The sequence below is a fragment of the Amycolatopsis sp. NPDC052450 genome, assembly GCF_044547565.1.
GTDB lineage: Bacteria > Actinomycetota > Actinomycetes > Mycobacteriales > Pseudonocardiaceae > Amycolatopsis.
The window spans coordinates 230687-283249 of sequence record NZ_JBIUAQ010000010.1 but is presented as its reverse complement, the minus strand read 5'-3'; the positions used below and the strand labels follow the sequence as shown (position 1 = coordinate 283249).

The 52563-nt window shown below is 64.8% G+C and carries 40 protein-coding genes; 27 read left to right on the top strand and 13 right to left on the bottom strand.

Annotated elements, in window-relative coordinates; all coding sequences use genetic code 11:
* Positions 1 to 254: 254 nt before the first annotated feature.
* Positions 255 to 812 carry a hypothetical protein gene (locus tag ACIHAO_RS19665; RefSeq protein ID WP_396559730.1) on the top strand — a complete coding sequence of 186 codons (558 nt, stop codon included), beginning with the start codon at positions 255 to 257 and terminating at the stop codon, positions 810 to 812.
* Positions 763 to 1449 carry a GIY-YIG nuclease family protein gene (locus ACIHAO_RS19660; protein ID WP_396559728.1) on the top strand — a complete coding sequence of 229 codons (687 nt, stop codon included), beginning with the start codon at positions 763 to 765 and terminating at the stop codon, positions 1447 to 1449. The genes ACIHAO_RS19665 and ACIHAO_RS19660 overlap by 50 nt, the downstream gene beginning before the upstream one ends.
* A 207-nt stretch (positions 1450 to 1656) precedes the next feature.
* Here ACIHAO_RS19660 and ACIHAO_RS19655 read toward each other — a convergent pair whose 3' ends face one another.
* Entirely contained in the window at positions 1657 to 1881 is a 225-nt protein-coding gene (locus tag ACIHAO_RS19655; RefSeq protein ID WP_396559726.1) for a hypothetical protein, read from the bottom strand.
* Between the two features lie 243 nt (positions 1882 to 2124).
* Here ACIHAO_RS19655 and ACIHAO_RS19650 point away from each other — a divergent pair, with 243 nt between their 5' ends.
* The 7 genes from ACIHAO_RS19650 to ACIHAO_RS19620 all read left to right on the top strand — a co-directional run bounded on the left by ACIHAO_RS19650 (position 2125) and on the right by ACIHAO_RS19620 (position 13635).
* Positions 2125 to 4977, top strand: coding sequence for a hypothetical protein (locus ACIHAO_RS19650; RefSeq protein WP_396559724.1), 2853 nt, complete (start codon positions 2125 to 2127; stop codon positions 4975 to 4977).
* A 628-nt stretch (positions 4978 to 5605) separates the two neighbouring features.
* The gene (locus ACIHAO_RS19645) at positions 5606 to 6673 is read left to right on the top strand and encodes an integrase core domain-containing protein (RefSeq protein ID WP_396559722.1); all 1068 of its coding nucleotides are present in this window, start codon (positions 5606 to 5608) and stop codon (positions 6671 to 6673) included.
* Positions 6674 to 7377: 704 nt separating this feature from the next.
* Positions 7378 to 8031: a Crp/Fnr family transcriptional regulator gene (locus ACIHAO_RS19640; protein ID WP_396559743.1), complete on the top strand. Its 654-nt coding sequence runs from the start codon at positions 7378 to 7380 to the stop codon at positions 8029 to 8031.
* Positions 8032 to 8121: 90 nt separating this feature from the next.
* Positions 8122 to 8862, top strand: coding sequence for a hypothetical protein (locus ACIHAO_RS19635; RefSeq protein WP_396559720.1), 741 nt, complete (start codon positions 8122 to 8124; stop codon positions 8860 to 8862).
* Positions 8859 to 10913 carry a hypothetical protein gene (locus ACIHAO_RS19630; RefSeq protein ID WP_396559718.1) on the top strand — a complete coding sequence of 685 codons (2055 nt, stop codon included), beginning with the start codon at positions 8859 to 8861 and terminating at the stop codon, positions 10911 to 10913. Before ACIHAO_RS19635 ends, ACIHAO_RS19630 begins: the two co-directional genes overlap by 4 nt.
* 11 nt (positions 10914 to 10924) lie before the next feature.
* Positions 10925 to 12301 (top strand): hypothetical protein, encoded by a 1377-nt coding sequence (locus tag ACIHAO_RS19625; protein WP_396559716.1) that lies wholly within the window; start codon positions 10925 to 10927, stop codon positions 12299 to 12301.
* The gene (locus ACIHAO_RS19620) at positions 12298 to 13635 is read left to right on the top strand and encodes a DUF4407 domain-containing protein (protein WP_396559714.1); all 1338 of its coding nucleotides are present in this window, start codon (positions 12298 to 12300) and stop codon (positions 13633 to 13635) included. Before ACIHAO_RS19625 ends, ACIHAO_RS19620 begins: the two co-directional genes overlap by 4 nt.
* Positions 13636 to 14232: 597 nt before the next feature.
* Here the strand turns inward: ACIHAO_RS19620 and ACIHAO_RS19615 are convergent.
* From ACIHAO_RS19615 to ACIHAO_RS19595, 5 genes are all read right to left on the bottom strand, one after another.
* On the bottom strand, positions 14233 to 15084 hold the full coding sequence (locus tag ACIHAO_RS19615) for a DUF4062 domain-containing protein (protein WP_396559712.1): 852 nt from the start codon (positions 15082 to 15084) through the stop codon (positions 14233 to 14235).
* 53 nt (positions 15085 to 15137) lie between these two features.
* Positions 15138 to 15554 (bottom strand): hypothetical protein, encoded by a 417-nt coding sequence (locus ACIHAO_RS19610; protein ID WP_396559710.1) that lies wholly within the window; start codon positions 15552 to 15554, stop codon positions 15138 to 15140.
* Between the two features lie 476 nt (positions 15555 to 16030).
* On the bottom strand, positions 16031 to 16936 hold the full coding sequence (locus ACIHAO_RS19605; RefSeq protein ID WP_396559708.1) for a hypothetical protein: 906 nt from the start codon (positions 16934 to 16936) through the stop codon (positions 16031 to 16033).
* A 463-nt stretch (positions 16937 to 17399) separates the two neighbouring features.
* On the bottom strand, positions 17400 to 17744 hold the full coding sequence (locus tag ACIHAO_RS19600) for a hypothetical protein (RefSeq protein ID WP_396559706.1): 345 nt from the start codon (positions 17742 to 17744) through the stop codon (positions 17400 to 17402).
* 937 nt (positions 17745 to 18681) lie between these two features.
* Positions 18682 to 20070 carry a pentapeptide repeat-containing protein gene (locus ACIHAO_RS19595; RefSeq protein WP_396559704.1) on the bottom strand — a complete coding sequence of 463 codons (1389 nt, stop codon included), beginning with the start codon at positions 20068 to 20070 and terminating at the stop codon, positions 18682 to 18684.
* A gap of 170 nt (positions 20071 to 20240) precedes the next feature.
* On the opposite strand from ACIHAO_RS19595, the gene ACIHAO_RS19590 reads away from it, so the two are divergent.
* From ACIHAO_RS19590 to ACIHAO_RS19580, 3 genes are all read left to right on the top strand, one after another.
* The gene (locus tag ACIHAO_RS19590; protein ID WP_396559702.1) at positions 20241 to 21431 is read left to right on the top strand and encodes an XRE family transcriptional regulator; all 1191 of its coding nucleotides are present in this window, start codon (positions 20241 to 20243) and stop codon (positions 21429 to 21431) included.
* 9 nt (positions 21432 to 21440) lie between these two features.
* Positions 21441 to 21899: a DUF4411 family protein gene (locus tag ACIHAO_RS19585; protein ID WP_396559700.1), complete on the top strand. Its 459-nt coding sequence runs from the start codon at positions 21441 to 21443 to the stop codon at positions 21897 to 21899.
* 460 nt (positions 21900 to 22359) lie between these two features.
* Positions 22360 to 23268 (top strand): hypothetical protein, encoded by a 909-nt coding sequence (locus ACIHAO_RS19580; RefSeq protein WP_396559698.1) that lies wholly within the window; start codon positions 22360 to 22362, stop codon positions 23266 to 23268.
* Positions 23269 to 23326: 58 nt separating this feature from the next.
* Here the strand turns inward: ACIHAO_RS19580 and ACIHAO_RS19575 are convergent, their stop codons facing one another.
* Positions 23327 to 23566, bottom strand: coding sequence for a hypothetical protein (locus tag ACIHAO_RS19575; RefSeq protein WP_396559696.1), 240 nt, complete (start codon positions 23564 to 23566; stop codon positions 23327 to 23329).
* A 348-nt stretch (positions 23567 to 23914) separates the two neighbouring features.
* On the opposite strand from ACIHAO_RS19575, the gene ACIHAO_RS19570 reads away from it, so the two are divergent.
* On the top strand, positions 23915 to 24790 hold the full coding sequence (locus tag ACIHAO_RS19570) for a DNA ligase (protein WP_396559694.1): 876 nt from the start codon (positions 23915 to 23917) through the stop codon (positions 24788 to 24790).
* A gap of 72 nt (positions 24791 to 24862) precedes the next feature.
* Here ACIHAO_RS19570 and ACIHAO_RS19565 read toward each other — a convergent pair whose 3' ends face one another.
* A complete protein-coding gene (locus ACIHAO_RS19565) occupies positions 24863 to 25879 on the bottom strand; it encodes a hypothetical protein (RefSeq protein ID WP_396559692.1) in 1017 nt (338 codons plus the stop codon).
* 1469 nt (positions 25880 to 27348) lie between these two features.
* Positions 27349 to 27540 (bottom strand): hypothetical protein, encoded by a 192-nt coding sequence (locus tag ACIHAO_RS19560; RefSeq protein ID WP_396559690.1) that lies wholly within the window; start codon positions 27538 to 27540, stop codon positions 27349 to 27351.
* A 237-nt stretch (positions 27541 to 27777) separates the two neighbouring features.
* Between ACIHAO_RS19560 and ACIHAO_RS19555 the strand changes: the two genes are divergently transcribed.
* The 8 genes from ACIHAO_RS19555 to ACIHAO_RS19520 all read left to right on the top strand — a co-directional run bounded on the left by ACIHAO_RS19555 (position 27778) and on the right by ACIHAO_RS19520 (position 37154).
* Positions 27778 to 31101, top strand: coding sequence for an error-prone DNA polymerase (locus ACIHAO_RS19555; RefSeq protein ID WP_396559688.1), 3324 nt, complete (start codon positions 27778 to 27780; stop codon positions 31099 to 31101).
* Positions 31098 to 31715: a GNAT family N-acetyltransferase gene (locus ACIHAO_RS19550; protein ID WP_396559686.1), complete on the top strand. Its 618-nt coding sequence runs from the start codon at positions 31098 to 31100 to the stop codon at positions 31713 to 31715. The genes ACIHAO_RS19555 and ACIHAO_RS19550 overlap by 4 nt, the downstream gene beginning before the upstream one ends.
* Before the next feature lie 258 nt (positions 31716 to 31973).
* Complete coding sequence (locus tag ACIHAO_RS19545; protein ID WP_396559684.1) at positions 31974 to 34196, top strand: DEAD/DEAH box helicase family protein; 2223 nt, start codon at positions 31974 to 31976, stop codon at positions 34194 to 34196.
* A gap of 475 nt (positions 34197 to 34671) precedes the next feature.
* Positions 34672 to 35145: a YbaB/EbfC family nucleoid-associated protein gene (locus ACIHAO_RS19540; protein ID WP_396559682.1), complete on the top strand. Its 474-nt coding sequence runs from the start codon at positions 34672 to 34674 to the stop codon at positions 35143 to 35145.
* Positions 35142 to 35453, top strand: a complete 312-nt coding sequence (locus tag ACIHAO_RS19535; protein WP_396559680.1) for a hypothetical protein — start codon at positions 35142 to 35144, stop codon at positions 35451 to 35453. Before ACIHAO_RS19540 ends, ACIHAO_RS19535 begins: the two co-directional genes overlap by 4 nt.
* Positions 35450 to 35833, top strand: a complete 384-nt coding sequence (locus tag ACIHAO_RS19530; protein WP_396559678.1) for a hypothetical protein — start codon at positions 35450 to 35452, stop codon at positions 35831 to 35833. Before ACIHAO_RS19535 ends, ACIHAO_RS19530 begins: the two co-directional genes overlap by 4 nt.
* Positions 35830 to 36561: a hypothetical protein gene (locus ACIHAO_RS19525; RefSeq protein WP_396559676.1), complete on the top strand. Its 732-nt coding sequence runs from the start codon at positions 35830 to 35832 to the stop codon at positions 36559 to 36561. Before ACIHAO_RS19530 ends, ACIHAO_RS19525 begins: the two co-directional genes overlap by 4 nt.
* The gene (locus ACIHAO_RS19520; protein ID WP_396559674.1) at positions 36558 to 37154 is read left to right on the top strand and encodes a DUF3558 domain-containing protein; all 597 of its coding nucleotides are present in this window, start codon (positions 36558 to 36560) and stop codon (positions 37152 to 37154) included. The genes ACIHAO_RS19525 and ACIHAO_RS19520 overlap by 4 nt, the downstream gene beginning before the upstream one ends.
* A gap of 174 nt (positions 37155 to 37328) precedes the next feature.
* Here ACIHAO_RS19520 and ACIHAO_RS19515 read toward each other — a convergent pair whose 3' ends face one another.
* Both ACIHAO_RS19515 and ACIHAO_RS19510 read right to left on the bottom strand, forming a co-directional pair.
* Complete coding sequence (locus ACIHAO_RS19515; RefSeq protein ID WP_396559672.1) at positions 37329 to 37871, bottom strand: YrhB domain-containing protein; 543 nt, start codon at positions 37869 to 37871, stop codon at positions 37329 to 37331.
* A gap of 385 nt (positions 37872 to 38256) precedes the next feature.
* A complete protein-coding gene (locus tag ACIHAO_RS19510; protein WP_396559670.1) occupies positions 38257 to 38505 on the bottom strand; it encodes a hypothetical protein in 249 nt (82 codons plus the stop codon).
* Between the two features lie 683 nt (positions 38506 to 39188).
* Here ACIHAO_RS19510 and ACIHAO_RS19505 point away from each other — a divergent pair.
* The 3 genes from ACIHAO_RS19505 (at position 39189) to ACIHAO_RS19495 (ending at position 41957) form a co-directional block, all read left to right on the top strand.
* Positions 39189 to 39452 carry a ribbon-helix-helix protein, CopG family gene (locus ACIHAO_RS19505; RefSeq protein WP_396559668.1) on the top strand — a complete coding sequence of 88 codons (264 nt, stop codon included), beginning with the start codon at positions 39189 to 39191 and terminating at the stop codon, positions 39450 to 39452.
* Between the two features lie 685 nt (positions 39453 to 40137).
* Positions 40138 to 40395 carry a hypothetical protein gene (locus ACIHAO_RS19500; protein ID WP_396559666.1) on the top strand — a complete coding sequence of 86 codons (258 nt, stop codon included), beginning with the start codon at positions 40138 to 40140 and terminating at the stop codon, positions 40393 to 40395.
* A 911-nt stretch (positions 40396 to 41306) separates the two neighbouring features.
* A complete protein-coding gene (locus ACIHAO_RS19495; protein WP_396559664.1) occupies positions 41307 to 41957 on the top strand; it encodes a DUF1524 domain-containing protein in 651 nt (216 codons plus the stop codon).
* A 247-nt stretch (positions 41958 to 42204) separates the two neighbouring features.
* Here the strand turns inward: ACIHAO_RS19495 and ACIHAO_RS19490 are convergent, their stop codons facing one another.
* Together ACIHAO_RS19490 and ACIHAO_RS19485 are read right to left on the bottom strand one after the other, a co-directional pair.
* Positions 42205 to 43911 carry an LGFP repeat-containing protein gene (locus ACIHAO_RS19490; RefSeq protein WP_396559662.1) on the bottom strand — a complete coding sequence of 569 codons (1707 nt, stop codon included), beginning with the start codon at positions 43909 to 43911 and terminating at the stop codon, positions 42205 to 42207.
* 340 nt (positions 43912 to 44251) lie between these two features.
* Positions 44252 to 45256, bottom strand: coding sequence for a DUF5937 family protein (locus ACIHAO_RS19485; protein WP_396559660.1), 1005 nt, complete (start codon positions 45254 to 45256; stop codon positions 44252 to 44254).
* A 522-nt stretch (positions 45257 to 45778) separates the two neighbouring features.
* On the opposite strand from ACIHAO_RS19485, the gene ACIHAO_RS19480 reads away from it, so the two are divergent.
* The 3 genes from ACIHAO_RS19480 (at position 45779) to eccCb (ending at position 52315) form a co-directional block, all read left to right on the top strand.
* Positions 45779 to 46663: a hypothetical protein gene (locus ACIHAO_RS19480; protein WP_396559658.1), complete on the top strand. Its 885-nt coding sequence runs from the start codon at positions 45779 to 45781 to the stop codon at positions 46661 to 46663.
* Positions 46660 to 47883: a hypothetical protein gene (locus ACIHAO_RS19475; protein WP_396559656.1), complete on the top strand. Its 1224-nt coding sequence runs from the start codon at positions 46660 to 46662 to the stop codon at positions 47881 to 47883. Before ACIHAO_RS19480 ends, ACIHAO_RS19475 begins: the two co-directional genes overlap by 4 nt.
* 712 nt (positions 47884 to 48595) lie before the next feature.
* The gene (gene eccCb / locus ACIHAO_RS19470; RefSeq protein WP_396559654.1) at positions 48596 to 52315 is read left to right on the top strand and encodes a type VII secretion protein EccCb; all 3720 of its coding nucleotides are present in this window, start codon (positions 48596 to 48598) and stop codon (positions 52313 to 52315) included.
* The last annotated feature ends 248 nt before the right edge of the window (positions 52316 to 52563 follow it).

Genomic DNA, 52563 nt, shown 5'->3' with positions numbered 1-52563 from the left:
CAACACACTCGCCGCACTCTTCCCCGACCGACTACCACTCCACTAGAATCAAAGAAGAAGTCATCCGTGGCTTACACGGAAATCATGACAGGGCCATGTCGCCTGGTGTCGGACTGTTTCGGACTGTTTCGGACCTCTCGGGCTCGTCTCGGGCTCGCGGATGCCGGGTTCTGTCGTTTGATCCGGCTTGCGTCGCAATCCGGTTGTGTCGACACCCACGACCAGATCCGGACCACGCTGGAGGACATCACCGGATGAGCCCCGCACCTGACGACGCGATCGCATCCCGCATCCTGGCTGGCAGAGCGGAAAGCTCCAACGGCGCCGCCCCGACGATCATGGCCCTCGCCCACGAGGCTGGCGTCCCACGCAACGCGCTCACCCCACGACACACCGACCTCAAGACCGAGTTCTACACGCGCGTCCGTGAACGCGCCGGCACTTCCGAGGTCGAAGACCGGCCACGCGCAACCATCACCCGACTCAAGAACACGATCGCCAACAAGAACACCGAACTCAAGCAACTTCGCGCGGACGTGCCAGCCCTGGTCCGCACGATCAAAGTGCTCACGCTGGAAAACCAGCAGCTCCGCGAGGCTCGCGAACAGATCCTCCCGGCCCGTTGTACCGCTCCGGCCCCGACGCCCAACCCGCGACGAATAGGCGCCTCACCGACCGTTACCTTAAACGGTTCGCATAGAGTTGTGACGGCGAGCGGGAGGGATGCGCGGCATGCGGATACACCAGAAGTGGGGATTCGGGATGGCACCTGTGAAGCCCGAGAGCCAAAAACGACGCCACCAAGCGGCTAAGGCGGTGTTAGAGCTACTCAACTCGACAGATCTGTTCAAGCCCACCGAACACCTGGATCCACAGGTGGCCAACGCTCTTTCGGAAGTTAAGGGTCTCTTTACGCGCAGCTGCAAACAGGACCAGTGGGACTGGTTTACCGTGTGGACGCAACTCGGACGTCCGGGTCGGAAACGCTGCCGAGATATCTCGAAAGAACTGAGGAATCTTCGTCGAGCGATGCTTGATCAGGATGCCCCGCAAGCGTTAGCGGCACGCCATCAACTCATCGAAGCCGGATTCTTCTCCACGATCCAAAGGTTCCTGAACCCAAGACCAGATGGGTACTTCGGTGGAAGTGCGACCGGTTACGTCTACATCCTGTCCACGCGATCAAGTCCACGGTTGCTGAAGATCGGCTACACAGAGCGCACTGTTGAACAGCGAGTTAAGAAGATCAACAGCACCACCGGCATACTGGAACCGTACGGCGTCCGCGCTGTATGGGTGGTTCAGAACGCACCGCAGGTGGAACGAGCTGTTCATCAGGCTCTGGCCGATCACCGGGTTCGAGCTGATCGAGAGTTTTTCGAACTTCCCTATGGTGCGGCCTTCAAGATTGTCGGAGACATCGTCCACAACTCTCGTCGCGAGTTGTAATCGATAGCACCGCTGAGTCTGATCATGACAGCGCGACATAACTTTAGCGACGAGTCCCACCGCGTAGGAACAGATGCGATCCGGTCGTAATCGTGGCGACATGGATGCCGAGCCACTTGTAGTGCGTGGTGACCCACAACATTGCCTTTATTCCGCCATAGGCCAGGCTTCAATTGTCGGCTCGGTACCATCTTGGACGCCAGGTGGTCATCGGCTTGGCCGGTGAAGGAAGTCCAGCAGCAGTTTGAGCGTGCGGTATGCGGCATGTCGCCGCCACCTGTTCCTGGCCAAGGTGCCGATGAGCGCGAGGACGGCGACAAGCATGAGCATCACACAGCAGGCGGCGACTATGAACATGGGGATCTGAACGGCGGCGACGGTGCCGACGCCCACCATGCATGCTTTGCCTGCCGAGACATCGAAATGAGCCATGGCACGATCCTGGGCCGGCTCATGCGAGGAGTCGTCCGGACCGGACGCAATCCGAACACCGGACGATCCGGTCACCGACGTGATCTACCAGTAAGGTCGTGCCCGTCGTCGGTATCGTCGGCGCGCCGACCAGGTAGGTGATAAATGCCCCGCCTCGAGAAGAGCAGCTCGGACTCCGGGCGTGTCGGTTGCCCCCGCCAACTGGCTTCGGCGGCCACCGGGGAACCGGATCTGCATGATGCGTTGGATGAGCTGTATGCGGCTACCGGCAAGCCGTCGTATGCCAAGTTGGTCACACACGCCGAATTAGAGGAACACTCGATCAGCAAGTCCACGATCAGTGATGTGTTCAACCGAGCCGGCATGCCCACCTGGAAGACCGTGGAAACGTTCGTCCGCGCCTGCCTTCGACACGCTAGGGTCCAGCGCCCGGCCAAGATCCTCTCCACTCCGCTGGACGATCTCGGCTGGTGGGAGTCGCGCTGGCTCGACGCCCGGGCTTCACGGTCGACTGCCATGGAGAACCCGGGCTTGAAGACATCGCCGACTACCCGACCGATTGGGGCATGGGATCCGTTCGATCTGGCTATCCACCGGGTGATGAACGTCGGTGCACCTGAAGGAGATACGTCGTCGGCTCTGCCGGGCTATCTACGCAGGGACCACGATGCCTACGTGGACCAGTTGCTGGCCGATCCTCAACGCAGCGTCATGATCGTGCTTCTCGGCGGGTCGTCCACCGGTAAGACCCGTACCCTGTACGAAGCAATCAGCCGCCATGATCTGTTGAGGAACTGGCCGCTCCGATATCCCCGAGACGCCGCGCAGCTATTGCGCACCCTCCAGTCCGGCGATGTGCGTTTACAGAGGTCCGTGCTGTGGTTGAACGATCTGCAGGGTCATCTGACGGGAGCAGATGGCCCTGCGGCGGCGGCGGAGCTGCAACGGTTGCTGGACGGAGACGTGCCGGGACCGGTGGTGATCGTGGGGACGCTATGGCGGCCTCAATGGGACGAGTTCACCTCAGAGCCACTACGTGACCTGTACAGCCAAGCCCGCAGGCTGCTGCTACACCAAGTGAAGACAGTCGAGGTACCCGAAGAGTTCACCGAGCACCAACTCGCCGCGCTGCGCGACGATCATGACGCTGACCGGAGACTCGTCTCTGCGGCCGCGGCCGCGGGAAGCAAACGGCTGGTCATCCAGACTCTCACAGGCGGACCGCTGTTGGTCGACCGTTACGAACGACCACACAGCCAAAACGGCTGGTACGCCAGGGCAGTGCTGAGCGCTGCCCTCGATGCACGCCGCATGGGGCTGCACCGACCAATACCGGCGGCCGTATTACGGGCCGCCGCCCCGGCGTATCTGGACGGTGACGCACGAGTTGATCCCCCCGAAAACTGGATCGCTCAGGGCATCCAATATCTCACTCACGACCCGCGACACGGCGTCACAGCACTGGTTGGCTGCCGGGGCGAGCCCGGTCCCGGACCCGCCGACAGTTACGAGCCGCACGACTACCTCGATCAGCACAGTCGTGTCAGTCGGTGCGAGGTGGCTCCGCCTGCAGCACTTTGGCAGGCGTTGGTCGACGACACGCACGATCTCGACGACCAGCAGCGCTTGGCGAACAATGCAGAAAGCCGGCTGCTGTACCGATACGCGATGCCGCTTCTACGACGGGTCGCGGATACCGGTGACGACACGGCACGGATGGCCCTAGCGGAACTTCTCGTACAGCGAGGCATGATCGGCGAACTCTACGAGCGTGCCGACGCTGGCGATCGGTGGGCTGCCATGCGTCGCGCATATGCGCTGGTCGAGCACGGCCGCGTCGACGAACTCGGTGTCCGAGCAGATTCCGGCGACCAGTACGCGACCATGCAGCTGGCCGACCACATGTTCCGACAGGACCGCAGCCAGATGGCCTTAGATGTCCACCGTGGCCGTGCCGACCGACAAGGGATGACAGCTGCCCTGCACGAGGTCAACGAGCTGCTCCAACAGCAGCGCGCCGAGGACGCCGTAGCTATCCTGCTGCGGCGAGCCGAGCAGGAAGAACATTGGGCAGCGCAGCGGTTGACGGAGCTGTGCGATGCTGAAGGTCGCTACGACGACGAGGCGATGCAGGCCCTGCGCTCCGTCGCCAGCACTGTTCCGGGTAGCTGGGCAGCCCAGCAGCTCGATCGGCGATTGGCCGAACGAGGCGACCTAGACGAGCTGATCAAGCGAGCCGACGACGGGGACTTCATCGCCGCCGGATATGTTCCCTCGCTGCTGCGAGCGGCGGACAGGATCGACGAGCTACGGCGACGCGCCGACGACGGCGACACCAACGCCATCGGACACCTGCACGAGTGGCTCATTGAACAAGGCCACATCGAGGAAGCCGTTAACCGGCTACGTGCGTACACGGCTGAGGCTGGCCACACACACGCCGAGGAGCAGCTCGTCGGAGTGCTGGTGGAGCTCGGCCGGTTAGATGAGCTGCGGCAGATGGCTGATCGCGGAAACGATGACGCCGCCTGGTCGCTGGCGGACCTGCTGATCGACCGCGGTGACGTCGACACTGTGCGCTGCCGCGCGGAGGAAGGTGACGACCAAGCCATGGAACGGCTACTGGACTGGCTCACCCACACAGACAAGGCCAACGAAGCCCTCAGCATCATGCGCCAGCAAGGCAGCGCCCTGAACGCGAGCCTGCTCGCGGACTGGCTCGTCGAACAAGGACGCCCGGACGAGGCCGTCGAACTCCTAAGGCACCGCACGTTTCGTACCCAACTAGACGAACTTGACATCATCATGCTGGGAGTCCTGCTGCACAACCTGGGCCGGAGCAAGGAACAGTTCGACGTCCTCCTCGATCACTCCCGTCGCCCGGGTTCCCTGGCCTGCGAGCCACTGGCGCGATTGCTGGCGGCGCGGCGCGACGTCGACACGCTTCGCGAGATCGTCGTCAGAACCGGCAGCTGGGCAGCATCGCGCTGCCTTCTCGACCTCGCTCGGCAGAATGCCAGGCCCGACGCCATGAACCTCCTCCAGTACGGCCTCAGGCCCGACGGCAGCGTCGACGGCCCAACCGAAACCGCCTAACCGTGACGAATCCTAGGACCCTCGCCGCCCTCGACGCCATCATTACCAGGTCCTGATGCTCGAAACCGTCGGCACTGTCCGCACAGACGAAGACACGTGTGGTCATCCGCCATCAGGAGTTTCACACCGCCAAAATCGCCGACGAGTTGCACGATGAGGTTCTCCAGACCATGGCACTGGCCGGGAGGCGCCTGTCCGCCCTGGCGGACGAGCCTGGGGTGGTGACTGTCGCCGAGAGGCTGAGGGGATGGTGGGTCAGTTGAACGACGAGGTCGGCGTGCTGCGTGGCATTCTTAGCACGCTGCACCCGGTCCTGCTACGACACGTCGGGCTGGCCGAGGGGGTGCGGGCACTCGCTCGACAGATCGGCGACGGGAACGGGCTGATCATCCGGTTCAAGCCGCCGGAGCGAGCGTCTCGACGAGAACCTCGAGCCGGACGTGGCGACAGCCGCTTACCGTGTCATCCAGGAGGCCATGGCGAACGTGGTCAAGCATGCCGATGCCACGACGGTGGACGTGGAGCTGCGCTGCCAGCGTCAGCAGATGGTGTGGGGTTCCAGAAGTCGGTTCATGCATCAGACCTGCGGCGACAGGCGCGTTCGGCGGGTAGGGAATGATCGTCGGCCATGTCGTTGCGTTTGCTCTATCTGATCTTCTTTCGGCTGGCGGGTTTGGTGGTGTTGCTCGGCCGCTCGTCAGCGTCGAAGAATGTCGAGTTGCTGGTACTGCGCCATGAGGTGGCCGTACTGCGCAGAGGCAACCCGAAACCTCGCCTCGATTGGGCTGACCGGGCTGTGTTCGCCGCGTTGGTCCGCCTGCTGCCCAAGGCGCTGCGGCTGCACCGGTTGGTCACCCCGGGCACGGTCCTGCGCTGGCACCGGCGCCTGATAGCTGCGAAGTGGACCTATCCTCACCGGGTCGGACGTCCACCGGTCGACGACGCGATCGCTGGGTTGATCGAACGGATGGCCAGGAAGAACCACAGCTGGGGCTACAAGAGGATCCAGGGTGAGCTGCTCAAGCTTGGACACCGGGTCGGCGCGTCGACGATCCGGCGGATCCTGAAGCGGGCACGCGTACCTCCCGTGCCGGTCCGGGACACTGACACGACCTGGCGGCAGTTCCTGCGCACGCAGGCCTCGACGATGCTGGCGTGCGACTTCTTCCATATCGGCTGTGCGCTCACCTTCAGAAGAATCTACGTGTTCTTCGTGCTGGAGGTCGGCAGCCGCTACGTGCACATTCTGGGCACGACAACGAATCCGGACGGCGAGTGGACTACGCAGCAGATCCGCAACCTCGTGATGGATCTCGATGATCGCATCGACGAGTTCAGGTTTCTCATCCGTGATCGGGCTGGCCAGTTCGCGTCCTCGTTCGACGCCGTTCTGGCCGACGTCGGCATGGAGGCGGTAAGGATTCCTCCGCGTTGCCCGCGGGCGAGCTGCTACGCGGAACGGTTTGTGCTCACGGCCAGAACCGAGCTCACCGACCGGATGTTGATTCTGGGCGAGCGGCATCTGCGTGCCGTGCTCGCCGAGTACGTCCGGCATTACAACGGTCGACGGCCGCACCGTTCCCGCGAGCTTCGTCCACCACAGCCGATCCACCCCGTGGCAGACCTCAACTCTCAGCGGATCAGGCGGCAGCGGCTTCTCGGAGGCCTGATCAACGAGTACGAACGGGCGGCATAACCCTACTGGTCAGAGCCGTCGGCAGACTTGTGGAACCCCGCAGGATCGAACGCCTTGTAATACGCCGACGGGTCCATCTCGGCGGAGTCCTCCGTGAGTACAGACAGACCGCCCGACCTGAATGGGCGTGGGTTTCGGTACGCACAGGGTTCGTCAGCGTGATCGGCTCGGTGGACTGATCCACGAATATCAGCGGGTCGCATGATGTGACACAGTTTTCGGCACCTACAGGACGCGGTGCGCCGGTACGCGGACGGCCGCACCCGCTATCTGCACTTCGCCGCCGCCGGCGAGATCGCCTTGATCACCGACGAAACCGGTGCCGCGATCGTGCCGTGACCACCACCCGATTAACGTCGTGGCCATCTTCCAGGGGAATCCGTAAAAATGCGGATTACCCGGTCCGGTGCTGTGCAACCCTACACGACCTGCAGAGATCTTCATCCGCTTAGCGCAGTCGCCGGTCACGTGCACGCCGGTACGCCAGTCCGCGCCCAGGTGCACATCGAGGTCAGAAAATTTCACCACACCATGGACCACGAATCACCCGATGATCTGGACATTAACAACGTAACAAGCCTCCGCGCAGGATCGACCCTTAGGGAGTGCCGTGCAAAGCGGACCGAACGAGGAGGCGCGACGGGAGGCCGGGGGTGACCAATGGATGGCTGCGCGGCACCTACCTTTCCCGGCTGAGTCCTGCGATGGGAGAGAAGCTCCTGAGATTGGGGACGACACGGCGAATTCCCCTGGGAAACCAGCTCATCCGGCAAGGTGAACGGGAGTCCGACATCTTCCTGCTGACTGCGGCCGGCTCAACGGGATCGGCCTGCGTGAAGGTCAGTGTCACCTCGGCCGACGGGGCCAGCGTCCTGCTCGCGATCCGCATGCGCGGTGACGTCGTCGGCGAGGGAGCGGGATTCCGCTTCGAAGGCACCCGCGGTGCGACCGTGACTGCTTGCTCCGACATCCGCGTCCAGTCGATCACACGGGAAAGGTTCGATGACTTTCTGCAGGAGCACGCTGAGGCATCCCTCGCGCTGTGCGCGCTGCTGACCGAACGGCAGGATTTCGCCAACCGGCGCCGGCTCGATTTCGCGGCGTACAACGTCCAGATCAGGCTCGCTCGCCTGATCCACGAACTCGCTCTGACGTACGGCATCCGGTCCGGATCCGGTGGCGCGAAGCTCGACTTCGAACTGTCCCAGGAGGAACTGGGCAAGCTCATCGGCGCCAAACCCGATTCGGTAAACAAGGCACTGGGCACATTGAGGGCGGAAGGGCTGATCCAGACGCGCTACCTGGGTGTGTCCGTCCCCGACCTGGCCACCTTGCGCAGGGCGTCCGAATTGGAGTGATCGTCGAGAACCCGGATTTTTCGGAAGACGGCCGCCCTTCACCGAAGCAGGATCTTTCGCAGACAGTCACAATCCAGCGAAGGAGCCACGGTGACCGAGGATTTCCAGCGTCGCGGTCTGCACAGTTCGGACCTCGAGAATTACAGCGCTCGCATCGAGACCGAGCAACCCGAACTTCAGCGGAACCTCACCGGAATTTACGAAGAGGCCGCGCGCAAGGCCGGTTTGGACCGTTCCTTGTGGATGATCCAGTCGGGCGGCGACGGCGAGTTGGCGGTGCTACCTGGGGCCCAGTCTCTGATTCCGGTCATCGACGAATTCCCCCGCGCGCTGTCCGAGGCGCTTGCTGCACACAACGAAACCGCTCGTCCCGCGATGCGCATGCGGATGCGGCTGGCGCTGCACGAGGGGCTTTGCCGGCCGGCCGCCGGCGGGTTCGCCGGAGCGGGCGTGATCACGGTGTCCAGGATGGTCGACAGTGACATCACACGCGCTGCCCTTCGCGCGTGTCCCGAAGCGGACCTCGTCGTCCTGCTGTCGCCCACGCTGTACAACGAATACGTCGTGCAGGGGCACACGTCATTGTCCGGCCAGGAGTACCGCGAAGTCGAGATCAAGACCAAGAAGTTCACCGGCACGGCGTGGATGTACCTGCCCGGTCAGAACGTCCACGGTCTCGCGCTCGACGTACCGCCGCCCACACCGGAGACTCCGGCGCGTGAACCGGAGTCTCCGGCACGACCGGAGCCGGCGACGTTCAGTACCACGGTCCATGACGGTGTCCACGGAGACGGGCACGTCTTCGGTGCTGTGTACCAGAGCGGGCGATGACCACGGTGACGCCCGTCGACGGGCCCGTGGAAGACACAAAAGCCGACCAGACCGGGCAAGCCGACGAGGCGGCACCGAAGAAAGCGGCGCCCACCGCGGCGTTGTACGACCGCAGCATGGTGAACGACATCCACCAGACGTTCATCAACGGTACCTTCCCGAATGCCGTGGTCGGCGCCCTGAGCGGGACAAGCGGCCGGACGACCCGACTGACAGGGCTCGTCGGCGAGTCGGAAATCGCGACGCTCCGCAGGTTCGTGCGGCCGAAGGAATTCGACGACGGCGTCGACATGCTCGTACGCGAGCGGATGCTGGTGCTGTGCGGTTCGGAGGGCAGCGGCAGGCGTGCATCGGCGCTGTCGCTGTTGCGTGAGGTCACGGCCCAAAAGCTGTACATGCTCTCGCCGCAGGTCTCGGTAGCAGAGCTGGCCGAGCACGAATACGAGCCAGGCTGCGGCTACGTCGCCATCGACCGTGTCGTGGAGCGCGCCGGCGAAGAATCCGACTTCGAGTGGCGCCTCGTCCGAGACCGGGTGGTCGAGCACGCCAGTTACCTGGTTGTCACGCGGCTGCCCAAGGAAGGCGCCAATCAGCTCGGGCACATGGAGTGGTCGTCGCCGGCGGTCGGGAAAGTGCTTCGCGCGTACTGGCGGGAACCTGAGGATTGGTCCGAGGAAGACGCCGGCAAGCTCGCCGACGCCCTCAACTCGGTCGACCGGGTGAGCGACGTGGTCGGCCTCGGCAAGCAGCTCGCCGGGGGCAAGTCGCTGGACGACGCGCTCAGCCACCTCGACACGCGGATCCGTGAGGTCGTCGGCAAGTGGTTCGACGAAAACATGGAAAACCCGTCACGCATGATCGAAATCACGGCGCTGTCGTTCACCGTTGGCGTGGACGAACGCACGTACGAGGCGGGCTTGCAGCGGCTCAAACGGATGTTGGACAAGTACTTTCCCGAGCCCGTGGACGAGGAGGACGCCCCCAAAACAGCGCCGCGGTACAACTTGCGAGAGCTGCTACGCGAGAACGAATTGATCGCGATCGGCACGGTCCCGACCGAACTCGGGACCCAGGGTGCAACGGTCTTCGCGAGGCCGGAATACCACCGGCACGTTCTGGCGCAGCTGTGGAAGCGGATGGACGTCTCGTTCTGGGACGCGGTGAGCAGTTGGCTGGACGAAATCGTCGTTCGGCCCGCTTACGAGATGTGCGTCGCCGGCGGTCTCGCTGAACTCTCCGTCGTCGCGATCGGCGAGGTCGTGCCGATCGCCTTCCACTGGGCGCGGGGTAGCCGCGGGCCGGCGGGCCGGCGGGCCGCGGTCTACCTCCTGTACTTGATGGCGAGTGACGACTCGCTTGCCCCGGCTGCGTTGAAGCTCGCGACCGAGTGGATCCTGCGTGGCGAACCCAACCATCGGTGGGTGGCGGCGATGGCCTTCATCGGTCAGCTGGGTGTCCGGTACCCGCATGACGCACGCCGCCGGCTGTGGCAGATCTGCGTGCAGTGGCATACCGTCGACGGCGATATCGAGCATGTATTCGGCGAGTTCTTCAGCACGCTCGTGCGCTCGTCCGAAAACGCAAACCTGGTGCTGACCTTCCTCGGCGAAAAGGTGGAGCGGTTTCTCCGCGTCGGGGCGCGCCCCGAAATCCGCCTGATCACTGCACAGGTGGTGATCGCCGTGGTTGAGGCGAAAGACGTGAAGACCCGGCACTCGTCCGTGCTTACGCACCTCGCCGAGTTCCCCGGAGACACGGCCGAGGTCGGTCGGCTGCTGGCCGGTGTGCTCATGGTCCGCCCGGTCCGGAGGCGGGCGCTGAAGGCGTTGCACGGGCTTCTCGAAGACCTCGCCCGTGACGAGAAGACCGCGAGCACCCGCGCGAAGACGCTCGGGGAGGTGTTGCGGGCCCATCTGCCACCCGACGAACACGGCCCGTTGGAGGACCATTTCCGGATCGTCGCCGAACAGCAAAAAGGCACCGATATCAAAGCGCTGATCAATGCCGTGCTCGACGCGCTCCAGGCGCGGGTCGCCGGCGACAAGCAGTAAGGAAGGGCTTCATGAACGATGTCTCCTACCCGGTCGTCACCGAGCGCGTGCTCGCCCCCATGGCGCCCAAGAAACTTTTCGGGAAGGGGCAGACCCGCCGGGCCGACGAAGTCCCGGAGCCGCTTGTGGGTCACTGCCTTGTGTACCGGACCCGTGGTCAATACACGGTGGACACTTATTGCCTGCCGCCGGACTCTCCCATCGTCGTCGAGGCGACCCACGTGTCCGTCGTCGACACCACGGTCGACACCAAGATCGCGGTCGAGCTCCCACTGCCGTCGCGGGACGCATCGTTCTTTACGCTGCGCGTGACGTTCCTGTGCACCGTGGACGACCCGGCCGAGGTCGTCCGCGTCGGCGGGCAGAGCGCGGAAAGCCTGCTGGCCGGCTACCTCCGGGGGCATCAGCGCATCTTCGAAATCGGTCTCGACTACGGAGTCGACGACCTGAACGACGTCCGGCGCAAGCTTAGCGCGCAGGTCCGCGCCTACGCCGAGGTGACCCCGCCCGACCTCAGGGGGATGAAAACGAACCTGGCCAGCGTCGAAGTGAGCACTCCTGATGATGTGATCGAGTTCCACGATCAGCTGCGCGCGAAGCATCGGGATTACGTCGTGAAAACCGAGGAACTGGTCAACTCCGAACACCTCGACGACATGAAGGAGCAGCAGCAGTACCGCCGGGAGCAGCGAACCAGCGAACACGCCCGGCGGCTGGACGCCGACCAGCGCGAACACCACCGGACAGAGCTGCGTCGCACCGCCGAAGCGGTGGGCGCGGACCCGTTCGCGGCCCTGACCCTGGCCCACACGGCGGGTGAAGTCGGCGCGAAGGAGTTCGCGGAAAGGATTTCTGCGATCCGCGAAAAGGAAATCGAGCAGGACCGCGAGGATCTGCGAAACCGCATCCAGTACGACCGGCAGCACGAGAACCGGCACTGGGCTGCCGAACGCGAAGACCGGAGGAAGGAAACCGAGCAGCGCGCGCTGACGCACGAAGCGGAACTCCGGCAGATGGAGGCGAGCAAGGAGTTCGAACGGGAACGCATCCGCGCGAAGTGGGACGCCGAGATCGCGCGTCAGCGGGCAAAGTGGGAAGCCGACGAGGCCACCCGCATCCAAGTAGGCACGTGGGCATACGAGGAAAAGCAGATCGAGCGCGAGGCTGTAGAGCGGAAGATCCTCGCCAAGATGGAGGTGCTGCGCGAGTTCGCCAAGCACGGCCAGCTGGACATGCTGAACCTGAAACTGGACGAGGTCGCCAACGACATGCTCGCGATCGAATCCAAATCCGACGAATCCGCTCCCGCGGTCACCCAGCCGGAAGCGGAACCGGCAAGCGACGACGGTGAGCAGGACGACGATCGCACCACGCGGGTGGAGGCATGACCGACCTTGCCGACCGCCCGGTCCGCACGTCGCTACCTAACGACACCGCGGTCGGCGCATTGCGGCCCGTGTTGCCCAAGCGCGGCTTGCCGAGGCTCATGCGCAGGCTAATCGGTGTCGACGAGGACGTGCTTGACTGGGTGCCGGAAGAGCGGCCCCGGTACACGCGCATGGGTTTCATCGTCTTCAACACCGGCGTGCTCGCCGGGGTGTCGATGCACCTGGCGCTGTCCAGTGTGGTAGGACCGCACTGGTGGCTCGTGTTCGCTGATCTGTTGTGGGCGTGGATCATCATCACGGTCGACAGCTGGCTGATTTCCAGCACGCACGGCGCGACGCGCACGTCGCTATTCGGCACCTACCTGCCCCGGTTGTTGCTGGCGGCGCTGCTGGGCTCCGTGATCGCGGAGCCGCTCGTGCTGACGGTGTTCCACCAGTCGATCAGCAACGAAATCAGCGAGTATCGCAAGGCGGAGATCGACGGCTACCAGACGCAGCTCAAGCGGTGCAACCCACCTTCCGGTGAGCCGGACCTCGCCCAGTCGTGCGCCGGCTTCCTCGTGACGATCGCCGAACGGCCACAGGCGATCAAGGACGAGCTCGATCGGGCGACCAACGACCGCGACGACCTCAAGGCGAAAGTGGCCGGCGCAGACCGCAGGCTCGCCGAACTCGAACAGCTGGCCGTGGACGAATGTGCGGGCAAGGCCGGTCCCGGCCGTACGGGCCGGGTGGGCGAAGGTGGTGAGTGCCGCCGCGACCGGGCAAAAGCCGACGAGTTCCGCCGGGACAACCAGATCGACGCGTCGCACCAGGCCCTCGCGGCCGCCGAGCAGAAGGTGATCGACCTGAACGGGAAACTCGCCAATGCATCGAGCAGCACCGAACGCGCGGTCAACGCCGCGATCGACGCGGAAGTGCGCGAGAAGGCGAGCAACCTGACCGAGCGCGGTCTGCTCGACGAGTTCGACGCGCTCGCCCGGCTTTCCGCTCGGCACTTCACGGTGCTCATGGGGCACATCCTGGTGGCTTTGCTGCTGATTTCACTCGACTGCCTGCCAGTACTAAGCAAGATGCTGAGCAGCAGCACCGAATACGACGCCAGGGTGCGACGGCAGCTCGACGTCTCGGCCCACCTGCACGACCTGCAGCTGAGAGCGAGCGAAAAGCGCGACGCGGCCGACTTCGAGTTGCAGGAACGCCGCTCGGAGCAGAAGCTCCGCAGCGGCATCGAGGCCATCGGCGGCGAAGACAGGACCGCGAAAGAGCGACGAAAGATCGAGACCGCCGCTCAGATCGACCGACTGGCCGCGGCTTTGGAGCAGCAAGGGTGAGCCTCGGGGGACCGCCGATCCGGAACGGGCGGTCCCGAGGAGGGAAATTGCCAGGCTTGACGACGGCTTGGTTGAGCGGGCGAAGCTGATGGATGCTCAGCATCGGGAGTTACACCAGCGGCCGATCCCGGCCGAAGCGATTCGTAAAGCTTTGGGCGTAGGGGCTGAGCGCTCTCGCGCTTTGACGCGTGTGGTGCGTGCGGAATGGCGTGGATCCTCGAAACTAGCTGAAGATTCTGTTGCCTAGACCGAACCCGGTTCGTAGTTCCCGGGCGGACGTGCCCGGTGCCGACCTGGAAACCAAGGCCCTGGACACCGGTCCAACCACCCGCGAACGGGTAGACAGAAATACTTCACCAGTAAGCGCCATGGCTGGCACCAACGAACGCGGGACGCACCTCGAAAAGGTTGCCGGAGGAGGTACCGCCTATAAGGAAGCCGACGACGTGCAGCTCGCTTGACTCGCCCTTCAGCCTGTCGGCGGTCACGCCGGCAGGCTGAAGGCGGTCCCGCAATCGAAACGTCGCCAGCCGCCGTCCCTCCTAGCCGGACAACGCGAGGGCCTGGCGAGATGTCGTGGGCTGATCGCCCCGACAGCTACCTCACGTGGAAGTCTTTGTTCTTCTGCTTGCCGTCTTCGGTCCACGTGATCCGTAGAACGGGCTCATCGCCACCCATGGTGAGTGCGTAGGGCAACCTGCGTGTTTGTCCCTTGTGGACGACGGTGGCCGAGTCGCTGGCGGCGAGATGCAGGCTGGAGCTCTCGCCGACCACTTCGTACTGAACCGCCTCGGCGTCCACGGAGCCCTTGTTGGTGATGTCGAACCAGCGGCGGGTGGTGTATTTCGCCTTTCCTCGCTTGTCCGTACCCGAGAACTCGCGCTCTTGCTGGGGTTGCACGTCGAAATCCACGCCTGTATTGGACGCGTTCGTGGGCACTTCCACGGCGAGCTTCGCTATGTCGTGGTCGATCGCCTGCCGTACCTGGTGAGCCAGATCGCTGGGGTTATCGAACTCTCCCAGCAGCCCTCGGCCCTGAAGGTCCCGTTTGAAAGCCCGGAGCGCATCGAGTTGTGTCGTGTCGACGTCGCTGGGCAGAGGTGCCGTCGAGAAGTAGAGATGGACCGGCTTTCCCTGGTCGTTGGCGCGCTGGATCTCCTCGGCGGTTCCTGAGACAGCGGCCGGGGTAGGAGACCCGAGTCTGCTGCCGAACACGGCGAACACGATGTCGGACTCGTCGACGCCTTGGGCGTTGATCAGCTCCTGGGGGTGCCCGCCGAGGACTGGAACCGACGCAGATTCCCAGCGCCAAGGCTGCAGGATGATGTGCTTGTGGTGGGCGTTGGCGGTGTTCCAGCCGTAGATCGCCTTCTCGATCGCGTCGCGGGCCTCCGTGACGTCACCAGGAGAGGCGATCATCACGCGCAAGACGTGTGCCGTGTAACCCATGCGGGAACAATAGTCGGCGACCTCGACTGTTCACCGGAGGCCGACAGGGAGCTTCAGGCGAGGATCTTCTCGTCCGGCTCGAACCGCTCCAGGTACAGGCGCCCGAACTCGCGCCAGTCATTCGCCGTGGCGCGTTCGTCGGCGAAGTCCTCTAGACAGTCATCGAGTTCGTCGAGCGACCATCCGCCTCGCAGATACGGCCGGACCCAGCGGCGGTCGTTCTCCCATGCGGCAGACGCCCACTGACGCCCCGCCGATCGATGAAGACCTCCCCAGAACAGGTTGCCCGGGTCCGGGCCGCGCAAGCTCGGGAAGTCCGCCGCGGGGGGCCAGCGTCGCCACGCCTGGTTGAAGCTCAGCTCCAAGGCCATCTTCGTGCTGGTCAACGCCTCGACCCCGGCCGCGAGCACGCCGAGCGCCACGCCCTCGACAACGTGCTTGACCTGCTGATCCTTGTTCGCTGTAGCCATGGGCAAGACCTTAGACGCGCGAACGAAGATCGCCACCGCACCCGAGCACCAAGGGGGACGGTTCTTCACGCCAACGCGGAGTTCTATCTACGCTGACCGCTGCTGGTCTTTGCGGTCGTGACGGAACGGCCGTCCCGGGCGCGACGAAGCCATTCCCGGCGATCGGATCGAGCCTGGCTTCACCCTCGGACGTTAGGTGAAGCAGCATGCGCGACATCGTCGAGAAAGTGCCGGAGATCATCACCACCCCGCGGGGCGCCATCCACAGGGATCGTCACCGCAGCCCGCGCCCGGAAGTAACCCGACGATCCGGAGGACCACTAGGCCGCGGATGCCTGAGGGCAAATCATGTCCCTATCGAACCTTGCCGGGACGCCTATCGCGGCGCGTATCACCTTCAGGTCGTCTACGTCGAGCAGTGTCGCGGGGGACTTGCTGACCCGGGCCTCGGAGGCGGCTCTCCCGAAGCTGGGCTACTAGTCGGTGCTCTGTGGGAAGAGCGGCTTCAAAGGAGGCGCCGCCCCTCGGAAGAAGGCATGCTGTTCGGCATCACCGGGGCGGACAGTCATGATCCTCGTTCGCTGGATCTGATAAGAGTGCCGACCGCGGCGGAACTCGAAGGCGTCCCCAGGCACGTGCCGGGTGGAGATCTTGACCAACCCCAGCTTGGCCAGCTCCCGGGCGCCTTTGAGTCGGGTGTCTTCAGATAGGCCGTAGCGTTGTTCGGCCATCGAGGGGCTCAGCCACACCCAGGGCGGTTGCGAACTCTTGACCTCGCGGCCGGATTCCAGCCACAGCACCAGCAACATCACCAGGGCTGGTCCGCTGGTGAGCTCCTTGATCCACCCGTTGGTCCACAATTGACCCGGTAGCTGGATGTAGCGGTGCGGCGCGGCCTTGGCAGGCTTGGATTTCAGCCGGGTGTACGCCGCGCCGGGTAGCTCATAGCGATCGCCGCTGCGAGTGTCCTCAAGCAGATGTACGGCTGCGTCACGCCCTGGAGCGCTGTCGAGTTGCAGCAGATCGAGGCGAGCCAGGGAGCGCAGGGCAGTGCGGATCCGACGGGCGCCGGCGGCTTCAGGGTCTTCCAAACCGAGCAGAGCGGCCCAAGCCCGGTACGGATAGGTCAGGGTCGGGTCGTCATGCACCGCCCACAGCAACGACAGAAGCAGTCGCAACCGAATGTCGCCTCCGGCGACCGCTCGGCTACCGGTCGCACCACGTAGCACCGCGATTGCCGGCGGCGCCGGCTCGGAGGCCGTCGCGCGCTGAATGAACCCGTACCGGACCGGTGCGTTGCGCTTGGCCTGGCGTGAGAACCGGAACGCGATCTCCAGCTGGGAAAGCGGCTCGGACTCGGGGACAGCAGACTGAGTCGCCATCTTTGCCGCCTCTCTGGCAATAAACCCGCCGAAGTTTTAAAATCTGTCCAGCCGCAGTTGGAGGTTGGCGGCTATAACGTAGTACCTGTTGACTCGGTACTTTCTTGCTGGCTCCAGTCTAGCCTAATTTCCTGTCCAGGCGGTACAGGGGAGCAAGAGATGACGTCTAGCCCCTGTTCATTAGGACCTTTGCTCAGGGCTAGGCAGCCTGCTAGTGTTGCAGTCGCGAGTCGGAGGACCACTCATTTCTGGCAACGGTTCGTGAGCGGAAGGCTGGATGTCCAACGCCCTCTCTTAGGAGCCCTCCGGGTGAGACGGTGTCGGCTAGGGCCGGAGGCTGGTGGGCCGTACACCTTCGGGTGTGCGGCCCACCGCTATGTCCGGGCGCAGGGAACGAGGTTGCCTATCTGCATGGTGATCTTGACGGGACCAGGTCTTCGCTGAGAGATGGTGGACGCTCGAACTATCTCGCCGCAGTGTCCTGCGTGGACTCGACGGAACTCGGGGCGTGGTATTTGCGCTGGTGGGTGCGCACGCTTTGAGTCGTGCCCTTGTACCAGCACCCCCGCTCGGGACAGGCTTCCCATACGCCGGCCTCAACTGCTTGGTGGATGACCGAACGGCCCGGTCCGTAGCCCTGGGCGTGCAGCAACTGAGGTACCGAGCCGTTGAACTCGGCGGCGATCAGCGCCGCCTCGGCGATCTTGTCGTGCCCTTGGGTGAAGAACGCGCCGATAGCGGTTTCCTTTCCGCAGCCGCACCAGCAGGTGCCCGTCGGGATGAGTCGCGGAAGCTTCGACTGAGTCATAGAGCCATGATAGGCGTCCAAGAAGATGATTCAAGAAGTTGTTTCTAGAGATTACTTCTTGGCTGCCGCTGAGGGCGTTTCCACCTCGGGCGTCGCCGCGTGGGCCGCGCTCTGCCCGCCGTCTGCGGCTGTCGTCGGCGACCCCCTGCGTCGGTCGCCGTGTTCGACACTGAGCCGGGCGCCGCCGCGCTACAGACTGCGGTCACCGGGCCGGTCGGGCGAGCCTGCGCCGGCCGACGTTCAACGCTAAGCGTGCCGCGATGGCCACTTCACCCGGCTACTGCCGCGACTGCGGCTGGATCATCGGCTGCCCGCACCCGCAGTCGAAATCGCTCCCGCGCACCCGGCCGCGCGCCCGAGGTCGACCTGCTCCTGCGCGACACCCGCCACCCGTTGCGGGACCGGGTGCGGTGGGCGCTGCTGTAAGAGACCACCGCCCGCGCCGAAGAGATCCTCGCGCTCAACGTCGGGGGACCTCGACCTGTGCAGCTCCCACGCCGGTGTCCTCCGGAAACGCAGCGCCCCGGACACCGTCACCTGGGACCGCGGCGGCCTCGACGCCCGGGCTAACTCGCCCGCTTCCTCGGCAGCCGTATCCGCGGCCCGCTTGTCCTCACCGTCGCGCAGCCGAAGGCTCCGCGACGGGCACTGTCCGCCCTGCCGATCTCGACCTGGATACCGGGCGCGGCTGCTACGGCTACGACGTCGCGCTCAAGGCGCTGAAAGTAGGCCACCGGCGGCTGACTCCCGCACGACCTGCGGCACTTCGGCCTGACCCGCAGTGCCGGCGACGGCCAGGACGGCACCCACTTCATGGTCAAAGCCGGGCACCAGGACATCCGCAGCGTCGCCCGCTAAGCCCACCCGTCGGCCGACCCCGCCCAACGCACCGCCGAAGCAGCCCGCGCCCGCCACGCCGGACGGGCGCGGTAGCTCGTCATCTGGCGGCGTTGCGTCCTGCGACTCGGGTCTTCGCGGCTTCGTCCGGTGAGGCGAGGACGACCGGTACAGGAATCAGCCGGGCCCACACCTGCTCCGCCTCGCTCGGTTGAAGTTCCGGCATCTCCATGGTCCATCCGAGCGGCCACGATGAACTATTAGGCTCGGGCGGGGCTGGGTCCGTGCGGACACGTGCCCCGAGGGCGCAAGGCACCGAATCGAAGGTCGCCTCGTCGAACTCGGCGTCGCCAGTGAAGGTCGCCCTGCCGAACTCGGCGTCGCCAGTGAAGGTCGCTTCGCCAAATAGAGCCTCGACGGTGAAGGTCGCTCCGCCGAACCAGGCGGTGCCGGTAAAAGTCGCCCTGTCGAACCAAGTATTGCTGGTAAAAGTCGCTCCGCCGAACCAGGCGACGCTGATGAAAATCGCCCGGTCGAACCATGCGATGCCTTTGAAAGTCGCCAGGCTGAACCCGGCGTCGCCAGTGAAAGTCGCCTCGATGAACCGAGCGTCGCGAGTGAAGGTCACCCCGTCGAAACGAGCTTCGCCAGTGAAAGTCGCCTCGTCGAACCGGGCATCACCGATGAAAGTCGTCTTACCGAACTCAGCATCGCCGCTGAGGGTTGCCTTAATGAAACGAGCCTGGTTGATCTGACAGCCACGAAGGTCGAAGTCGATGAGTGTGGCGGCGGTGAGGTCGAGGTTGATGCCTTTCCAGAAGGCCTTCACTGGATGTTTCGAGTCGCTTCCCGGTCTCAGGTGCGTGCCGAGGATGCGCTGGGCCGTTAGACGGACCTCTCGCTCCTGCCGGGCATCGTCGTCGAGTTCGGTCACCGTTGGTGTTTCAGGCTGTTCCCTGCTTGCGATGCGGGCCCGGGGAGAATTTCTGCTGGGCGCCAGGGGGCGATGGATCCCGGGCCGGTTCCGGGGCCGGGGTGCCTTGGGGAGCTGGAAGGGGGCTCGTAGGTAGGCGCAGATCACATCAACCACTACCTGACGGTGATCCGGGTTGTCCTGGGCGACGCGCTCGAGCGCGTAGAGCCCGCCGTGGCGGACTGCGGATCTATCGGAGCCAAGCTGCTCGACGGCCTTGACGTACAGCTCAGTGAGCCGTCGTTCAGCGTTGTCGTGCTCGGTGGACCATTGCCGGCGCCCGGTGAGCACCAGAGCGACCACGCCGCCGGTGCCGGCCCCGACTGTAAGACCGACCTTGATCAGTTCGATCCTGTTCTTCGCGTCGTTGCCCGGATCGATGAACATCAGCAGCGTGGTCACGGCCGCGGCCGCGACCAGTGCGACCGGGACGACGATGACGACGATCGCCCACCACCACGTGCCGTCACGGTCCCGCCATCGTCGTCGTGCCCACACTGTCTTCGACCCACTCATCCACTTCACGATTGGTAGTCGTACAGAGGGCCGCCGATCGCTACGTTCCCCAGGGAACGGACTGTGGAAGGTGGCTGGTCCACCCGCCGTCAACGGCGGACTCGGGTTCGGGTGCTGCCGCCCGGTTTCGCGACTGGCGTTGGGCGTGGCGTTGGTTCAGGATTGACGGTGTGCCGACATCGATTCCAGCCCTCGTTGAGCCCGCGGTCCTGCGGTGGGCTCGGACCACGATCGGGCTGACCGAGGTGGCCGCGGCGCGCAAGATCGGCGTGCCGGACGATCGGGTCGCTCAGTGGGAGTCGGGCGAGGCGCAACCTACGATCGCGCAGCTCAAGAAGGCCGCGACGGCTTATAACCGGGCGTTGGGAGTATTCTTTCTGGCCGATCCCCCGGCTGCGTTCGACACGTTGCGCGACTTCCGCCGGTTGCCCGAAGCTGGAGCGGAGGAATGGTCGCCAGACCTGCATGCGGAGTACCGGCGGGCGCACCAGCAGCGGGACAACCTGCTTGAACTGTACGAGCTTGATGACGAAGACCCACCAGCTGACTGGCGCCTGACCGCGGCAGGGCCCGACGAGCGCCTGGCTGAGCGCGCCCGCGAGATGCTCTTGCGTCTGGCACCGATCGCCCTGAGCGCCCGGTCGACCGTGTACGACCACCTCAATGCCTGGGGCGCAGGACTCGAACGGGCCGGGGTGCTAGTGCTTGCCACGTCACGTGGCCGCGTTTCGACGACCGAAATGCGTGCCTTCTCGTTGTACTTCGACAAGCTGCCGGTGATCATGGTCAATGGTGCGGACAGTCCGCGCGGTCGCCTGTTTTCCCTCCTACATGAGTTCGCTCACCTGGCCCTGCATACACAAGGCCTGTGCGATGTGACCGCCGACCTGCGTGCGACGACGCCGGAGCGGCAGCTGGAGGCGCGCTGCAACGCGCTCGCCGCGGCGATGCTCATGCCGGCCGCTGCGGTGCTGCGACGGCCAGAGGTTCAGGCTCGCGCCGAACAGCAGGACACCTGGACCTACGTGGCGCTGCGCGATGCCGCCGCTCCCTTCGGGGTGAGCGCCGAGGCGTTCCTGCGTCGGCTGCTCACCCTCGGGCGTGTCACTCAGGCCTTCTACGAAGCGCGCCGCGCGGAGTTCGTGAAGGCCTATGAGGCGGATTCATTCGCCCGTACGGCGGGTGGCGGGGACTGGTATCGCAACACAGTCCGTGACCTGGGGAAAGGCTACGTCCGGCAGGTGACGGACGCACACCGTCGCCGCATGATCGACACCTATACCGCCACGACGTACCTCAACGCCAAGGCCGGTCAGATCGACAAGCTCGCCGACGCCGCGGCTGTCCGGGAGGCGAACTAGCAGGTGCCCTTGTACTCCTTCGATACCAGCGCGATCCTCAATGGGCGCCGTGATCAACTGCCGCCGTCGGTCTTCAGTACGCTGTGGCAGCGAATTGAGATGCTGGTCGCCGAAGGAACCATCCGTGCGGTGGAAGTGGTTCGCGACGAGCTCGGAAAGCGTGACGACGACGCCAACACCTGGGCGCGCGCGCAGGGAGACCTCTTCCTGCCTCTCAACCAGGACATCCAAATCGCAACCAAGAAGATTCTGCAAACGCATCCAAAGATGATGGGCACAGGCGGCGGCCGCAACGGCGCAGACCCGTTCGTGATCGGCCTCGCGCTCGCGCGCACCGGCGTCGTCGTCACCGATGAAACCTTCAGCGGCAACCTGAACAAGCCGCGCATTCCCGACGTGTGTAAAGCGGTCAGTGTCCCGTGCATGAACCTCGTGGGGTTCGTGCAGGCGCAGGGATGGAAGTTCTAGGCGGACAGGGCGCCGACGTTGACACGTAGGCCCTTCGTTGCCTGGCTACCTATCGGCTCGTCAACTCAGGTTAGGAGTGGTACGCCAGCCAGGACGCTCCCGCCGACCGCCCACATCGTCTCAAGTACTGCAGACTTCGTTTTGCGGATTGAATTTTTCATAGTGCCTCCTCGTTTCGTCTCTCGCGGTTCGTTTGGTGTGGTGTTGCCTAGGGCCAAACTTGCCAACCGAAGAAGAACGAGACCGATGAAGACAAGGCAGAGGAAGATCCACGTCGGAATCGAACCGATCGCTCTAACCCCTAGCCTCAGCTGACGAGCCGACATGATTCTGGCACGGTGTGACCTTGGCTGCAAACCTGCCGGAGACGGGAAGAACGTCTTCACGTTTGGGTGAACATGCTCGGCGGGCACGTCGAGCAGGCCGGATTTGTCGGTGGCGCCTGCTCGGATCTGCGCTCATGGACAACGATTTCACCGAGCTGCTCGCTCAGCTGCGTGCCGCTACCACCGATTCTCTTGCTGACCAGGTCGAGCAGATCACCCGCGGAGCGCAGGAGCTGGGCTTGCGGGTGGTCCCGGCTCGCCTCGATCCCGATCGTGTTGTCGAAATCGACTCGGCGACGCTGGCTGCGGAGCAGGTCGTGGCTGTTGCCGCGTCCGTGGATGCCGCCTTGCTCTACCTGAGCCGCGTCCTGGTGACGCGGGACGCCGTGGACACCGCGCTGGAGGATCTCGACGCCGGCGCGGAGCGGACTCGGGTGAGTAAGGCGCTGGCCCGGATCGTCGGCTGGACCAGCCGTATCGAGGTCGGCTTCGCCCACGCCGGTGTCTTGCACGTGTGGGAGGTGACCGCGCCTTGGCACGACGCTCTGGACGAGCTGACGACCCCGGCCCGCTCGTCGCGCTGGGATCCTGAACCCCGCGTGAGCGACGACGCCGAGGACGAGAAGATCATGGAGCTTGCCAGGCAGGTCGCTGACTCTCCGGAGTTCCGGCGGGCCCGCTACGGCCTACGCCGGTCCGTCGCCGAGCAGCTCCCGGCGCTGGGCGAGCTGCGCAAGGACCCGGACAACGGCCCGTGGATAATCTCCTCGGTCATCAGGGCCGCTGACGAACTGGTCCGGGAGCTCGCGGCCGAACGCGCGGAACTGCTCCAGGCTCGGCGGGACGACCTGGTCGCCGAACTGGCCACCCACCCCGAATACGCCACCATCCGCACCGCCGAAGCACGCCTGAAGTTCCTCCAGACCTGGATCCGCGACACGCATACCGACGGGCTGCCGATGGAGACCTGGTGGCTCAAAGAGCTCGTCGCCCTCACCGCCGAGGCTCGCAAGACCAGCGGCCCCTTGCAACTGACCCTGTAGGCGTCGTAAGGCCCGGATGAGGACCATGGAGCCAGGCGTAGACGGTGAATGCGCTCGTTCACGCGGCTGAAATGCTCCAGCACCACGCGGCGCGCAACACGGCGATCAGGGCTTCGTCGTCGGCGATGGTAGGTTCGGCTTCTCCGACCGGGAGCCAGAGTTGGTCGACGACGCGCCCGCGCTGGCGGCGGGTGACCGTGATACCGGGATAGGTCATGGTCTCCGCCGGGCCGCGCGGGTCGTCGACGACCACGGCCCGGGTTTCCCAGCGCAGCTGAACATGCCGTTCGTTCCGCATTCGGCGCCGTCCCTTCTAGCCGGTCTCGTCCGGCTATGTCGTCTGTCAAGCGGCGCATGTAACAGGCCGTGTCCACAGCTAGCGACGAAAACCGTGGTCACCTGGATGTGTAACGATGGAATCCGGCGAGACTGCGCCATTCGGGTTGGCGTGAATTGCGGACGTGAGAGCGCGTCCGTAGATACCCGGCTGCGCGGGAGGCCGTCATGGCACAGGACGCCGCAAGGAGTGAGCGGTCGCGGGTGCCGGCGTTCATCGAGCCGATGCTCGCGAGCCAGGCGCGGGAGGAGCTTCCGGACGATCCGCGGTACGCCTACGAGTGGAAGTGGGACGGCTACCGGGGCGGTAATGAGGGTCGCCGCCGACGGAACGACGAGGCTGACCAGCCGCAACGACAAGGACTTCACCGGCAGATTCCCGATCCTCGGCGACGCTATGGGCGACGCGCTGGAGGGTCGCCAGGCGGTGCTCGACGGCGAGATCGTCGCGCTGGACCAGCATGGCCGTCCGGACTTCGGTCTGCTGCAGAGCTACGCCACCAGTGACGATGTGTCCGTGGCGTACTTCGTCTTCGACGTCCTGCTGCTCGGCGGTAACCGGCTGCTGGACGAACCGTACGAGCGGAGGCGGGCGGTGCTGGAGGGGATTGAGCCGCCGGACAAGAATCTCGTCGCGATCACCCCGTCCTACAGCCACGCCGACCTCTCGGCATCCGGCATGTCCCCGGCTGATCTGCTCGACGTCGCGAAGGACCGCGGCCTCGAAGGCCTGGTAGTGAAGGCGATCCAGTCGAAGTACGTCTCTGGGCGCCGGTCTCCTGAGTGGATCAAACACCCTTTGATCCAGACCATCGAGGTCGTGGTGTGCGGGTGGCGTTCCGGGCAAGGCCGCCGTGACGGGATGATCGGTGCCCTGTTGCTCGGAGCCCACGACCCCGGCTCCGGCGACCTGGTCTACATCGGCGACGTCGGCACCGGCTTCAACAACCAGGCCCTCCTCGACGCGAAGAAGAAGCTCGCCCCGCTGGCCCGCAAGACGAGCCCGTTTGCCGACGAGGTGCCGCGGGACCGCGCCAAGGGCGCGTACTGGGTAAAACCGGACCTCGTCGGCGAAGTCGTCTACCGTCAGTTCACCCCGCGCGAACACCGCCTCCGCCATACCGCCTGGCGAGGATGGCGCCCCGACAAGCAGCCCGCCGACGTCCAGGTCCCCGAGCGGGGCTGAGGCGCACCAGCGGCAGGCGCTACATCCAAGCGGAGGCGAAAGCGGTTGCACTTCAGGGACGTGGCTATTTGGCTATTCGATTTTTCGATATTGAAGATACTTCACGGCGGCGTGGGCAGCCGTGCCAACGGCTGCGATTCCCATTCCGACCGGTGTCGTCGCGCTGGCTAGTTTCGCTGCGATGAACGCCACAACCGGGATAGCCAAGACTGAAATCAGGGTGGGCGTTGTGAACGTTGCCCAACGCCACGCCCACGTTTTCAGAGGCTGCTGGGCCGCTGAGCAAGACGTAGGAGAGCCGCGCAGCGTCGTTTCGAGCTCGGCGCATGGGTCAGCTTCGACGACCACGCGGGAAATGACAGATAGAAGCTCCCGGAGATCGTCGCGCGCCACGCTATTCGACAGATCTGGCGCTGTGGCAAGCGCTAGCAGCAGGCGCGCCTTCAGCTTGTCGCGAAGGACTGTGTCCCCCTGCAGATGCCCGCGGCCGCTGATTCTCATGAACTGGTCGGGGATCGTGGCTGCCGCATGGCGAAGGTATCCTCGAAGCTGCCTGATGCGAAGCTGCTGTATCCTTGCAGGATTTCCTCGCCATACGCGGAGTTCCTGCTCTGATTCGATTCCATCGACCAGCTTCAGTGACTCCAGTATATGTGCAATCTGAAGCCGAATTCGATCATGAGCGAACCGTGCTGCCCATGCCCGCATCGCCAAGGTCGACAACGGCAGCACTGCAAACAGGAGAACCGCGACAGGGATCAGATCGCGTGGCATTGTCTCAAGAACGCCACGGAGGGAGCCGGTGGTCAGGATGGTGATACCGATGATGTAGAACGCCCCCCACTCTGCCCGGTGAACGCTCCACCTGGCCCGACGTGCTTCTGCGGGGGTATTCAAACCTCGCTCAACGAACTCAGCGAAGATGCCCAACCGGAACTCGCTCACGTCCTTGCGTACTTCACGGAGCAGCCACCCGCCGATGCGGGGCAGGATCGACCGACGGCGGCGAGCAGGAACTTTATGGGGCTTCGCAACGTCAGGGGCAAGTACTATCGGGCTGGGAACAAGATCGTTACTCGTGGCGGTCATCGTCCTCATTCGCTATGCAACATTACGGGCGTGCTGACTTAGAGAATTGTGAGTGATAGTGCTTTCGCGCCGATGGTCCCTGGTGACGATTTCCGCACATACTAGTAGAGCAGGCGTGTCCGGGCCGAAGGGCAAGGCGTTCAATATAGCGTGAGGTCTCCTTGGTGCGCAGTGGTCTCGTGCGGTCGCCGCGTCAACGCGATGACGCCGGAAGCCTTCTATCGAGCTCGCCAGAACTGCCACCACTTCCGCCGCCGGCTCCTCAACGTCAAGGTCGTCACGGGAGCGGCCTGCTGTGGCTGACGTTGAACGGGATTCGGGAGAGGGGAAGGTTGCGGAATCGCGATCGGCACCGTGGGCGGTTCGGTGGGCAGCGTGGGAGGCCTCGTCAGCGGCGGTTCGGCTGACTTCGCGGCCATGACGTTGTCGAGGCGTGCCTGTGCTGCCACTTTAAGTGCCTGTTGCTCGGCTCGGAAAGTACGGTAACGGTCGACGTCGGTGTCCAGCGCCCATAATCCTGACAGGTGTCCCAGTGCGTGAGGTGGGTACCAGCGGCGCCGACCGGAGAGGACTTCGCGCAGGAAGGCGTAGCCGTCCATCGTTTCGGTGTGGAACCAGGCGGATGGGTTGGCCGAGCCCCTGGTCGATGGCGGGTACGCGACGGTGGCGAAGACCTGCAAGCGGGCCCGGGAAGCGAGGTCCTGGTCCTCGGGGTCTGCCCATGGGCTTAAGTGCCCGTATCCGGGGATTGGTCTTGTCGATGACCCTGAATCGCACGGCTGGCAGTGTGAACAAGGCATTGGTCAATGCTTTGGAGTCCACGCCGTCGACGATCCACCAGCAGACGGTCCCGCCTTTCGCCTCCCGGGCTTGGGTGCGTTTCTGGAACTGGGTGGAGCGCAGCTGGACCTCGAGGCAGTACCCCGGCTCGTGAACGAAGACGTCGGCACGCGTAGAGGGGTGTTCCGGCGTGGCTGTGTAGCCGAGTAGGCGGGCGATCGTGGTCAGCCGGTACTTGACCCATTCGTGCTGCGCGGTCTCCGGGCCACCGCCGTGATCATGATCGGCCCAATGGTCGCAGGAGCGGTCGACCGACTTGAACCTGAAGAATCGGGGATTCTGCTTGAAGCTGCGGTTCTCGCATGAGATCAACTCGACGCCGCAGCCAGGCTCTGGGCATACCAGAGGAGGGCGGGGCGTCTGTCGAACGACCGCCCAGTCTTCGGGATCGCCGACCCACAACGGCGCCGATCGTGGCTGATGCCGGAGTTGAGCATGTCGCTTGCGCTGCGTATGTCGACATGGATCCATGTACCCGTTATCCCACGACCCACTGACAGAAACGCGACGGTCACGATCGTCGGCGGCGATGGCGCCGTGCTGAGCCGGCTCGACTGGAAGCCCCGGGGGAGTAGCCAGCCGCCGTGCGGACGCGATGGCATCCCGGGCCGGATCGGGTCAGATGAGGTCTAGCTCGACACTTCGGTCCAGGTCGGCATGTCGCGCAGCGTAGAGGCGGCGACGAGGGCTGGGCGAGGAGTGCCGTCGAAGGGCTGGAAGTAGGTGGTGCCGTCGGGTAGGACGTACCAGCGGCCGCCGCCGAGAGAGGGCTTGTCGGCGGCTTCGTACACGGTCGCGCCGGTCAGGTCGGGTTCGTCCACTGCGCCTCCCAAGTCACTCGTACGGCCTAGCGTGTTACCAAGTCGAGTCAACAATGCCAGTCCGTGCGCGTGGTTCACTGGTCGGGGTGGTGTCGGGTTCACTACCTGGTGTTATGTCAAGCACAGGGCTTGACGGGAGCAAGTTCGGCGTTCAGGATCGTCGACAGAGTTCGTGCGTATGTTCGAGTGTTTGTCGCTGGCTTCCCCCCACGGCAGAGCGTGTGGTGTGGAGCTGGTGTGGCGTTCAACAATCCTGCCGTCCCGTGGCGTGAGATCCAGCGGGTCGCGTCCGGTCGTCCTCGTGTGGAGGGCGATGGGAACGATGCGCCGGCCTGGTCGCGTAAGCGGGAGGGCTATGCCGGGGCGCCGGTGGATCTGCGGGTCTGCGAGGGGGACGACGACAGCGGCGCGGTGCCGCGGGTGCCGTACGCGGAGTTGCACGCACATTCGAACTTCAGCTTCCTCGACGGCGCCAGCCACCCCGAAGAGCTGGTCGAGGAGGCCGCCCGCCAGGGCCTGGACGCGATCTTCCTGACCGATCACGACGGCATGTACGGCGCGGTGCGGTTCAACGAGGCCGCCCGCGAGCTCGGCGTCCGGGTCGGTTTCGGCGCGGAGTTGTCGCTGGATCTGCCCGCACCGCAGAACGGCGTCGCCGACCCGGGCGGCGCGCACCTGCTGGTGCTGGCCCGCGGGCTGGAGGGCTACCGCCGCTTGTGCCGCGTGATCTCGCGGGCGCAGCTGGCCGGTGGAGAGAAGGGGCGCCCGCTCTATAACGAGGACGCGCTGGTCGATGATCTGGCAGGGCATGTGCTGGTGTTGACCGGCTGCCGCAAGGGCCGGATCCGCCGCGCCCTGGCCGCCGACGACAAGATTACCGCGATGTCGGAGCTGATGTCCCTGGTGGACAAGTTCGGGCCGGACAACGTGGCGGTGGAGCTGATCGATCACAGCCTGCCCCTCGATTCGACCTACAACGACACCCTCGTCGCGATGGCCGAGGCGGCAGGGGTGGTGACAGTGGCGACGAACAACGTCCACTACGCCCACCCCGGCCGAGGTCCGCTGGGTGACGCGGTCGCCGCGGTCCGCGCCCGCCGGTCGCTGGATGACATGGAGGGCTGGCTCTCGGCGGCGCACATGGCGTTCGTGCGGTCCGGCGCCGAGCAGGCCGAGGTCTTCGCCCGGTATCCCGGCGCGGTCACCCGTGCCGCCCTGCTCGGCGTCGAATGCGCCTTCGACCTGAACCTCGTCGCACCTGACCTGCCTCCGTTCCCCGTCCCGCCGGGACACGACGAGATGTCGTATCTGCGGGAGCTGACGTGGGCGGGCGCGGCGAAACGCTACGGGCACCGCGAGGACTATCCGACGGCCTACTCCCAGCTCGACCACGAGCTGAACGTGATCGAGAAGCTGGGGTTCCCGGGGTACTTCCTGGTGGTGTGGGACATCGTCCGGTTCTGCCGCGACGCCAACATCTTGTGCCAGGGCCGGGGATCGGCGGCGAATTCCGCGGTCTGCTACGCGCTGGAGATTTGCCACGCCGACCCGGTGAAGTGGGGCTTGCTGTTCGAGCGGTTCCTGGCGCCGGAGCGGGATGGGCCGCCGGACATCGACATTGACATCGAGTCCGACCGCCGCGAAGAGGCGATCCAGTACGTCTACGACAAACACGGCCGCTTTCATGCGGCGCAGGTGGCGAACGTGATCACCTACCGGGCGCCGTCGGCGATCCGGGACGCCGCCAAAGCCTTAGGTTTCAGCCCTGGCCAGCAGGACGCCTACAGCAAGATCGTCAACCGCTGGGCCGGCGTGAAGAAGACCAGCGAGGAAGCGGCGGGGGAGATCCCGCCCGAGATCCTCGAACTCGCCGACGCTCTCGAAGACTTCCCCCGGCACCTGGGGATCCACTCCGGTGGGATGGTGATCTCGAAGGAGCCGGTGTCGGAGGTGGTGCCGGTCGAGTGGGCCCGCATGCCCGGCCGCAGCGTCCTGCAGTGGGACAAGGACGACTGCGCCGCCGTCGGCTTGGTGAAGTTCGACCTGCTCGGGCTCGGCATGCTCTCCGCTCTGCACTACATGATCGACCTCATCGCCGAACACCACGGCGAGACGGTCGACATCGGCAAGCTCGACCTCGCCGACCCCAACGTGTACGACATGCTGTGCGCGGCGGACGCGATCGGCGTGTTCCAGGTCGAGTCCCGGGCTCAGCTGGCGACGCTGCCGCGGTTGCGGCCGAGGAAGTTCTACGACCTCGTCGTCGAAGTCGCGCTCATCCGGCCCGGCCCGATCCAGGGCGGATCCGTCCACCCCTACATCGCCCGCCGCCGCGGCGAGGAAACCTGGAAACACAAGCATCCCCTGCTGGCCCAGAGTCTCGATAGGACACTCGGGGTGCCGTTGTTTCAGGAGCAGGTCATGCAGATGGCCGTCGACGTCGCGAGCTTCACCCCGGCCGAGGCGGATCTGTTGCGGCGGGCGATGGGAGCGAAACGCTCCAGCGCCAAAATGCGGAAACTCGCCAAGAGGTTCTTCGACGGTGCCGCGGCGAACGGGGTCGACCGCGACACCGCGATCAGCGTGTTCGAGCAGATCCACGCCTTCTCCGGCTACGGCTTCCCCGAAGCCCACTCCATGTCCTTCGCCCTGCTCGTCTACGCCTCCGCGCATCTCAAGTACTACTGGCCGGCGGCGTTCTGCGCGGGCCTGTTGCGCGCGCAGCCGATGGGGTTCTACTCCCCGCAATCGCTGGTCGCCGACGCCCGCCGCCACGGCGTCATCGTGCGTGAGCCGGACATCAACGCCAGCCTCTCGCACGCCACCCTCGAAGCCGAGCCCGAAAGCACCGGCGGCCAGGCGATCCGGCTCGGCCTCGCCGCGATCCGACACGTCGGCGACAACACCGCTGAGGCGATCGTCACCGAACGCCAGATCAACGGTCCCTACACCAGCATCGGGGAGCTGACCGAACGTGTCCGGCTGAAGAAGCCCGCGATCGAGGCCCTTGCCACCGCCGGGGCGTTCACCAGCCTCGGCCCGGAGCGACGCCAAGCACTCTGGGCCGCAGGTGCCGCGGCGACCACCCGGCCCGAGCACCTCCCCGGACTCGCTCCCGGCCTGGACGCCCCGGCGCTACCAGGGATGACGCGGTTCGAGGTCACCGCCGCAGACCTGTGGGCCACCGGCATCTCACCCGGCTCCCACCCCGTCGAATACCTCCGGACCTGGCTCACCGAGCGCGGCGCCATCAGCACCGCCCAGCTCAGCCAGGCCGAGGACGGGGCGCGGGTGTGGATCGGGGGAGCGGTCACCCACCGGCAACGCCCCGCAACCGCAGGCGGCATCACTTTCTTCAACATCGAGGACGAGACCGGCATGGCCAACATCCTCGTCTCCCCGGGCCTGTTTCACCGGTGTAGGAAGGTGCTGCTGGCGAGCAATGCCTTGCTGTTCCGAGGAATCGCTGAGGTTACCGAAGGATCGTCGACACTCGTCGCGGATCAAGTGCGCCCGTTGGATCTCCGGGATTTAGCGTCGGGATCGCGTGATTTCCGATGACCGGAGCGAACCGGGAATGGCGAACGCTGGAAGTGCCGATCCGGCCAGGTTCTGAGGCGCCCAAACGATGTCCGTGGGGCCACGATCTGGCAGTCGGCGGCGTGCGGCAGAGCTGGTCACAGGACTATCAGGCGCCGGAGTGGCTGTGCGAGGCCTGCCACGCCCTAACAGGCGACGGCGGCATCTGGGCAGTGATCGACACCGCTGTGGAACGGCAAGTCATCGAAACCGACGTGGACGAGTACGGCCTGCGCCTGGTTGTTCTGCCGCCGCCGGTTTCCGCAGGGATCGGCGTCATCCAGCTTCGCCTGGGACACACGGTCTTCGGTGAAGTGCACTTGTCACTGTGTCCGGTCGACCGGCGCGCGATCCTCTGCCATGTCGAGGTCGAAGAGAAGCACCGAAGGCGTGGCGCTGGCCGCGTGCTGGTGAACGCGGCCTTGAAGCGAGGCACCAAGTTCAGCTGGACGATGCTGCCCATCAAGCGTGATCCGGTCGCCGTCGCGTTCTGGGCCCGGGTCGGAGCAGTCGGGACGGCTAGCCTTCACCCCTGCACGCATCAGCTGAAACAAGGAGTCGTGTCCGCCGAATCGCGATGGACGAAGTGGTGGTAAGCCTTTACGGCAGTGATGCGCCAGCATCTACCCATGCCGTGGCCGGCCACGAGGAACGACAGGGCCTGCCGAAGCCGTTGTACAGGCCCACGCCGACTTCCTCGCGTTGCCAACCAGCGCTTGATCAGGCTGGGCGCCGGGATTTCCGCTGGTCAAACGCATCGTCCCGGGCTCATTGCTGCTAGTGCGCATAGGGCGGTTGGCCTGCTGTTCGCGAAACCGGCAAATTTTGTCACTGGTTGTCGATAGCGTGACGAGGTGACTACTGGGAGCCGAGACGAGGGTGCCGGATCCGCACCGCGCCGTGCGGGCGCGGCCTGGTCGGAAGACGACACCGCGAAGCTGCTGGACGGGCTCCGGCGCGGTGCGAGGCTGGAGGCACTGGCGGAGAGCTTGGAACGCACGCCCGGTGCGCTGCAGGCACGGTGCAAGGTGCTGCTGCCGCCGCAACAGCGCCCGGCGTTACGCGCTGATGCTGAGGCGGTGCTGAGGAGGCAACTAGCGGCCAACCCGAATTTTGCCGCCGCCACGAGTCCGAACAGAATATCGGCCCGGCGCGGAAGTCATGGTCGTAATGCCTCGGTGTCGCCTGTGTCGTTGAGCGGCGAGCAGCGGCGGATGATCGACGCGGTGCGGTCAGGGCAGGATGTGATCGTTGATGCGACGGTGGGATCGGGCAAGACCACGGCGATTCAGGCGCTGTGCACTGAAGTGGGCAGGGAACGGCGGGTGCTGTACCTGACCTACAGCAAGCTGTTGAAAGCTGATGCGAAACGCCGGGTGAAACACGCGAAAGTGCAGAACTACCACGGCATCGTGTATCCCTCCCTGCTCAAGGCGGGCATCAAATGCGGTGTTGATGAATCCATCCGACGGTTCAACGCAGCCTTTACCAGCCTCTCGGCACAGTTCCCCCGGTTCGACCTGCTCGTGGTCGATGAGTACCAGGACATCAATGAGGAATACGCGCAGTTGCTGCGCAACATCAAGTCACTGAACCCGTCCATGCAGACCGTGCTGGTCGGTGACCTGGCGCAGAAGGTGCACTCGAATACGACGCTGGACGTCCAGCGGTTCACCAGGGAAATCACCCGGCAGGCCGAGTTGATGCCGTTCACGCAGTCTTTCCGTGCTGGCCGGGAACTCGGTACGCTGCTCAGCGAGGCGTGGAACAAACCGGTGGTGGGCGTCAACCCCGGTCAGACGATCAGGTACGTCTCCTACGACGAGGCACTCGACCTAATGAAGGCGAAGAACCCCGGTGAGCTTCTCTGCCTGGGCAGACGCAACGGCCAGATGGCCGAGGCGCTGAATCACCTGGAACGCGATCATGGTGAGGTCTTCAACAAGGAAACCGTCTACGCTTCCATCCGCGACGGCGACACCTCGGTGACCTACAACGACGACACCGCGGTGTTCACGACGTTCGACTCCAGCAAGGGGCTGGAGCGACCGGCGAGTGTGGTGTTCGACTACGACGAGGACATGTGGGACATGCGCTGCAGCTTCCCGAACGTGGACACAACGGTGATGCGCAACGTGTTCCTGGTCGCGGCCTCCCGCGGAAAGCACGAAGTCGTCTTCGTGCGATCAAAACATGCTCGGCGGCAACCCAAAAGCATCGGCTTCATCCCCGTGCAGCGGTTCACGAAACTGCTGGCCGCCGAACAACCCAAATATGACAAGCCGATGATGGCATCGGACTGCTTCGATTTCACCTACGCGGAGAACCTCCAGGCCTGCGTCGACCTGCTCGACAGGCGACGACTCGACGACGGCACGGGCGAGGAGATCAACATCGACCGCGTCGACGGGCTGATCGACCTTTCTCCCGTGGTGGGGCACTACCAGGAAGCTGTGTTTTTCGACAGGTACAACCCCACCCTCGAGGTGATACTGAACCCGAAACCGATCGCGAAGCAGCTGCGCGGCAAACTGACCGACGACCCTTGGCACAACTCGCTGGTGCTGACCGCCGTTGACACAGACCAGATGCGCTACGCGGAACAGGTCACCCGGAAAGTCGGCGGCGAGGTTCGCGACGCACTGACCAGACGACTGGCGACACAGCTTCCCCCCGACTGCGCGGCACAGGTACCCATGGACCTCTCAGGCACGGCTGCGACATCGTCGGCGGCGACACCGATCACGTTCGTAGGTGTTGCCGACGCCGTGGACGACGACAAGGTCTTCGAGCTCAAGTTCGTCTCCGAACTCGATCGCGCCATGTTCCTCCAGCTAGCGCTCTACCTCGTCATGAGCGGCCACCAAACGGGTGTGCTGTGGAACACGCGCACCGACGAACGCTGGGAAGTGCAAGTCCCAGACCGCGAGAGGTTCATGCACGCTGTCGTCCTGTGCGTCACCAAACAGCACTACCGGGCGTTCCGGACACCGCCGCCACAACCGGAACAGAGCGGCCGACTCCGCAGGATCGCGGTCGGCTTGCTCGGTCGCTCGCGACGGGACGGATTCGGCTGAAACCCAACGTTCGATAGCGCTTGGCTGTGCGCGCAGTCGGTATCGTCTGCGCGTCGGGAGTGGCGAGGTGGACTGGGATCTCTGCGGTACGTCGCCGGAGATGGCGGGCCCGGCGCACAAAGGGGGAGGGGTGCGCCGGGTCCAAGGACACCATGCCACACGTCGAACAGATGTTCAGCTCGGCGGCCCGAGGGGTAGCCGACCGGGCGGAGGTGCGCTGGGGCGAGTTCGATGACGGATCTTCGCGTCGCGAAGCTGCAGCGAGTAGGCCGGCGCGAAGTTAGACCTCAGTGGAAGGGCGCGTCGATCTGCTGATGATCGCTGCAGAGTGACCGGAACAACGAGACACGGATTCGCGGTTTCGACTACGCTGGCCGCTCGGCCGGTTACGCTCGTGTTGTGATCGCGGGTGTAGCGGTCGGGCCGTGGGGGCGGCTGGTAGGGGTATGTCGGGCGACGGGGAGGGCGGGCCGGCGTGTCGTTGAATGTGGCCAGGCTGCGGCAGCAGGCTGGTGAGCTTGATGCTGAGCTGGAGCAGGCCCGGTATACCGGGCGATCGGCTGACGGTTTCGCGTCGGCGGTGGTGACCGGTCAGGGCAAGTTGGTGGATCTGACGATCGCGGATCATGTGATCCGGAGTACGCATCCGCAGCGGCTGGGGCTCGCGGTGCTGGAGGCGGTGTCGGCGGCTCGGCGTGAGGCCGCGCAGGTCGGCGTGGTCAAGATGCGCGCGGTGGTGGACAAGGACCAGGAATGGGTTCCCGAACCGGGCCACGGGTCGGTGACCGAGTATCGGGACGATTCTGTTCCGCCGCCTGCGCCCAGAGCTGTGACGGCAGCCGAGCCGCGCGCAGTGCGCCGAGATACTGGTGAGGTCGAGGAGGAGAGTTTCGATCAGCTCGACTTCCTGGACGCTGATCTCGAGGATGAGGGGCGGGATCGCTGGTGAGCTACGAGGACGAGCTGTATCACTTGGCGCGGGAGATCGACGCGACGGTGGCCGCGGTCGAGCAGGCCTCGGTGGCTGCGGCGCGGGATCGTGTCACGTGGGCGTTGCCCGGTGACCTGGGGTCGGTGGCGGTGACCGGGGCCGGTGAATTGGTCGACGTGCAGGTGGGCGTGGCCGCGATGAAGGCCTACAGCGCGTCGAGTCTGTCTCGTCAGCTGTTGCTGGGGATCCAGCGGGCAGAGGAGACCGCGGCCCAGCGGTATGACGCGGCGATCGCGGCGGTTCGGGATGAGGAGCGGCTGGTATGAGTGTTCCGGATCCGTTCGATCCTGGGGCCGGTCAGGGGTATCACGTCTATCCGGAGAAGCTGCGGGCCGCGGCCGACGCGATCGCGGACGCGGCGGGGCTGCTGCAGGACTTCGCGGTGGTGGACTTGGCGGATGTCGCGCTCGGCCCGTACGACCTGGGTTTGCCGGGAACGGTCACGAACATCATGCCGGGGCTTAACGGGATGGGGACGGTGGACCGGTACAACGCGGCCATCGACGCGATTCAGCGGATCACGGCTGAGAATTCGACTCAGCTCGCTGTGTTGAGCGCGGCGTTGGGCAAGGCCGCTCAGCATTATGAGCAGCTGGATCAGGAAGCGTATGAGCGGATGAAGAAGTTGGAGGGTGAGATCAAGTGACCACCCCCGACCCGGGCCAGGCCGCCGCGGAACTCGCCACCATGAGCTATCCGGAGGCTGCGGATCAGAAGATCCGGGAGTATGCGAACCTGATCGGCGCGAACGGGATCATCGGACTGCTCGACAAGCTCCGCGTGTTCGTCGCCGGCGACCTGAAGAAGACGTTGAGACTGGCAGAAGCGTTTGCCAGGGAGAGTGCGCTGAAGGAAGCGTCTGAAGTCGTCAATGACGCCAAGCTTTCGCTGGCGGTCGCCTGGCATGGGGATGCCTACGATCAGTTCTCGATGTACTCCGGGATGGTCGTCGAGAGCCTGAACAAGGGTCAGGTCTCCATCGCGAGTCTGACCAAAACGATGAGCACGGTCGCGACAACGGTGATCGCTACCTATAAGAACCTGTTGGTCGCGCTCGGCAACTGTGCGTCCAACCTGTCGGCGCTGGCCGGTAAGTTCGGAATCCTGCTCGCGTCTACAGCTCTTCCGCCTCTGGCGGTTCTCGCGGTCAAGGATTTCGTGGACGCGGTCAACTCGGCGTTCGAGAAGTTCTGGCGTGACTGCATCGCGCTCATCTCCGGCATGATCACCTCTGTCGAGGCGCTGATCGGGAGCGGCTTCGAGCTGACGGTCATCGAAACGAACTTCCCCAAGATCCCGGATGTCGGCACGAGTGTCGAGGTGGTCGGGGAACCCCGTCGCTGGCGGATCAAACCGGGAGCCGATCCTTCGTGACACGACGTCTGGCCCGCGGGCTCGCCACACTGATGGCCGGCGGCATGGTCGTGCTGGCCGGCTGCGGAACGAGCCCGCCACCTTCGCCACCCGAACCGTCGGTGTCGGCCCCGCCGATCCCGGCGCCCTTGAACGGCGCCAAGTTCATCGCCGATCCGTGCTCGGCGATCACAGTGGACCAGCTGCAGAGCATCGGCTTCGGTGAGGGCAGGCATGAACAGACCCGCGACGGCCAATGCCTGATCGTGCTCGGCCCGTCGGTCGACGTGACGACATCGTGGTTTCCGCCGCTGCGGGAGAGCATCCGCACGTTGTACAGCGATCGTGCGCTAGGCCGCGATACCGGCAACCACTGGGAAGAGGTCACGATCAACGGCTACCCGGCCGTGATCGTGGAAATCAAAGAGAACATCCCGAGCAGACGGGACCAGGGGCCGCTGGCGTGCAGGCTGGCCCTCGGTGTCGATGACAACACGTTGGTACACATCAAAGCCAACACGTGGGGGAAACCGGAAGCCGGTCCGTGGCAAGCCGATCCCTGCGGCGCGGTCAAGAAGATCGCCGAGCTCGTTATCGACAACCTCCGTAGTTAACCGAGAAGCCATGACCCGGCGGAATCGATGAGACCGGACACCAACGCAAGCCGACTGCCGCCACCTGCCTGCTCCGGCCAGGGCCGGTGATCTCAGCTTGATCGTGTGCCCGACATGACTTCGTCTAACCGCGCAAGCCCGCTGTCGACGACCGCGTCAGCAGCGGATACGGACTCAAGGGATGCACGTGCCTGGTTCGGGATTCGGCTCAGACAGACGCCAACACACCTTTCGACCGGTCCGCGTTCGAGGCAGGCGTGGGCGAATGTGGTCGGGTACTGCCACGCGGGCCGCGACAGCCTCGACGTAATCTCTGGCTTCTTGTGCGCTGAGGTCGGGGGCGGATGCCCGTATGAGCCGGAGCGCGTCGAACCGCCGACCGTGGTCGGTCAGCTCGGTGATGCGTGCCCGCAGAGGATCTGGACGTGCGATCCCGCGGACCTGCTCGAGATACTCCTCGATCCACTCGCCCTGCTCGAGATCAGCGGTCGCGTGCAGTCCGTGGAGACTGCCGTCCACCGCATCGACGAGGAACGGCCCGTGGCCCACCACTGCGTCCGTGATCTCACCGGAGCGCAGGTAGCGCTCGCTCTGGCTGAACACCACCCAACCAAGCCGGTGCGGACTGACCTTTGTGATCACCATCTCCGGCCCGTGCACCGCCCACCCGGTCACATGCCGCTCCACGATCTTGACAGCCCGTTCCCTGGACACCACGAACACCAGGCTAGAGGAGAAGGCGCGGGTGGCACGAGGAGCTAGGCAAGCAGGATGCGGTTCACGGTCCCAAAGTCCTCGTCGCTGTGGCACCGGGATGGCGCATATTGTGCTGAGCCCTGCTTCCTGCAGGGTCAGTGGGCGCGCCAGAGTGCGCCGGTGTCGGTGAACAGTGGGACGACGAGGACGGACTGGACATCATCTACGAGATCCCGGCGGATCGCCTGTAGTCAGGCCTCGAATTTCCGCTTATGCCGCCGAATGGACGACCAAGTAGTCGGCCACAGCGTGCCATGTAGCGCCGGGGAGCGTGCCTAATAGTGGGCCCGCCGCAGCAGGTGACCCCGCGGATGAGATCGGGGCCACCTGCAAGTCGGTACAGCAGTTAGGCTTCGTCGCGACCGCGGGTGATGAACAGCGCGCCGACGATAGTGCCGCCGGAAGCCAGTGCAGCAGGCAAAATCAACCGAAGGAGTTCAAGCGCGAAGTTCTCTGTGATTCCTTTGAACGATACGGCCACCACGATGATCAAAAGAGTGATGAGCAGAAGGGCGAACACGCCGGCAAGCACGCGCTTCTGCATGGATGCTTTGTGGGCGTGGCGTTGAGCGGCTAGTTCGTTGACCTTCACCACTGGGGCCTGGCTCGGCGGGGGCGTGCGGTGGGAGCTACCGGACGCGGGGTCGTCATCGCTCCACGTTTCGTCGTTGGACCGGATGGTCACCTGCGCCCGCCTGTCGGGGTGATCTCTTCGTCAGTGAATACGAGAACCACCGGATCGGTGGATACCTGGTTGTGCGGGGTGAGGCCAACCCAGGTGTCGTCTTCGGGGTCGTGACGAGCGTTGGCGGTGCGGAGCCGGCTTCCGGAGAGGGTCGGAGGGTTAGGTTGCTCGGGGTGGGTCGTCATACGGGGTTGACCTGTTCCTCGTAACGGGACACGTAGTTGGAGTGTGGACACCTGTCGGGGGCAGGTACCCAGACCAGTTGGCAGTTTGGTACGTAACGCTGAGGCTACCGCAGCCGACTCTCAGACGTGTGGATGGTGTGGTGATGGCGTGTGGCTTCGGTGTCACGACAGTGTGACTGACGCGGCATATGGGTGGTGATCCGCCGCAAAAAGTGCTTGAGTATGGTTCGTGAGCCATAACGTGCAAGCCGTGTGCTGGGAGTGTCGTGCCCCTGCCAGGACACGTGGTTACGGGCGCATCGCACGGCCGGGAGTTCCCACGGGTGGGGCCTGGTCTGCGAAGACCGAGATCCACAGGTGCCGGTATCGGGTGAGGGACCGACGCACTGACCCTGTCGAGGAGAGACTATGTCCGCTGCTGCAACCAATGCGCCTCAACAGCGCGCCGACTCAGAGAAGGAGAAGACACCGCCAAAGCGCATCAATGTTGCGGTCGGCCCAGAGACCATCAAGGCGTTAGAGGCAGTGATTGAACGCGAGGGTGTAAGCCTCACGGAGGCCGTTCGTCGGCTCATCGGCTACGGCGAGGTTGTTTACCGGGCCGTCAAGCAGGACGGTGCCGAGGTCCTGCTCAAGACGGGTGACTCGACTAAGCAGGTCATCATCCTTTAAGAATTGCTCTACCAGTGGTGGCAGTTGTCTGGCTGTGGGGAGGGGCAACGGCCGAGCCCTCTGGTGTCGCGGGGAAGGCGATATCATGGGGAACGATTTGGCGCGTGGAAGGCTCGGACACTTATGTAGTCCGGGCCTTTTCGCGTACCGCCGGGCCTCGATAGGACTTCGTCGTGCCTGTCGGTCATTTCCAGGTGCGACCCGCCTCTCCGGCTCACCTTCCTTGCGAAGTCCAGTAGATGCAATGTCATGCCACAATCGCCTCCGCTGGTGAGGTTTTGTAGTGCAATCACGTTTCCCTTCAGGTATGGGATTGCTGAGCTCGATGCATGGACGGCCTTCGGTTTTCCAGAGGGGGTTTCGTTGTTCGAGGTAATTTCACTGTGCCCTGAAGGATGGCTCTCGTCCAGTGCTTTACGGTCAATGTTCTTCTAGTGGTAGATCAAGTTATGTTCGACTAGTCATTGAATGCCGTTCGTCGCAACTGACTAGTAGGAGTGATATTTCCACATCCATGACCGGTCGCTTATCTGCGACAAGTGGTCAAATTGGCTTTCCGGTCCGGATTGTAGACAGCTTGTCAATGCCTGGAAGGGAGTGAGCAGTCGTCGACCGGGCGGGTTTAGTGTGGCAAGCTGCTCTGTTGTCGCTGTCGTTCGCTGTCTCCTGCGCGCTACCAGGCGTAATGGACCATGACGTCGCCGACGGTTGGACTCCGCTCTACGACGGCACCGAGATCGAGGACTTCTACCTCGCGATCGGAACGAGCGGCAACCAGTTCAAGACCCCGCCGGTCGTGGGACAGTTGATGACGGAGCTGATCAACCAAGTGGAGAACGGCGCCGACCACGACGCGTCGCCCGTCCGTCCGGGCCGCACACCGGCCTGGCGATCAACCTGGGTGTGTTCTCTTGTAATCGCCACCGAAACGCCGCGAACTTGAGCACGGTAATGGGCTGGGCCGGAGCTCAGACGAGGCCACCATCCTGAGGGAGCCGAGCGAACGCCAGGCGGCACGCCAACTCTTCGAAGACACCCTCGCCTGGCGCGGGTACGACGTCGTTCACCGCTGGCTGGTCGGGCATGCCCACTACGGGGTTTTGGTGGAGTCCGAGGATGGCGAGCGCGGGTTCGTGGACAGCTCGCACATCGCGGATAAGCCAGGCGAGCCGTTGCTTGAAGTGGGTCGGCGGTTGCGGTGCGTGGTCTTTGGCTATACGGGGCAAGGCTGGCTGCCAGCTGCAGCGACGCCCCTGTACGTCGAGATGGTAGCCGCAGCGGATGACCCTGCCGTGGCAGTGGAGGAGTGGAGTTTGCTGAGGGGGAGAGGCGGTTGGTACGAGTGAAGTGCCCGCCCACGGCCAGTACGTTGATTCGTCAGCTCCAGCGCATGCCATGCTGATGACGCCGTCCATCTCCAGGCGATCTCGTCCGTGGGAACGCGCGTCACGGGCGAGGTGATCGGGCGTCAACGGTTCGGTCTCTTCGTGCGGATCGATGGCGTGTCCGGCGCGGCCGGCTTGGTCGAAGTCGCGATCCGCTGCGTGACGCTCCGCTCCGTCGATAAGAGACACGATCGCCCGCGAGGTGCTCGGCCACGCAGAGCACAACCCCAGGCGCAACTCCGATGACAGGCAGACGTCGCTGAAAAGCACCGTCATCGTAACCGGGCAGGCCGTGCACCAACGCCAGCCAGGTCTCCGGACGCCCCCCGGGATGACGCCCGGAGTTGCGCCGTTCGCCGGTCACGGTGGCGTTGTTAGTTCAGTTTACTGGCTAAGAAGTGTGTGACGTGGCCGTTGACGATGAGGGTGGGACGTGGTCGGAGAGAGTCGGAACACACACACTGTGGTGATGGGTGTGGCGGCCGCGGTGGCGATAGTGGCCGTGCTGGTGGGATGTGAGGTTCCTCGCGCGAGTCCGGCGAACCCGGGCACTGGCGGGGCTGCGGCTTCTGTGATGCCGGCGATCCCGGTGGCCGAGGCGCGGAAGCGTCTCGGCGAGTTGCCGGTCGCGGTGCGGGGAGTTCTGGATGGCTATGACCGGGCCAGGAAGTTCCCGCATTGGAAAACCGTGTCCGGCAGGTGCGATGTTCGTGAGGAGCTGCTGAAGCGTGACGGGACGAATGTCAAGGTCAACGCGGAATGTGCCCCGGTGTCCGGGTCCTGGCGCAGCCCCTACGACGGCGAGACGTGGACGACAGCGTCCGACGTGGACGTGGACCACGTCGTACCGCTGGCGCACGCGTGGGTGAGCGGCGCGAAGTCGTGGGACCAGGCCACGCGTGAGCGGTTCGCCAACGACCTGACCCAGCCGCAGCTGCGGCCGGTGACCGACAACCTCAACCAGGAGAAGGGCGACAAGGCTCCGGAGGAGTGGAAACCACCGCTGGTGTCGTACTGGTGTACCTACGCGACCGACTGGGTCATGGTCAAACACGCGTACGCGCTGACGATCACCGTGCCGGAACGGACCGCGCTCTCGAGCATGCTGGACCGGTGCTGACACCGCGGTCTCTCCGCTCGAGCCCTGGGACGCCGGTAGGAGCGTGCTGCACAGCGGGCGAGCCCATCTGGCTGGACGCGCACCATGAATTCTCTCCAGTTGCCCTGCTGGGATAGGCCGCGGTGAATGCCACCTACGTTGTCAGTGCTGGGCGGGGACTGGATGTGCTGCTGGCCGTCCCGGGTGGGGACGGCCAGCACACGGCGTTGCGGGGTACGTCAGGTGTTGCTGGTGGGTGCGGGTGTGGCTACCAGGATTGGCGGCCGTCGAGCAGGACGGCGACGACGCCGAATTGGTCGCCGTCGAGGATGCGGGTGGAGTTGTAGTAGTTGCTCATGATGCCGCCTTGGGAGTCGTTGGAAACTTTGGGCACTGTGCGGGTGGAGTAGTCGTTGGCGGCGACCCTCGAGGCGCCTTGGTAGGTGCTGGCGAGGGCGAATTCGTCACAGCTGACGGGGCTGCCCGCAGGGCAGGCTTTGTCCCGGTTGGCGTCGATGATCGCTTGGTTGGTGGTGCGGGTGAGGTAGTTGTACTGCGGGTTTCCCCAGTGGCTGGGCAGGCTGGCCTGGGCGTCGAAGACGTGCTGGGACACCGCGGCGATGGCCGGGTTCTTGACGGGGTCGTAGACGACGGCGGTCATCGCGGTGGGGTTCACGCAGCCGGTGCGGATGGTTGCGTGGTCACAGCGCGCGTCCAGGGAGGCGTCGGTGTGGGACCAGGTCAGGCCGCCGGCGTTCTTGAGGGTGATCCCGATCAGGCCGGTGAACTTCTCGATCGCTCCGGCCGTGCCGAGGTTGTTGGCGTACTGGTTCCAGGTGTGTTCGACGGTGGTGTTCGGGGTGAGCGGGACTTCCTTGGTCGGCAGGACCGTTCCGGTGCCGCATTTGGAGGTGTTGGTCAGGCACGGCGTGGCCAGATGGGCGCGGGTGCCGCCGGCGAGGTTGCCGACCCCGGTGCCGACGTCGATTTTGGCGTCGAGTTTCCAGGCCGCGTTCCCGCTGTTGAACTGGGTGACCTTGTCGAACTCGACCGAGAGGGCCACGGTGTAGGGGAGGCGTCCGGTCTCGCGCAGGGTGCCGTTCTCGCTGCGGCGTTCCTTCAGTACCCAGCCCTTGCGAGAGCACGCAATCCACCGGTCGGGATTGGACACGTTGCCGCTACACCGGGGGGACAGCCCCAAGGGTGCCGGCGCGGAGCGGGGTTGCGGGCCGAGGTCGTCCAGGGCGGTGGGGTCGGTGGTGTTGTCGCTGGGGTTGATCCGCTGCGGCGTCGTGCTCGCCGCGAGTTCCTGCCGACCGGCTTCCGCGTCGATCACGTGGACGTTCCAGTACAGCGAGCCGCGTTCGAAGTCCTGCCGGCGGCCTCCGCCGAAGTCGTACTCGTCGCTGACCGGGAACCCGTAGGCACCTTTCTCCCAGTCCGCCTGGGCCCAGTAGTCGCGGATCGCGCCACGCACGATGTAGGCCGCCGTCGCGCCGTTCTTCCAGTAGATCGAGCCGCCCTCGAAGTGGTTGAACCGGCCACCGTTGACCGGGGTCTCCGAGACCAGGGGATAGCCCAGGGCACCGCGCTCGTCGCCGTTGGTCAGCCATTTCTGCAGGATCAGGCCGCCGACCTGGTTGGCTTTCCCGCCGGCGACGTTGGGGTGCCAGTAGATGCGGTTGGTGTCGACGCCGAAGGCCTGCCACCGGCCGCCGCGGGCGGCGTCGAGCTCATCGCTGTTCGGCTCACCGACCGTCGGCGGGCCACCGGGCCACAATGTGCCCAGACGGATGAACTCCTGCTCGATCGCCCCGCGCACCCAATGCCCGTTGCGGAACTGATCCGCGGAGGCGGGGCCCGCCGACACTACGACCGCGGCCATGATGAGAGCCAGGCACAGCGGATAGCGCAGCCACCGTCCCCGCAGGTTCCTTCGTCTGCCTGGCACGGTGGCCCGTCTCCGAACTCGCATCTGCATGTCCACCTTTCATCAGCCGCTGGCGACGCACTCAGTCGATCGACGTTAGCGATTCACGATGAAATCCTGATGACACAGCAATGCTTCGCCCACCTGCCCGCGACGGCTGGGAACAGTCCCTTCCGCCCGTCCCTTGCCGCGGACCGGCGATGTCGATCATCGGCGCGTGACACGTCGACGCAGGGTTCGGCGGCTTGTGGTGATGGTGTGTGTCCCGGTGCTGGTGGCGCTCGGCGGGCCGGGTGGAGTCGTGTTCGGCTCCGGGGTGGCGAACGACGACGGCTATGCCCCTGCGGGGGAGAGAAAGGCCTTCCGTATCGGTCCACTGCAGAGGCTAGTTGCGGGTGCCGTGGAGGAGGATTACCGCTTGGGGCGTCTGTTGGTAGAGCACGTAGTGTCCGTCTCTGAATTTGCTGACGAGCCCTGCGCGATGTAGCGCTTTGAGGTGGTAGGAGACGGTGCCTGCGGTGTATCCGGTCCGGCGTGCGAGCTCCGTGGTCGATCGGGCGGTCTCGAGGTCCGCAAGCAAGGCCGCACGTGCGGAACCGATCACCTGCGCGACTACTCCCGGCTTATGGTCGCGGCCGGTGCCGATCCGGCGGGCGGGATAGTAGACGACCACCTCGCCGGGAACATCGACTTGAACGATGACGTCAGGCCAGCTGAGTACGCTGGGCACGAGGACCAGCTCCCGGCCGGCGATGTCGAGTTCACCGTCCCACGGCTTGACAAGGGTGATTACGTCACCGGCCCAACCGATATCGGGGTGAAGTTCTCCCAGCGCCCTGCCGACACCGTGGCCGACAACGGACTTCGCACGATGTGAGATGTCCTGGTCGATGATCGAACTAAGTTCGGGCCAGCCGTCGGACATCGCGACTCGCCAGAACTGGGCCAGGCCGTTGGCCAGCCGTCGCTGCAGCCGTCCGGACTCCGCGAGTCGACGGCTCCCGGTCGACAGCGGCCTGCTCCAGTGGGTCTGGGTGTAGGTGAACAGCTGGCTTTCGAGATCTTCCTGTGTAGTCGCTTCGATCCGCGCGATCTGCTCGTCGATCAAGTCGCGGCGGCGGGTGCCCGCTCCAGGTTGCGGAGTGAGTAGGTCAGGCAGGTAGGTGTCACCGTCCTGGGGCAGCAGGTCGACGAGCAGCGCGACGTCCCGATGGCCGAGTGACGCGCGAGCGAGTGATCCAGGATCTCCGAAAACGGGATGCCTTCCCGAGGTGGCGGTGAGCTTCAGCCATGCCATGCACTCTGACGCCGGCGACGGCGACCAACGCGTCCTGGACACCGTCTCGGTGTCGACCCGCAGCGTGAACACCCCGCCGACGATAGCAGCCACACAGTGGATTTGAACTGGCTCAAATGCTTTTCGGTTACAGGTTCTCGCCTGATTAGATACTCGGGACACGAAAGAGGCGTTCATGCGTAGCTTGGAAGCCTTTCGGATCGTCCCGCCCAAGCAAAACCGGGACCTAATATTGTGCAGGACTCGTCGCCATGCGGGATTACGTGTATACCAAACGAGAGAGTTTGGGCAATTTGGCGTGCCAGGCGGTAGTGCGACTTGCTTGTCAGGTAGGGCCCGGATTCTGCGCTGTTCGAGTGAACTGGGCTGGAATAGTGCAACCCAGTGAGGAGATCCGGCGTGCTGACCACGGAACTGAACCTAGCCCAACTTTCTGGAGGGAACTCGAGTGAATTCTGCACGAATCGCCGCACGCGGTGCCGAGTCCGGTGCACGCCTGGGCAAACATGTTCGCTGGACGTGCTCGTGAGGGCGCGCTGGGCAGTCGCATCCGCGATCGCGTTGGGGGCCGGTCTTCTCTCCGTGCCGACGTCTTCAGCGACACCGGTCACCGACATGAGCACGGCAGCCATCGGAGATCAGAGAGCGAGCACCCATTCCCACGACCTGACCGGTGATGGCATCCCCGACCTGCTGTCCCGGCAACCAGGCGTGAACGGTGGCTCGTTGTGGGTGTACCCAGGCTCCGGAAAACTGCAGGAGATGGCCACGTTCACGGCCAGGACAGAGGTCAGGAGGGACTTCAACGGCTACAACTGGGTTGGGGTCGCCGAGATGACCGGTGAGACCGAGGAGTATGAGACCGTCTCCGCACAACCGGCCGACCTCGTGGCCCGCCGGGCCACGGACGGCGCGTTGTTCGTGTTCCCGCACAGCGGGAAGCTCAACGGCTTGAGCACGTTCGGTAGCCCGGTGCAGATTGGTAGGGGCTGGAACAGCCAGGGGTGGATCACGCTCGCGGACGTGACGGCCGACGGCTTCGACGACGTGGTCACCATCGACGGCCAGGACATCAGGTGGGTATACCCGCACAAAGGTACGTTCGACGGCCAGAGCACCCTCAAGGCCCGGGTCAAGCTCGGTGTCGGCCGGTCGTTGTGGGAGCTGAGACCCAGCTGGAGCCGGGAGAACCCAGACTCGGCGGCCGCATCCGTGGCCACTGGCGATTTGTACGCCTGTCCGCACACGAACACCTTCGACGGTGAGGCCACCTACAAGGGGAACTGCAAGACAGTGGCCCCTGTCAACACCTTCGCCCAGCCGACGACCTCGTGGATCTCGTTGATCGACGCGGATGGTGACGGCAACGAAGACGTGCTGAAACGAGAACCGGACGGGGATCTGTTTCTCTACCGGTTCAACGGCTGGAACAGCAATCCCATGTTGGCGGCGCCAGTGCAGGTCGGCCGCGGCTGGAACAGCATGGATCTGATCACGTGAGGGCGACGATGAAGACACTGAAACTGTCCGGTGTGCTCACCCTGGTCGCCGCCCTGCTCGTCACCCCGCAGGCTGTCACAGCCGCCGAACCCCAGCCTCAGCCGGTCCTGCAGGCCGAGACGACGGCCACTGTGGAATCCCGCGTCGACGACGCGCTGAAACCGGTCGACGACGTCACGTTCGACGAGTGCACCGCGAACCACCAGGAGACCGAGACGTTCTGGTTCAAGAACAGATTCAACATATGCCGAACTCAGCTGCTTGAACTCAGATACCAGAAGCTCGTGAACGGGGCGGTGGTGCATGTAGGCAGTAGTTTTTTCCGTGAGACGGTCATCGGCGTTGCCCAGGACAAGCGGAGTGAGATCAAGTTCGGTTACAGCCTGAAGTACATTCGGGGCGAGCGGGAGGAGCTTTTCGACAACCCGTTCTCGGTCGTACTTGAGTGCGGCAACGATGACCAGGAGCGCACAAGTACGTGCGACTATTTCCAGGTACCGGTGGACCGCTCCGTTGGCGCGTGGCGCGCGGCGGGCGGTGAGCCGATCTGGTGGACCGCCACGATGGCGACCACGACAGTGCCGAGCAACACGGATGACGACAAGAAGTGGCAGAACGAACTCCGCGGCTTCTTCTGGTTTGACTTCTACAGATCACTCAGCAGCCCGATCCCACCTCCGGGCACATCCCGCACTCCCAAGGGGAGGTTCCGTTGCGACTCCGCGTCGTACGCGACCCGCGGCAGCCGCTGCGTCTTCACCGGGGTAGTGCCCACGATGGTGTTCGAACTCAATAGTCCCACCTACGGCGAGTCGTCTCAGTTGATCAAAGACGCGCAGGAGGACATCACGAAGACCGCACCTGGGAAAGACCCCACGTTGAAAGTTCCCGGGAAGTTCAAAGAATCAACGCTGTCGTACCTCTACTCCGGGTACGACGTCGAGAGAAAGAAGGACGGATCGAGACGCAAGGTACGACGGGCCTGTGTGGACGCGTGGGGGGCGAAGTACACCATCAAGGATGGCGTGAAGATGCAGTGTGACGAGTACCCTTTCGCGAGCACGTATCAGAACGCAGCGCTGGCGAAGCAGAAGCCGTTCACCTTCGGGGTGCGCCGGATCACGGCCAGCCACAACATCGCGGGCGGCAACCTGATCGGTGACTGGTACGGCCGCGAGCACATGCTCGACGGCGACCCGTTTTACGTCGTCGTCCGGTAGCGAATAATCTGGTGCGGTGGTGGCCTCGTCACCCCGCACCAGATCTCACGCGATGTAGACGGTCACGTCGGCGTAGTTAGACATAAGCGCCTTGTCGCGCACGTTGACGACCGAGCCGATCTCCTCACGTAACGGCCCGCCCACCGAGCGCGATACCGACGCTGGCAGGGGACAAGTATCGCGAGAATGGAGCCATCGTGCGGTGGTGCTCCGACGTCGCACCGCAGTGTGAGGCCACGCAGCGGAGCGCTCTGATGGACAAACCCACAGCGCCCTGCCACATCAGCCTGGCCAGCTGAACAAACTGCGTTCAGAACGGCGCGTCGCGCCAGTTCACCTCCACCGGCTCGTTCCGGCCGCGAACGCGTTCAAGGTGTCCGCGGCCAGCGCGCAGTCCCACCTCGCAGGCGTCCTCCTGTTTCTGTCGCGCAGCACACGGAGAGCGCGGACCTGCCCGCTGGACCGGCGGCCATCACCAAGGCCCCTCGCAAGGCGCGCCGTACGCCTGCCTGCCCGCTGCGCCCGGCCGTTCCAGCTGGCGAAAGCGACCGCCACGGCTGCGACAAGCTTCGTACGTGAACGAGGTGTTCGCTCGGGCGGCGCAGCCTGCGATCTAGCTTCGCACCATCACGGGCTCCGGGCACACCGGTTTCGGTGGGGGTTGATCGCTAGCAGCACCGTTACTCGCCCGACGACGATATCGTTTGGTCTCATGTTGCCTGGACCAGAGCTGCCGGTCGAGAGTGTGCCGTCGCCGCGGCCAGTGCTGCCGCCGATCTCGCCATGGAAGATCGTTATCGGGGCAGCTGTGGTGGTGGTGCTGATCACCGGGGCGGTGATTGCCTTGTGGTGGGCAGCCACTCGCGGCCTTACCGGTTCAGCCCTGGTCACCGCGAGACTGGACGCGTTGAAGGTCGGACTGAGCCTCGGCGTCGGCAGTGGCGGTGTGTTCGCCCTCTACCTCGCCTGGCGACGGCAGCGTGCCACCGAAGCAGAGCTGGACAACCGTGAACGTACACTCCTGCACCAGCTGCAAGTTGCTGTCGATGCCAACTCTGACGCGACCGAACGGCGTGTCACCGAGTTGTACACCAAGGCGGTCGAGCAGCTTGGCGCGGACAAGGCCGCAGTACGGCTGGGCGGGCTGTACGCCCTGGAGAGGTTAGCCCAGGACAACCCCAAACACCGGCAGACTGTGTTCAACGTGCTCTGCGCGTACTTGCGCATGCCCTACCGGCTTCCTGGCGTGCCACCCGCTGATGACGACGACCAGCATCGGCGCGACGATCACCGTGAGCGTGTGCAGGAGCGCGAGGTTCGGCTTGCCGCCCAACGTATCCTCGCCCAGCACCTCACCCCGCAGGACACCGACCGATTCTGGGATGGCATCGCCCTCGACCTTACCGGTGCCAATCTCATCGACATCGACTTCCAGGCATGCCGGATCAGCGTGGCTAGGTTCGACGGGGCGACCTTCACCGGCGTCGCCCGGTTCGACGGGGTGACCTTCACCGGCTTTGTCTCGTTCGACAGAGCGGTCTTCACCGGCGACGCCCATTTCGACGGAGCGACCGCTGATGGCACGGCGTCGTTCAACAAAGTCATCTTCACTGGCGACGCCCATTTCGACGGAGCGGCTTTCGCCGGCGACCCCACGTTCGATGGGGCCACTGGCCTGAGGGGCGACGTTCCAATGGTTGCCGGACTTGGCCTTGCCGAGCTGCTGGATCTGGGCGATCCGTACGAGTTCAACCCAGCTGATGGCTGGGCTCCCCGGCCGCGTCGGGATCGACTGCGCGTCAGGTTCGGTGTGCAGCCTGACGGAACTCCGGTCGAGCTCGATCTCAAGGAATCGACCGAGGACGGCATGGGACCGCACGGCCTGCTGATCGGGGCCGCCGACTCCGGCAAGTCAGAGCTGCTTCGCACGCTCGTGCTGGCGCTGGCGGCCACGCACTCGCCGAGCTCGCTGAACTTCGCGCTGGTGGACTTCACGGGCGCGGCCACCTTCGCTCGGTTGGACAAGCTGCCGCACACCAGTGCGGTGATCACGAATCTGGCCGAGGAACTACACTTGATCGACCGGATGACCGACGCGATCAATGGCGAGCTCGTTCGACGCCAGGAATTGCTACGCGCGGCCGGGGCCTTCTCCTCTTTGTCGGACTACAAGAAGGCGCGTGCCGCGGGTGCTCCGCTGCCCGAGGTGCCAACGCTACTGGTGATCTGCGACGAGTTCGCCGAACTTCTGTCCGCGAGGCCCGATTTCATCGACACGTTCGTACAAATCGGACGCGTCGGCCGGTCACTCGGCGTGCACCTCCTGCTCGCCTCGCAGCGGCTCGAGGAGGGCGGGCTACGCGGCTTGGAAGACCATCTGTCATACCGGATCGGGCTACGCACGTTCTCCGAGATGGAAAGTCGGGCCGTGCTCGGCGCGACGGATGCCTTCAGGCTGCCGAGGACGCCGGGGCACGGTTTCCTCAAAGTCGGCACGGACCCAATGGATCGCTTCCGTGCCGCCTACGTTTCCGGGGTGTACAGGCGCAACGTCGTCGCCGGGCCGGCCACCCCCTCTGGGCGGTCGCCTGCTCTGCATGAAGACACGACCGCTTACCTCGCCACAGAGTCCGGCGTTGACAAGGGGAAGGCTGCGCCCGAGGCGGGTCCGGACGCAGCCGTCGGCGAAACTCTCCTGGATATCCTGGTCAACCGGTTGGAGGGCCAAGGCGCGCCCGCCCACCAGGTGTGGCTGCGGCCGCTGTCCGACCCACCGACGCTGGACGAGCTGTTGCCCGACCTGATCACCGACCCGAGGCGTGGGCTGACCACAGGTTCGCCCGATCTGTCCGGGGCGCTGCAGCCGCTGCTCGGCATAGTGGACCGGCCGTTCGAACAACGACGCGACCCACTGACGCTGGACCTGGCCGGCGCGGCCGGGCACGTACTAGTGCTCGGCGCCCCGCAGACCGGCAAGAGCACCACCCTTTGCACCCTGATCACTAGTCTCGCACTCACCCACACCCCCCGCGAGACGCAGTTCTACTGCCTGGACTTCGGCGGTGGCACCCTCGCCTCCATCGCCGGGCTGCCGCACGTCGGCGGAGTGTGCGGAAGGCGGGACACCGGGGCGGTCCGCCGCACTGTCGCTGAGATCGCCGCGGTGCTGGCGCAGCGGGAGCGGTTGTTCCCCGAACACCGGCTAGGCGGGATCGCCACCTATCGGAGACTGCGCGAAGAGGGACGGTTCGCAGACCAGCCGCACGGGGACGTCTTCCTGGTGGTCGACGGCTGGCAGACCCTACGCGACGACTTTCCGGAGCTCGAGGAGACGGTCGGCGACATCGCCGCCCGCGGCTTGCGCTACGGCGTGCACGTAGTAGCTAGCTGTGCCCGCTCATTCGACCTGCGGATCAACATCAGGGAACTGTTCGCCAGCAGACTCGAGCTGAAGATTGGCGACCCGATCGACTCAATCATCGACCGGCGCGCCGCGATGAGCGTGCCCGCAGACGCCCCGGGGCGCGGGATTTCGCCGAACGGGTACCAGATGCTGATGGCCTTGCCCCGCATCGACGGGGTGCCGGAAGCCAGCAACCTCGCCGACGGGCTCACTGCACTTGTCGCGGAGGCCAAGGCGCGCTGGCCGGGCCAACTTGTGCCTTCCGTGCGGCGGCTGCCCGAAGTCATCCACCACGAGGAACTGCCCACCACCGACGAGCTGTCCGGGGACGACGCCGGGCTCGCGGTCGGCATCCACGAACGGGACCTGTCCCCGCTGCGGCTGAACTTCGCCGCCGACCCGCATTTTCTCGTGCTCGCCGACGCCCAGAGCGGCAAGACGGCGTTCCTGCGCGTGCTGGCCAAGCGGATCCAGCGCGCCTACCGGCCCGAAGAGGCCCGAATCATCGCGGTCGACTACCGCCGGGGACTGCTCGGCGAAGTCGACGACGAATATCTGCTCGGCTACGGCACCAGCGACAAGCACAGCGGCGGCCTGCTGGCCGAGGCGGTCGAAGCGCTACTCAAGCGGCTGCCCGGCCCGGACGTCACACCCAAGCAGCTCCGAGCCAGGAGCTGGTGGCAGGGGCCGGAGATCTTCGTGCTGGTGGACGACTACGACATGGTCGCCACCCACGAGGCGCACCCGCTGATGCCGTTGCTGCCGCTGGTCGTCTACGGCTCGGACATCGGCCTGCACGTGGTGCTGGCGAGGCGCACCGGTGGGGCCGCGCGCGGACTGTTCGAGCCGGTCCTCAGCAGGCTGCGCGAGGTCGGCACGCCCGGCTTGTTGATGTCCGGCGACCGGGACGAGGGCCCGCTGCTGGGTGGCATGCGCCCCCAGGTGCTGCCGCCCGGCAGGGGCTGGTTGATCGACCGACAGAGGCAGAGAGACCTCGTCCAACTCGCCTGGCAGCCACCGAACGAATAGCCAACACACAGCCGATTGCAGTCGTTATCGATTCGACGAAAGCACGGTCGTCTATGAGGAGTCGCCGACTGGTGAGCTCGCGTAACTCAACTGTCGCGTATTCCCCGTTGCAGTCACCGGGAGTGATCGCCGAGTGCGTAGCGGGCCCACGTGCGCTGTCGACCTCGGCGAGCAGTTCAGCTCGGTTTCCGCTCGCTCTGGGCATCTCGCACGCGGTGTGGTCACGCTGACCGCCGCACGAGCCGGCT

Excerpts from the sequence above, each read along its gene's own strand:
- ACIHAO_RS19665 (WP_396559730.1), top strand. The coding sequence starts at position 255 with ATGAGCCCCGCACCTGACGACGCGATCGCATCCCGCATCCTGGCTGGC.
- ACIHAO_RS19660 (WP_396559728.1), top strand. The coding sequence starts at position 763 with ATGGCACCTGTGAAGCCCGAGAGCCAAAAACGACGCCACCAAGCGGCT.
- ACIHAO_RS19655 (WP_396559726.1), bottom strand. The coding sequence starts at position 1,881 with ATGGCTCATTTCGATGTCTCGGCAGGCAAAGCATGCATGGTGGGCGTC.
- ACIHAO_RS19645 (WP_396559722.1), top strand. The coding sequence starts at position 5,606 with ATGTCGTTGCGTTTGCTCTATCTGATCTTCTTTCGGCTGGCGGGTTTG.
- ACIHAO_RS19640 (WP_396559743.1), top strand. The coding sequence starts at position 7,378 with ATGGGAGAGAAGCTCCTGAGATTGGGGACGACACGGCGAATTCCCCTG.
- ACIHAO_RS19630 (WP_396559718.1), top strand. The coding sequence starts at position 8,859 with ATGACCACGGTGACGCCCGTCGACGGGCCCGTGGAAGACACAAAAGCC.
- ACIHAO_RS19625 (WP_396559716.1), top strand. The coding sequence starts at position 10,925 with ATGAACGATGTCTCCTACCCGGTCGTCACCGAGCGCGTGCTCGCCCCC.
- ACIHAO_RS19620 (WP_396559714.1), top strand. The coding sequence starts at position 12,298 with ATGACCGACCTTGCCGACCGCCCGGTCCGCACGTCGCTACCTAACGAC.
- ACIHAO_RS19615 (WP_396559712.1), bottom strand. The coding sequence starts at position 15,084 with ATGGGTTACACGGCACACGTCTTGCGCGTGATGATCGCCTCTCCTGGT.
- ACIHAO_RS19610 (WP_396559710.1), bottom strand. The coding sequence starts at position 15,554 with ATGGCTACAGCGAACAAGGATCAGCAGGTCAAGCACGTTGTCGAGGGC.
- ACIHAO_RS19605 (WP_396559708.1), bottom strand. The coding sequence starts at position 16,936 with ATGGCGACTCAGTCTGCTGTCCCCGAGTCCGAGCCGCTTTCCCAGCTG.
- ACIHAO_RS19600 (WP_396559706.1), bottom strand. The coding sequence starts at position 17,744 with ATGACTCAGTCGAAGCTTCCGCGACTCATCCCGACGGGCACCTGCTGG.
- ACIHAO_RS19595 (WP_396559704.1), bottom strand. The coding sequence starts at position 20,070 with ATGAGTGGGTCGAAGACAGTGTGGGCACGACGACGATGGCGGGACCGT.
- ACIHAO_RS19580 (WP_396559698.1), top strand. The coding sequence starts at position 22,360 with ATGGACAACGATTTCACCGAGCTGCTCGCTCAGCTGCGTGCCGCTACC.
- ACIHAO_RS19575 (WP_396559696.1), bottom strand. The coding sequence starts at position 23,566 with ATGCGGAACGAACGGCATGTTCAGCTGCGCTGGGAAACCCGGGCCGTG.
- ACIHAO_RS19570 (WP_396559694.1), top strand. The coding sequence starts at position 23,915 with ATGAGGGTCGCCGCCGACGGAACGACGAGGCTGACCAGCCGCAACGAC.
- ACIHAO_RS19565 (WP_396559692.1), bottom strand. The coding sequence starts at position 25,879 with ATGACCGCCACGAGTAACGATCTTGTTCCCAGCCCGATAGTACTTGCC.
- ACIHAO_RS19550 (WP_396559686.1), top strand. The coding sequence starts at position 31,098 with ATGACCGGAGCGAACCGGGAATGGCGAACGCTGGAAGTGCCGATCCGG.
- ACIHAO_RS19530 (WP_396559678.1), top strand. The coding sequence starts at position 35,450 with ATGAGTGTTCCGGATCCGTTCGATCCTGGGGCCGGTCAGGGGTATCAC.
- ACIHAO_RS19505 (WP_396559668.1), top strand. The coding sequence starts at position 39,189 with ATGTCCGCTGCTGCAACCAATGCGCCTCAACAGCGCGCCGACTCAGAG.
- ACIHAO_RS19500 (WP_396559666.1), top strand. The coding sequence starts at position 40,138 with ATGGACCATGACGTCGCCGACGGTTGGACTCCGCTCTACGACGGCACC.
- ACIHAO_RS19495 (WP_396559664.1), top strand. The coding sequence starts at position 41,307 with ATGGGTGTGGCGGCCGCGGTGGCGATAGTGGCCGTGCTGGTGGGATGT.
- ACIHAO_RS19490 (WP_396559662.1), bottom strand. The coding sequence starts at position 43,911 with ATGCGAGTTCGGAGACGGGCCACCGTGCCAGGCAGACGAAGGAACCTG.
- ACIHAO_RS19480 (WP_396559658.1), top strand. The coding sequence starts at position 45,779 with ATGAGCACGGCAGCCATCGGAGATCAGAGAGCGAGCACCCATTCCCAC.
- eccCb (WP_396559654.1), top strand. The coding sequence starts at position 48,596 with ATGTTGCCTGGACCAGAGCTGCCGGTCGAGAGTGTGCCGTCGCCGCGG.